This is a genomic window from Methylobacterium sp. J-067, from assembly GCF_022829465.1.
GTDB classification, from domain to species: domain Bacteria; phylum Pseudomonadota; class Alphaproteobacteria; order Rhizobiales; family Beijerinckiaceae; genus Methylobacterium; species Methylobacterium litchii.
The window spans coordinates 605,656-659,742 of record NZ_JAKSXZ010000146.1; the positions used below are offsets into that span (position 1 = coordinate 605,656).

Annotated in this window: 57 protein-coding genes and 2 tRNA genes (1 of these 59 only partly in view); 28 read left to right on the forward strand and 31 right to left on the reverse strand. The window is 70.2% G+C overall.

The genetic code is table 11. From position 1 onward, the window contains the following. Positions 1-60: 60 nt before the first annotated feature. From MKK52_RS26375 to MKK52_RS26385, 3 genes are all read left to right on the forward strand, one after another. Positions 61-903 (forward strand): SDR family NAD(P)-dependent oxidoreductase, encoded by an 843-nt coding sequence (locus tag MKK52_RS26375; RefSeq protein ID WP_243959576.1) that lies wholly within the window; start codon positions 61-63, stop codon positions 901-903. Positions 904-1,019: 116 nt separating this feature from the next. Then, a complete protein-coding gene (gene zwf / locus MKK52_RS26380; protein ID WP_243959578.1) occupies positions 1,020-2,498 on the forward strand; it encodes a glucose-6-phosphate dehydrogenase in 1,479 nt (492 codons plus the stop codon). 115 nt (positions 2,499-2,613) lie between these two features. After that, positions 2,614-2,811, forward strand: coding sequence for a hypothetical protein (locus MKK52_RS26385; RefSeq protein WP_243959580.1), 198 nt, complete (start codon positions 2,614-2,616; stop codon positions 2,809-2,811). Positions 2,812-2,824: 13 nt separating this feature from the next. On the opposite strand, the gene MKK52_RS26390 is transcribed toward MKK52_RS26385, so the two are convergent. Continuing rightward, positions 2,825-2,901: transfer RNA gene (locus MKK52_RS26390), tRNA-Arg, on the reverse strand. A gap of 133 nt (positions 2,902-3,034) precedes the next feature. Between MKK52_RS26390 and MKK52_RS26395 the strand changes: the two genes are divergently transcribed. After that, positions 3,035-5,152 carry an FUSC family protein gene (locus MKK52_RS26395; RefSeq protein ID WP_243959582.1) on the forward strand — a complete coding sequence of 706 codons (2,118 nt, stop codon included), beginning with the start codon at positions 3,035-3,037 and terminating at the stop codon, positions 5,150-5,152. Between the two features lie 47 nt (positions 5,153-5,199). Continuing rightward, positions 5,200-5,274, forward strand: a tRNA-Thr gene (locus MKK52_RS26400). Positions 5,275-5,313: 39 nt separating this feature from the next. Here MKK52_RS26400 and MKK52_RS26405 read toward each other — a convergent pair. Then, positions 5,314-6,756: a mannose-1-phosphate guanylyltransferase/mannose-6-phosphate isomerase gene (locus tag MKK52_RS26405; protein ID WP_243959585.1), complete on the reverse strand. Its 1,443-nt coding sequence runs from the start codon at positions 6,754-6,756 to the stop codon at positions 5,314-5,316. 308 nt (positions 6,757-7,064) lie between these two features. On the opposite strand from MKK52_RS26405, the gene MKK52_RS26410 reads away from it, so the two are divergent. Together MKK52_RS26410 and MKK52_RS26415 are read left to right on the forward strand one after the other, a co-directional pair. Next, positions 7,065-7,883, forward strand: coding sequence for a universal stress protein (locus tag MKK52_RS26410; RefSeq protein WP_243959587.1), 819 nt, complete (start codon positions 7,065-7,067; stop codon positions 7,881-7,883). Positions 7,884-8,078: 195 nt separating this feature from the next. Beyond that, entirely contained in the window at positions 8,079-8,801 is a 723-nt protein-coding gene (locus tag MKK52_RS26415) for a Crp/Fnr family transcriptional regulator (RefSeq protein WP_243959798.1), read from the forward strand. Positions 8,802-8,808: 7 nt separating this feature from the next. Here the strand turns inward: MKK52_RS26415 and MKK52_RS26420 are convergent, their stop codons facing one another. The 3 genes from MKK52_RS26420 to MKK52_RS26430 all read right to left on the reverse strand — a co-directional run bounded on the left by MKK52_RS26420 (position 8,809) and on the right by MKK52_RS26430 (position 10,176). Further along, positions 8,809-9,609, reverse strand: coding sequence for a universal stress protein (locus MKK52_RS26420; protein WP_243959588.1), 801 nt, complete (start codon positions 9,607-9,609; stop codon positions 8,809-8,811). Between the two features lie 49 nt (positions 9,610-9,658). Next, entirely contained in the window at positions 9,659-9,856 is a 198-nt protein-coding gene (locus MKK52_RS26425) for a hypothetical protein (protein ID WP_243959590.1), read from the reverse strand. Positions 9,857-9,942: 86 nt separating this feature from the next. Next, a complete protein-coding gene (locus MKK52_RS26430; protein WP_243959592.1) occupies positions 9,943-10,176 on the reverse strand; it encodes a hypothetical protein in 234 nt (77 codons plus the stop codon). 440 nt (positions 10,177-10,616) lie between these two features. On the opposite strand from MKK52_RS26430, the gene MKK52_RS26435 reads away from it, so the two are divergent. Further along, a complete protein-coding gene (locus MKK52_RS26435) occupies positions 10,617-10,832 on the forward strand; it encodes a hypothetical protein (protein ID WP_243959594.1) in 216 nt (71 codons plus the stop codon). Here MKK52_RS26435 and eutC read toward each other — a convergent pair. Together eutC and MKK52_RS26445 are read right to left on the reverse strand one after the other, a co-directional pair. Continuing rightward, positions 10,822-11,574 carry an ethanolamine ammonia-lyase subunit EutC gene (eutC, locus tag MKK52_RS26440; protein WP_243959595.1) on the reverse strand — a complete coding sequence of 251 codons (753 nt, stop codon included), beginning with the start codon at positions 11,572-11,574 and terminating at the stop codon, positions 10,822-10,824. The genes MKK52_RS26435 and eutC overlap by 11 nt on opposite strands. Further along, entirely contained in the window at positions 11,571-12,974 is a 1,404-nt protein-coding gene (locus tag MKK52_RS26445) for an ethanolamine ammonia-lyase subunit EutB (protein ID WP_243959597.1), read from the reverse strand. Before MKK52_RS26445 ends, eutC begins: the two co-directional genes overlap by 4 nt. Positions 12,975-13,316: 342 nt before the next feature. Between MKK52_RS26445 and MKK52_RS26450 the strand changes: the two genes are divergently transcribed. Both MKK52_RS26450 and MKK52_RS26455 read left to right on the forward strand, forming a co-directional pair. Further along, positions 13,317-13,556, forward strand: a complete 240-nt coding sequence (locus tag MKK52_RS26450) for a NepR family anti-sigma factor (protein WP_243959599.1) — start codon at positions 13,317-13,319, stop codon at positions 13,554-13,556. A gap of 59 nt (positions 13,557-13,615) precedes the next feature. Then, positions 13,616-14,140 carry a sigma-70 family RNA polymerase sigma factor gene (locus tag MKK52_RS26455; protein WP_243959601.1) on the forward strand — a complete coding sequence of 175 codons (525 nt, stop codon included), beginning with the start codon at positions 13,616-13,618 and terminating at the stop codon, positions 14,138-14,140. Between the two features lie 6 nt (positions 14,141-14,146). On the opposite strand, the gene MKK52_RS26460 is transcribed toward MKK52_RS26455, so the two are convergent. From MKK52_RS26460 to leuS, 4 genes are all read right to left on the reverse strand, one after another. Next, positions 14,147-14,680, reverse strand: a complete 534-nt coding sequence (locus tag MKK52_RS26460; RefSeq protein WP_313898781.1) for an isochorismatase family protein — start codon at positions 14,678-14,680, stop codon at positions 14,147-14,149. A 9-nt stretch (positions 14,681-14,689) separates the two neighbouring features. After that, positions 14,690-15,691 (reverse strand): asparaginase, encoded by a 1,002-nt coding sequence (locus tag MKK52_RS26465; RefSeq protein ID WP_243959802.1) that lies wholly within the window; start codon positions 15,689-15,691, stop codon positions 14,690-14,692. A gap of 74 nt (positions 15,692-15,765) precedes the next feature. Continuing rightward, positions 15,766-16,356, reverse strand: coding sequence for a hypothetical protein (locus MKK52_RS26470; RefSeq protein WP_243959603.1), 591 nt, complete (start codon positions 16,354-16,356; stop codon positions 15,766-15,768). A 101-nt stretch (positions 16,357-16,457) separates the two neighbouring features. Next, complete coding sequence (gene leuS / locus MKK52_RS26475) at positions 16,458-19,037, reverse strand: leucine--tRNA ligase (protein WP_243959605.1); 2,580 nt, start codon at positions 19,035-19,037, stop codon at positions 16,458-16,460. A 129-nt stretch (positions 19,038-19,166) separates the two neighbouring features. On the opposite strand from leuS, the gene MKK52_RS26480 reads away from it, so the two are divergent. Then, positions 19,167-19,901, forward strand: a complete 735-nt coding sequence (locus MKK52_RS26480; RefSeq protein WP_243959607.1) for a YggS family pyridoxal phosphate-dependent enzyme — start codon at positions 19,167-19,169, stop codon at positions 19,899-19,901. On the opposite strand, the gene MKK52_RS26485 is transcribed toward MKK52_RS26480, so the two are convergent. Together MKK52_RS26485 and MKK52_RS26490 are read right to left on the reverse strand one after the other, a co-directional pair. Next, positions 19,891-20,610, reverse strand: coding sequence for a response regulator (locus tag MKK52_RS26485; RefSeq protein ID WP_243959609.1), 720 nt, complete (start codon positions 20,608-20,610; stop codon positions 19,891-19,893). The two genes, MKK52_RS26480 and MKK52_RS26485, sit on opposite strands and share 11 nt — an antisense overlap. After that, positions 20,610-21,146 carry a MarR family winged helix-turn-helix transcriptional regulator gene (locus MKK52_RS26490; RefSeq protein ID WP_409564746.1) on the reverse strand — a complete coding sequence of 179 codons (537 nt, stop codon included), beginning with the start codon at positions 21,144-21,146 and terminating at the stop codon, positions 20,610-20,612. Before MKK52_RS26490 ends, MKK52_RS26485 begins: the two co-directional genes overlap by 1 nt. A 173-nt stretch (positions 21,147-21,319) precedes the next feature. Between MKK52_RS26490 and MKK52_RS26495 the strand changes: the two genes are divergently transcribed. Together MKK52_RS26495 and MKK52_RS26500 are read left to right on the forward strand one after the other, a co-directional pair. Beyond that, the gene (locus MKK52_RS26495) at positions 21,320-21,577 is read left to right on the forward strand and encodes a type II toxin-antitoxin system Phd/YefM family antitoxin (RefSeq protein WP_243959611.1); all 258 of its coding nucleotides are present in this window, start codon (positions 21,320-21,322) and stop codon (positions 21,575-21,577) included. Then, positions 21,577-21,996 (forward strand): type II toxin-antitoxin system VapC family toxin, encoded by a 420-nt coding sequence (locus tag MKK52_RS26500; RefSeq protein WP_409564747.1) that lies wholly within the window; start codon positions 21,577-21,579, stop codon positions 21,994-21,996. The genes MKK52_RS26495 and MKK52_RS26500 overlap by 1 nt, the downstream gene beginning before the upstream one ends. A 4-nt stretch (positions 21,997-22,000) precedes the next feature. Here the strand turns inward: MKK52_RS26500 and MKK52_RS26505 are convergent, their stop codons facing one another. Both MKK52_RS26505 and MKK52_RS26510 read right to left on the reverse strand, forming a co-directional pair. Further along, positions 22,001-23,674, reverse strand: coding sequence for a formate--tetrahydrofolate ligase (locus tag MKK52_RS26505; RefSeq protein ID WP_243959613.1), 1,674 nt, complete (start codon positions 23,672-23,674; stop codon positions 22,001-22,003). A gap of 211 nt (positions 23,675-23,885) precedes the next feature. Next, a complete protein-coding gene (locus MKK52_RS26510; RefSeq protein ID WP_243959615.1) occupies positions 23,886-25,760 on the reverse strand; it encodes a tetratricopeptide repeat protein in 1,875 nt (624 codons plus the stop codon). Between the two features lie 217 nt (positions 25,761-25,977). On the opposite strand from MKK52_RS26510, the gene MKK52_RS26515 reads away from it, so the two are divergent. Then, positions 25,978-26,763: a DUF3800 domain-containing protein gene (locus MKK52_RS26515; protein ID WP_243959617.1), complete on the forward strand. Its 786-nt coding sequence runs from the start codon at positions 25,978-25,980 to the stop codon at positions 26,761-26,763. 118 nt (positions 26,764-26,881) lie between these two features. Here MKK52_RS26515 and MKK52_RS26520 read toward each other — a convergent pair whose 3' ends face one another. Together MKK52_RS26520 and MKK52_RS26525 are read right to left on the reverse strand one after the other, a co-directional pair. Next, a complete protein-coding gene (locus MKK52_RS26520) occupies positions 26,882-27,142 on the reverse strand; it encodes a flagellar protein (protein WP_243959619.1) in 261 nt (86 codons plus the stop codon). Positions 27,143-27,220: 78 nt separating this feature from the next. After that, positions 27,221-28,894 (reverse strand): electron transfer flavoprotein-ubiquinone oxidoreductase, encoded by a 1,674-nt coding sequence (locus MKK52_RS26525; protein ID WP_243959621.1) that lies wholly within the window; start codon positions 28,892-28,894, stop codon positions 27,221-27,223. A 147-nt stretch (positions 28,895-29,041) separates the two neighbouring features. Between MKK52_RS26525 and MKK52_RS26530 the strand changes: the two genes are divergently transcribed. Together MKK52_RS26530 and MKK52_RS26535 are read left to right on the forward strand one after the other, a co-directional pair. Beyond that, the gene (locus MKK52_RS26530) at positions 29,042-29,899 is read left to right on the forward strand and encodes a uracil-DNA glycosylase family protein (RefSeq protein ID WP_243959624.1); all 858 of its coding nucleotides are present in this window, start codon (positions 29,042-29,044) and stop codon (positions 29,897-29,899) included. Positions 29,900-29,978: 79 nt separating this feature from the next. Beyond that, complete coding sequence (locus MKK52_RS26535; RefSeq protein WP_243959626.1) at positions 29,979-30,896, forward strand: neutral zinc metallopeptidase; 918 nt, start codon at positions 29,979-29,981, stop codon at positions 30,894-30,896. Between the two features lie 42 nt (positions 30,897-30,938). Here the strand turns inward: MKK52_RS26535 and MKK52_RS26540 are convergent, their stop codons facing one another. Then, positions 30,939-31,202: a hypothetical protein gene (locus tag MKK52_RS26540; protein WP_243959807.1), complete on the reverse strand. Its 264-nt coding sequence runs from the start codon at positions 31,200-31,202 to the stop codon at positions 30,939-30,941. Between the two features lie 139 nt (positions 31,203-31,341). Between MKK52_RS26540 and MKK52_RS26545 the strand changes: the two genes are divergently transcribed. Together MKK52_RS26545 and MKK52_RS26550 are read left to right on the forward strand one after the other, a co-directional pair. Further along, positions 31,342-32,964, forward strand: coding sequence for an ABC-F family ATP-binding cassette domain-containing protein (locus MKK52_RS26545; protein WP_243959629.1), 1,623 nt, complete (start codon positions 31,342-31,344; stop codon positions 32,962-32,964). Positions 32,965-32,974: 10 nt separating this feature from the next. Further along, complete coding sequence (locus MKK52_RS26550; RefSeq protein ID WP_243959631.1) at positions 32,975-33,967, forward strand: DUF2891 domain-containing protein; 993 nt, start codon at positions 32,975-32,977, stop codon at positions 33,965-33,967. A 6-nt stretch (positions 33,968-33,973) separates the two neighbouring features. Here MKK52_RS26550 and mnmE read toward each other — a convergent pair whose 3' ends face one another. Further along, a complete protein-coding gene (gene mnmE / locus MKK52_RS26555; protein WP_243959632.1) occupies positions 33,974-35,275 on the reverse strand; it encodes a tRNA uridine-5-carboxymethylaminomethyl(34) synthesis GTPase MnmE in 1,302 nt (433 codons plus the stop codon). A gap of 113 nt (positions 35,276-35,388) precedes the next feature. On the opposite strand from mnmE, the gene bla reads away from it, so the two are divergent. From bla to panC, 4 genes are all read left to right on the forward strand, one after another. Beyond that, positions 35,389-36,231, forward strand: coding sequence for a class A beta-lactamase (bla, locus tag MKK52_RS26560; protein WP_243959634.1), 843 nt, complete (start codon positions 35,389-35,391; stop codon positions 36,229-36,231). A gap of 6 nt (positions 36,232-36,237) precedes the next feature. Further along, entirely contained in the window at positions 36,238-36,726 is a 489-nt protein-coding gene (locus MKK52_RS26565; protein WP_243959637.1) for an aminoacyl-tRNA deacylase, read from the forward strand. Between the two features lie 78 nt (positions 36,727-36,804). Next, complete coding sequence (locus MKK52_RS26570; protein ID WP_243959809.1) at positions 36,805-37,131, forward strand: hypothetical protein; 327 nt, start codon at positions 36,805-36,807, stop codon at positions 37,129-37,131. Between the two features lie 48 nt (positions 37,132-37,179). Continuing rightward, on the forward strand, positions 37,180-38,028 hold the full coding sequence (gene panC, locus MKK52_RS26575; protein WP_243959639.1) for a pantoate--beta-alanine ligase: 849 nt from the start codon (positions 37,180-37,182) through the stop codon (positions 38,026-38,028). Between the two features lie 8 nt (positions 38,029-38,036). On the opposite strand, the gene MKK52_RS26580 is transcribed toward panC, so the two are convergent. Together MKK52_RS26580 and MKK52_RS26585 are read right to left on the reverse strand one after the other, a co-directional pair. Continuing rightward, entirely contained in the window at positions 38,037-39,446 is a 1,410-nt protein-coding gene (locus MKK52_RS26580) for an EAL domain-containing protein (RefSeq protein WP_243959642.1), read from the reverse strand. Between the two features lie 167 nt (positions 39,447-39,613). Then, positions 39,614-39,763, reverse strand: a complete 150-nt coding sequence (locus tag MKK52_RS26585) for a hypothetical protein (protein ID WP_243959644.1) — start codon at positions 39,761-39,763, stop codon at positions 39,614-39,616. A gap of 282 nt (positions 39,764-40,045) precedes the next feature. Between MKK52_RS26585 and mnmG the strand changes: the two genes are divergently transcribed. Genes mnmG through MKK52_RS26605 form a run of 4 tightly spaced genes read left to right on the forward strand, consistent with a single transcriptional unit; the run spans position 40,046 to position 44,338 of the window. Next, positions 40,046-41,932: a tRNA uridine-5-carboxymethylaminomethyl(34) synthesis enzyme MnmG gene (gene mnmG / locus MKK52_RS26590; RefSeq protein WP_243959646.1), complete on the forward strand. Its 1,887-nt coding sequence runs from the start codon at positions 40,046-40,048 to the stop codon at positions 41,930-41,932. Beyond that, the gene (gene rsmG / locus MKK52_RS26595) at positions 41,929-42,564 is read left to right on the forward strand and encodes a 16S rRNA (guanine(527)-N(7))-methyltransferase RsmG (RefSeq protein WP_243959648.1); all 636 of its coding nucleotides are present in this window, start codon (positions 41,929-41,931) and stop codon (positions 42,562-42,564) included. Before mnmG ends, rsmG begins: the two co-directional genes overlap by 4 nt. After that, on the forward strand, positions 42,561-43,418 hold the full coding sequence (locus MKK52_RS26600) for a ParA family protein (RefSeq protein ID WP_279598028.1): 858 nt from the start codon (positions 42,561-42,563) through the stop codon (positions 43,416-43,418). Before rsmG ends, MKK52_RS26600 begins: the two co-directional genes overlap by 4 nt. Before the next feature lie 23 nt (positions 43,419-43,441). Then, positions 43,442-44,338, forward strand: a complete 897-nt coding sequence (locus MKK52_RS26605; RefSeq protein ID WP_243959650.1) for a ParB/RepB/Spo0J family partition protein — start codon at positions 43,442-43,444, stop codon at positions 44,336-44,338. 6 nt (positions 44,339-44,344) lie between these two features. On the opposite strand, the gene holA is transcribed toward MKK52_RS26605, so the two are convergent. From holA to MKK52_RS26645, 9 genes are all read right to left on the reverse strand, one after another. After that, positions 44,345-45,370, reverse strand: a complete 1,026-nt coding sequence (gene holA, locus MKK52_RS26610; RefSeq protein ID WP_243959652.1) for a DNA polymerase III subunit delta — start codon at positions 45,368-45,370, stop codon at positions 44,345-44,347. 7 nt (positions 45,371-45,377) lie between these two features. After that, complete coding sequence (gene lptE / locus MKK52_RS26615) at positions 45,378-45,923, reverse strand: LPS assembly lipoprotein LptE (protein WP_243959654.1); 546 nt, start codon at positions 45,921-45,923, stop codon at positions 45,378-45,380. A gap of 124 nt (positions 45,924-46,047) precedes the next feature. Then, on the reverse strand, positions 46,048-46,287 hold the full coding sequence (locus tag MKK52_RS27280; protein WP_409564748.1) for a hypothetical protein: 240 nt from the start codon (positions 46,285-46,287) through the stop codon (positions 46,048-46,050). 60 nt (positions 46,288-46,347) lie between these two features. After that, positions 46,348-48,231: a TonB-dependent siderophore receptor gene (locus MKK52_RS26620; protein ID WP_409564749.1), complete on the reverse strand. Its 1,884-nt coding sequence runs from the start codon at positions 48,229-48,231 to the stop codon at positions 46,348-46,350. Between the two features lie 128 nt (positions 48,232-48,359). Next, positions 48,360-49,223, reverse strand: coding sequence for an acid phosphatase (locus MKK52_RS26625; RefSeq protein ID WP_243959656.1), 864 nt, complete (start codon positions 49,221-49,223; stop codon positions 48,360-48,362). Positions 49,224-49,336: 113 nt separating this feature from the next. Further along, a complete protein-coding gene (locus MKK52_RS26630) occupies positions 49,337-50,194 on the reverse strand; it encodes an alpha/beta fold hydrolase (protein ID WP_243959658.1) in 858 nt (285 codons plus the stop codon). Between the two features lie 13 nt (positions 50,195-50,207). Next, on the reverse strand, positions 50,208-51,050 hold the full coding sequence (gene dapD, locus MKK52_RS26635; RefSeq protein WP_243959660.1) for a 2,3,4,5-tetrahydropyridine-2,6-dicarboxylate N-succinyltransferase: 843 nt from the start codon (positions 51,048-51,050) through the stop codon (positions 50,208-50,210). Positions 51,051-51,144: 94 nt separating this feature from the next. Next, positions 51,145-51,591, reverse strand: a complete 447-nt coding sequence (locus tag MKK52_RS26640; protein WP_243959662.1) for a cyclic nucleotide-binding domain-containing protein — start codon at positions 51,589-51,591, stop codon at positions 51,145-51,147. 65 nt (positions 51,592-51,656) lie between these two features. After that, positions 51,657-52,343, reverse strand: coding sequence for a response regulator transcription factor (locus tag MKK52_RS26645; protein ID WP_243959664.1), 687 nt, complete (start codon positions 52,341-52,343; stop codon positions 51,657-51,659). Positions 52,344-52,559: 216 nt separating this feature from the next. Between MKK52_RS26645 and MKK52_RS26650 the strand changes: the two genes are divergently transcribed. After that, positions 52,560-53,096: a L,D-transpeptidase gene (locus tag MKK52_RS26650; protein ID WP_243959666.1), complete on the forward strand. Its 537-nt coding sequence runs from the start codon at positions 52,560-52,562 to the stop codon at positions 53,094-53,096. Positions 53,097-53,102: 6 nt separating this feature from the next. On the opposite strand, the gene MKK52_RS26655 is transcribed toward MKK52_RS26650, so the two are convergent. Beyond that, positions 53,103-53,330: a hypothetical protein gene (locus MKK52_RS26655; RefSeq protein ID WP_243959668.1), complete on the reverse strand. Its 228-nt coding sequence runs from the start codon at positions 53,328-53,330 to the stop codon at positions 53,103-53,105. A 249-nt stretch (positions 53,331-53,579) separates the two neighbouring features. On the opposite strand from MKK52_RS26655, the gene MKK52_RS26660 reads away from it, so the two are divergent. Further along, positions 53,580-54,087, forward strand: partial view of a zinc-dependent alcohol dehydrogenase gene (locus MKK52_RS26660; protein WP_243959670.1) — the start only. The gene runs 662 nt beyond the window's last position; the window shows 508 of its 1,170 coding nt (coding positions 1-508); it begins with the start codon at positions 53,580-53,582; the stop codon falls past the right edge of the window.

Below are 54,087 nucleotides of genomic sequence, written 5' to 3' on the forward strand. Positions count from 1 at the left end.
ATGGCCTTCCCGCCAGCCTGCCCCATCTCACGCCTTCGCATGAAGATGGAGCAGGAAGCGATGTCCCGACACCCCGCGATCAGCCCCGGCCACAGCGCGGTGGTGACGGGCGCCGCGAGCGGCATCGGCCTCGCCGCCGCGAAGGCCTTCGCAAGCGCCGGCATGAACGTGTGGCTCGCGGACCTGCCGGGGGAGGCCCTGGACGCCGCCCGCGCCGAGGTGGGCGCCCTGGCGGCGGTGGACGTGCGCGCCGTGCCGACCGACGTCTCCGACCGGGGCGCCATGGAGGCGCTGGCGGCGGCCGTGCTGCGCGGCGGTCCGCCTGCCCTCGTGATGCTGAATGCCGGGGTCGAGGCGGGGGGCAAGCTGTTCTCCGACGCCGCCACCTGGGAGCGGATCATCGGCACGAACCTCTGGGGCGTGGTCAACGGCATCCGCGCCTTCGCGCCGGCCATGGCGGACTCGGGGCGGCCCGGCGCGGTGATCGTCACGGGCTCGAAGCAGGGCATCACCACGCCGCCGGGCAACGCGCCCTACAACGTCTCGAAGGCGGGGGTGAAGGCCGTCACCGAGGCGCTGGCCCACGAGCTGCGCAGCCGCGAGGGCTGCCGGACCAGCGCGCATCTGCTGATCCCCGGCTTCGTCTACACCGGCCTCGCCAAGGCGCGGGGCGTCGCCGAGAAGCCGGCCGGCGCCTGGACGCCGGAGGAGACGATCACCTTCATGCTGGAGCGCATGGAGCAGGGCGACTTCTACATCCTCTGCCCCGACAACGAGACCACGCGCGAACAGGACGAGAAGCGCATGGCTTGGGCGATGGGCGACATCATCGAGAACCGCCCCGCCCTGTCCCGCTGGCACCCCGATCATGCCGAGGCGTTCAAGCGGCACATGGAAGGGTAGACTCTCGCCCCCGGGAGCCGCCCTTGGCGCGGCTCCTGCACCGGGGTAAGCCCAGCCTCTCCCAGGCTCGTTCGGGAGCCGCCACGCGGGGTATGCCGCCACAGAGGGAGCCGCCCTTGGCCACGACGATCATTCCCGTCGCCTCGTTCGATTGCGTCGTCCTCGGCGCGACCGGAGACCTGACCGCGCGCAAGCTCCTGCCGGCCCTGTATTATCGCTTCCGCGACGGCCAGATCCCCGGCACCAGCCGGATCATCGGCGCATCCCGCTCGGACCTCTCGGTCGATGCCTTCCGCGAGCATGCCCGCGACGCCCTCAAGCGATTCGTGCCCGGCCACGACCTGCCGGACGACGCGCTGACCGACTTCCTCGCCCATCTCGACTACGTCGCCGTGGATGGCACGGGCGACGACGGCTGGGAGGATCTGGCGAACAAGCTCGCCGAGCGGCCGGATCAGGTGCGGCCCTACTACCTCGCCACCTCCCCCGACCTCTACGGCGCGATCTGCCGCAACCTCGCCAAGCATGGGCTGATCGGCGAGAAATCCCGCGTCGTGCTGGAGAAGCCGATCGGCAAGGACCTGAAATCCGCCCAGGCGATCAACGACGCGGTGGGCGAGGTCTTCCCCGAATCGCAGATCTTCCGCATCGACCACTATCTCGGCAAGGAGACGGTGCAGAACCTGCTCTCGCTCCGCTTCGCCAACACCATCTTCGAGCGGCTGTGGACGGCGGACGTGATCGACCACGTCCAGATCACCGTCGCCGAGACGGTCGGCGTCGAGGGCCGCGCCGGCTATTACGACACGTCGGGCGCCCTGCGGGACATGCTGCAGAACCACATCCTGCAGCTCCTCTGCCTGACGGCGATGGAGAGCCCCCTCAACCTCGAAGCCAATTCCGTCCGCGACGAGAAGCTGAAGGTGCTGCGCGCCCTGAAGCCGATCACCGACCACGACATCCAGGCGGTGACGGTGCGAGGCCAGTACGTCGCCGGGGCGGTGGGCGGGCAGCCGGTCCCCGGCTATCTCGACGAGCTCGGCCACGACAGCCGCACCGAGACCTTCGTCGCCATGAAGGTCGAGGTGCAGTCCGGCCGCTGGGCGGGGGTGCCGTTCTACCTGCGCACCGGCAAGCGCCTGCCCCAGAAGCTGTCCGAGATCGTGGTGCAGTTCCGGGCCTCGCCGTTCTCGATCTTCCCGCTCGAAGCCTTCGGCCGGGAGCCGAACCGCCTCGTGATCCGCCTGCAACCGCAGGAGGGCATGAAGCTCGAGGTGATGACCAAGGATCCCGGCCCCGGCGGCCTGCGCCTGCGGCCGACCGACCTCGACATCTCCTTCGAGGAGACGTTCAAGCAGCGCTACCCCGACGCCTACGAGCGGCTGCTGATGGACGTGGTGCGCGGCAACGCCACCCTGTTCATGCGCCGGGACGAAGTGGAGGCGGCCTGGGCCTGGGCCGGCACCATCCTCAACGCCTGGGCCGAGCGGCCGGAGGCCCCGCGCCCCTACGCGGCGGGCTCCTGGGGGCCGACCGCCGCCATCGCCCTGATCGAGCGCGACGGGCGCACGTGGCACGAGGAGCTGCGGCTTTAAGGCCGGGGACGGGACGGGGCGGCGGGTTGCCTTACGGCCAAGCTGCCCTTTTCCGGCCAAGCCTCGTCCCGACACTGGGCCACCCGGGAAACCGGCACGGCACAGGGACGAGACCATGCAGGATCGCGACGGACACGACCATTTCGATGCCGAGCGGCGGCTGCAACGCTCGGTGGCCTCCGTCCTGCGGATCATCCACGCGGCGCAGGCCGAGCGGCAGGCGCCCCCGGTGCGCGCGGCGCGCCAGCATCTCGGGCAGATCTACCGGGCGACGCGCCTCGCACGGGCGAAGGAGCGGCTCTCCGCCTCCTGAGGCGGGTTGCGACTGGCGACCCCGGTAGGGCTCGAACCTACGACCTGCCGCTTAGAAGGCGGCTGCTCTATCCAGCTGAGCTACGGAGTCTGGTGCCGGCCGCCCCCGAAAAGCCACGGAGGAGCCCTTCGGTCAAGGCGTGGCGCCGGCCCTGCGGCGGAACGGCTTGCGCGCCGGGCCGGTTTTCGACACCTCACGGGCCACGCCCACCAGGAACGCCTCCTTGTCCGCCCCCTCCCCGCAGGCCCCCTCGCCCCACCGCGTCCGGCGCCGGAGGAACGACGGGCGCGGCAGCCTCGGACAGCCGGGGGCCGACCTCGCCCGCCTGCCGATCGCCCTCGACCTGCGCAGCATCCAGATCTCGGAGGGCGTGCGCGCGGGCTTCGCCTTCGGCGTCGTGTTCCTGCTCCACGCCCTCGTGGAGTGGCCGCCGCTGCTCTCCATGGCCTTCGCGGCCAACCTCGCCTGCTTCTGCGACACGGGCGGGCCGATGCGGGTACGCCTGCGGGCGCTGACCGCCTTCTCGCTGGTCGGCGGCCTCGTCTGGGGCGGGCTCGGCCTGCTGCGGCCGGTGGGCCTGCCCGTCGTGGTGCCCGTCGCCTGCGCCGTGATCTTCGCCTGCACCTATATTCGCGTCTGGAGCATCCAGGCTCAGGCGGCGGGCAACGTGCTCGTCGTGGTGGTGTGCATCGCCCTCGACCGCGCGCTGACGCCCGAACAGGCCGGGCTCACCGCCGTGATGTTCGCGGCCGGCGGCCTGTGGGCGACCTTCCTCGCCCTGGTGATCTGGCGCCTGCACCCCTACCGGCCCGCGCACCGGGCGGTGGCGGACGTCTGGCGCGGCCTCGCTCGGCTGGTCGGCGACCTCGAACGGCTGGCGGCCCTGCCGGAGCCGGAGACCGAGGCGTTCGACGGCCATTCCCGCGCCCACCGCCGAGGCGTGCGCACGGGGATCGAGACCGCGCGCACGATGATCCTCGACCTCGCCCGCAGCCGGGAGCGCATCTCCGAGCGCACCGCACAGGCGCTGCTGCGGCTGGAGAGCGCCGAGCAGATCTTCTCCAACCTCATCGCCGTCACCGAACTGCTCGACAGCCGGCCCTCGCCGGAGCAGCGCGCGGCGGCCCAGCGCTTCCTGCGGCGCCTGCGCCCGCTCCTCGTGGTGATCGCCCGCGCGATCCGCGACGACGCCAGCCTCGACCTCGCTCGCCTGGAACCGGCTCTGGTGCGGGCCACGGAAGGGCTCGCCGCCGAGCCGACCCTTGCGCGCCTCGCGGAGCGGATCGTCGGCCGGGTGCGGATCGGCGCCAAGCTCTCGACGCCGGAGGGCTACCGCCCCGGCGGCCTCGACGAGGGTGGGCGGCTCGGCTGGCGGGCGCGCACCCTCGATCCCCTGGTGCAGAACTTCACGACCTCCTCGCCGAACCTGCGCCACGCGGTGCGGGCCACCGCCGTGGCGGCGCCGGCGCTCGCGGGCACGCTCAGCTACGGCGGCACCTTCGCCCACTGGCTCGTCATCACCCTGGTGCTGACCATGCAGCCCTACTACGCCGCCACGTGGCAGCGGGCGCTGGAGCGGATCGGCGGGACGGTGCTCGGTGGGCTGGTGGGGGCCGTGCTCGCCTATTTCGCGGCCACGCCCCTGTGGCAGGCGGGGCTGATCCTGGCGCTCAGCATCGTCGGCTTCGCCGCGCGCCAGATCTCCTACGGCTTCTTCGTGACCTGCCTCACGCCCCTCGTGGTGCTGCTGGTGGAGGTGCTAGAGCCCGGCCATTCCTCCTGGGAGATCGTGGCCGAGCGGGCGGGCTTCACGGTGCTCGGCGGGCTGATCGCCGTGGCGAGCTGCCTCCTGCTCTGGCCGATCTGGGAGCCCGATCAGGTGCGACGAGAATTGCGGCGCGCCCTCACCACCCATGCCGCCTTCGCCCGGGCCGTGCTCGCGGCGGGCGACGACCGGGAGGCGGCGATCGAGGCGGCCGCCCGCGACGCGGGTCTCGCCCTCAACGATCTGGAAGCCGCCCTCTCCCGCGCCCTGCAGCAGCCCCGCGCGGGGCATCATCCAGAGGTCGAATCGGCGATGGTCGCCGACGCGACCCTGCGCCGAATCAGTGCCCGGCTCTCCGTCCTGCGCCACGCGCCGGATGCCGCGGGGCCGGTCGCCCCGGCCTGGAAGGACTGGATCGTGGAGACGCTGAAGGCGCTCGGCACCGACGCCCCGGCCCTGCCCGGGCGACCGGACGCCGCGCAGGGTCCTTCCCTGGCGCGACTCTCGGCCCAGGTCGATCTCCTGACCGGCACCCTGCGCCCCGGCAGCAACCGCGCCGCCCTTGCGCCGGGTTGAGCCGCCGCCCCGCGGCTGCTAGCAAGCGAAGGCTCACGAGCAGCCGGGCCGGCGTAGCACAGCGGTAGTGCAGCGGTTTTGTAAACCGAAGGTCGGGGGTTCGATCCCCTCCGCCGGCACCACCCTCGCCGCCGCGCGGCGAGGGGCCGGACGCGACGGCCTCAGCGGCCGTAGACGTCCTCGATGCGGATGATGTCGTCCTCGCCGGTATAGGAGCCGACCTGCACCTCGATCAGTTCGAGGGGGATCTTGCCCGGGTTGGACAGGCGGTGGACGCAGCCGATCGGCAGGTAGATCGCCTCGTTCTCGTGGACGAGGGTGACATGGTCGTCCACCGTCACCTCGGCGGTGCCGTGGACCACCACCCAATGCTCGGCCCGGTGGAAATGCTTCTGCAGCGAGAGCCGGGCGCCGGGCTTCACGGTGATCCGCTTCACCTGGAAGCGCGCGCCGATGTCGATGCGCTGGTAGCTGCCCCAGGGGCGGTACATCAGGCGGTGGGCGTCGGCCTCGGGCTCGCGCCGGGCGCGCAGCTGCTCCACGAGGCTCTTCACCTCGCCGCCCCGCTCGCGGCTCGTGACGAGCACCGCATCGGAGGTGGCGACCACCACCACGTCGTCGAGGCCGACGACCGTGGTCAGCAACTCGCCCTCGCTGTGCACGAGGCTGTTGCGGGTGCCGTGCAGCGCGACGCGGCCGCGCGTGGCGTTGCCGCTCGCATCCTGCGGGGAGACCTCCCACAGGGCGCCCCAGGTGCCGATGTCGGACCAGGGGAACGAGACCGGCAGCACGGCCGCGCGGGAGGTCCGCTCCATCACCGCGTAGTCGATCGAGATCTGCGGCGAGGTCAGGAACGCCGTCGTGTCGAGGCGCAGGAAGTCGAGGTCGCGGGTGGCCTTCGCGAGGGAGGCCTCCGCTGCCGCCAGCACCTCGGGGGCATGGGTGCGCAGTTCCTCCAGCATCACGTCGGCCCGGAACAGGAAGTAGCCGCTGTTCCACAGGGCGCCCTCCCCGATCAGGCGCTCGGCTCGGGCGGCGTTCGGCTTTTCGAGGAAGCGCTCCACCACCCGCGCGCCCGCCTCGCCGGCGGCGCCGTGCAGGGGCTCGCCGGGCTGGATGTAGCCATAGGCGGTCGAGGGCGAGGTCGGCACGATGCCCAGCGTCATGATGCGCCCGGCCTTCGCGCCGAGGCTCGCGGCGCGCACGGCGTCGAGGAAGGCGGCGTCGTCGCCCACGACGTGGTCCGCCGCCAGGATCAGCACCAGCGCGTCGGGCTGGCGGGCGGCGGCGTGGAGCGCGGCCACCGTCACCGCCGCCGCCGAGTCGCGCCGGGCGGGTTCGAGGAGGATGTCCGCCGACAGATTGGCCTGCGCCAGCTGCTCGGCCACGATGAACCGGGCGTCGTTGGCGGTGATGATCGCGGGCCGCGCGAACACGGTCGCGTCGGTCACGCGCGCGGCGGTCGCCTGGAAGGACGAGCGATGCGCCTCGGCCAGGGGGATGAACTGCTTCGGGAAGCTCTCGCGCGAGGCCGGCCACAGGCGCGTGCCGGAGCCACCGCACAGGATGACCGGATGGATGAAGTCTGCATTGTCACCCGACATCGGCTCGCTCCTGCCGTCACATTGGATCTGCACCGGACCGCATGAGGACTGTCATGGCGGCGCAACGAATTCTGGGCTCTGTATCAGAAAGCAGAATTGGCCCGGTAAAAAAGCCAACTTGGACTTAACGATGGCATCCCAGCCCCATGCGCGCCGGCAATAACCGGGCCAGGGGAACGGCCCGGCGGGATACCGCGCACCTCATGCCGCATCGCACGCGGCGGGTCGAGTCCTTCCGCAACTTGCGCTGGATCAAGGCCCCCCGCGCCGCAGGGTCCAGGATACGGCCTGCACTGCGGGAGGCGGTCATGGGCTATGCGAGCATCATGGTGGCGGTCGATGCGGAGGAGGGATCGCGCGACCGGGTGAGGATGGCGGGGCACCTCGCCGACCTGTTCGGCGCACCGCTGCTCATCGGCGTCGCGGCCGAGCGGCCCGATTACGGCCTCTTCAGCACGGATCCCGGCGCGGGCGGCCCCTACGTCCTCCCGGTGCTGCACGAGAACTGCCTGGAGCGGATGCGGCGGGCGGAGGCCCTGTTCGCCGAGGCCGCCGCCGGGCGCAGCCGGTTGGCCTGGCGCTCCGACATCGCCGACCCGCTGCTGTTCCTCCTGGCGCAGTCCATGGCCGCCGACCTCGTGGTGATCGGCCGGCAGGCGCGGGACAACCCGGCCGAACGCTTCGCCATCGCCCCCGCCGACGCGGTGATGCAGAGCGGGCGCCCGGTCCTCATCGCGCCGCCGGGTCTCGCCTTTTGCGACACGACCCGCATCGCCATCGGCTGGAAGAACACCCGCGAGGCGCGGCGCGCGGTGGCGGATGCGATGCCGCTCCTGCACCGGGCCTCACGGGTGGTGGTCTGCCACGTGGCGGACGGCAGCGGCCCTGACGAGGCGGACGACCTCGTCCGCGTGCTGGAGGCCAGGGGCATCGCGGCCGGCACCGCCCGGACCACGCGCGACGGCGCGGCCACCGCCGAAGCGCTGGTGAACCTCGCCTGCGAGCATGCCGCCGGCCTGCTCGTGACCGGCGCCTACGGCCATTCCCGCCTCAGCGAATGGGCCTTCGGCGGCGTCACCCGCGATCTGCTGCGGGCGTGCCCGCTCTGCTGCCTGATGAGCCACTAGCGAAAACTTATCCGAATACGAGCAAGCGCACGGAGTATGGAAGCTTTCCGGGCACGCCAGAAGACTTGACGGCATCTGGAATCGTAGACACGCCAGGCGTCGGCCGATTGGCCTGACCGATTATTTGCGGTAATCTCCCGTCGATGCGCAGTTTCACGGCGCGAGACGGGGTGCGGGCGCATGATCGCTACCGAAATGACGTCCGCGCCGTCACACACCTGCCACCATGGGCGGCGGGGTGAAGGGTGCCAGGAATGCAAGGCGCGGCTGTTCAGCGTCTGCGCGGCGCTCACCTCCGACGAGCTCGACGAGCTTGAAGCCCTGAGCCGGCCGATCGGCCTCGCCCCCCGGCAGACCTTGTTCGCGCAGGACGACGAGGCGACGGCCGTCTACAACGTGACGGACGGGGCGATCCGCCTGTCCCGCCTGCTGCCGGACGGGCGGCGGCACGTAATGGGCTTCGCCCTGACCGGCGATTTCCTCGGTCTCGCCCTGCCGGAGCGGTTCGGCGTGACCGCCGAGGCCCTCGGACAGACCACCCTGTGCCGGTTCGAGCGCGGCGCCTTCCGGGCGCTGGTGGCGGACAAGCCTCACCTGCTGCAGCGCCTGCACGAGCGCGCCGGCTACGAACTCACCCTGGCCCAGGACCAGATGATGCTGCTGGGCCGCCGCACCGCCGAGGAGAAGGTCGCCCTCTTCCTCGTGGGCCTGCGGCTGCGCTACCTGCGCATCGGCCACGATTCGATCACCCTCGAACTGCCGATGGGGCGGCAGGACATCGCCGACCATCTCGGCCTCACCATCGAGACGGTGAGCCGGATGCTCACCCGCTTCGACCGCGAGCGGATCGTCCTCATCGTCCCCGGCGGCGTGCGCCTGCTCGATCCGGCCCGCCTGGACCGTCTCGCCGCCGGCTGAACCGGCCTCAATGGCTCATCAGGCAGCAGACTGGGCTGCGCCGGATGAGGTCGCGGGTGACGCCGCCGAAGGCCCATTCGCGCAGGCGGGAATGGCCGTAGGCCCCCATCACCACGAGGTCGGCCTCCTGGCGACGGGCGAAATCGAGGATCTCCTCGCCCGCGCCCCGGCGGTCGTGCAGCCGATGGGTCGTCACCGCCGCCCCGTGCCGGGCGAGGTAGGCCGCCACCTCCTCCGCGTGCTCCGCCCCGTCGCCCGCCGTGGCGACGAAGACCTGATCGGCATGGCGGATGAAGCCGAGGGCGCCCGACACGGCCCGGCGCGCTTCCACCGTGTCCTTCCAGGCGACGACGATGCGCGAGGCCTTCAGGGTGTCGGTCTCCGGCGGCACCACGAGGACGGGGCGCCCGGCCTCCATCAGCACCGGCCCGGTCGGCACGCATAGCGGCGCCGGCCCGCCCTCCCCATCCTGCCCGACCACCACGAGGTCGGCCGCCCGGGCGAGGCCGACGAGATGGGTGATGGCCCCCTCGTAGGCCGGCCGCCATTCGGTGTCGTAGGCGCCCTCGGCGTTGCGCGCGAACACCTCGCGGGCGCGGCCGAGTTCGGCGAGCACCGCCTCGCGGTTGCGCTCCTCCTGCCGCTGCGCGTCGTAGATGTCGCTGACGAGCACCGGCGCCGGCACCGTCCGGGCGGCCGCGCCGCACAGGATCGCCTCGAACCGCTGCGTGAGGCCGGCGGCCAGCCTGATGCGGCCGGGCGCGCCCGCCGACAGGTCCACCGAAACCAGGATCTTCGCGTAGGACATGGTGACCTCCACGGATCGCGCCGCCGGCCCCTCGGGCGGGCGGCGCCGTTCAGAGGGCGATGCGCATCAGCGCGGTGACGAGGAGCGAGGCCAGCACCGCGAGGATGAGGGTGGTGGCGCTGCCGAGGCGACCGTTCAGGTGGCCGGTGCCGTTCCGCGCCGCCTCCGGCGGGGTCCGCCCCGAGGCGGCGGTGCCGCGCGGCATCCGCACGACCGGCGTGGACAGGGGAATGGGCTGCGTCGTCATGGGGAAACCTCCTGGGAGAGGCCCCCATCGTGGCGTGCCGGGCGCGGCACGCCTTGATCCAGCGCAAAGGCCGGATCGTCGCCGCGCTACTGCACGGGCGGGTTGGTGCTCGCCACGATGGGAAGCCCCGCCGGAGCCTCGCCGCACGCGATGCAGCGCAGGCGCTGGGCCACGGCGACGATGTCCTCGTCGTCCTTGGCGTCGAGCTGGCCCCAGCTCGCCCAGGTGGTGGCGCGGCAGGTCGGGCACCGGGGGATGCGCAGGCCGCGATGGCCGGTCTTCAGCCACTCGCCGACCGTCTGGGGACGGAACACGCTCATGCCGTCCGCGCGGCGGCCGAGGCGGGTACCGGATCGTGTGCCTGGCCCATCGCTGCTTCCCATCTTTCGTTCGCGCCGGTCTATGCCCCGCGAACCGGACGGCGTCGATCACAAAACAGTGTTCATAGATGACATATGGAGATTTTGTCTCACCCAAACGTCGCCGATATCGAACGGTTCCAAATACATACCTGTTTTAAAATTACTTAGAAACGAAACAGCGCGAGGCCGCTTGCATTATAAACTGCGCGGATCTGACGCGAATGCATGCTGGCGTAGCAGTATGACTGCAAAATCGACCAGTGATTGCAAGCATCGGCGCCTCCCCTCCGGGGCGTCCGCCGCGATGCCGGTTTGCGCTGGATCAAGGCCGGGGCCTCGGCGCGGGATCAGTCTCGGCGGCGTCGGGGAAGCCCCGACAGCCCGTGAGGAGGGCCGCCATGGACACCATCTCTCCGCCCCGGACCTGCACCTGTGGCCGCGAGGCGACCTGCCGGACGGCACGGGAGCGCGCGGCGGCCTATCCCGGCGCTCCGGAGCCGACGCCGCCGCAGCCGGATCGCGACGAAGACCGCACCGTCGACTTCGACTGGCTCGACCCGTTGGACGCGTCGGAGTTCGACGCCCTGCGCCTCGCCTGGGCCTTCATGCAGTAGCGGGGCCGGGCAACGCGGCTTCGTCCCGCCGGAGCCCGACGCCGCTGAGTCGCTGCGCGAACATGGCCCGCAGCAACGCCTCCATCTGCGCGGTCGCCGCCTCGATGGAGAGGCCGTCCTGGCGGATGTTTGAGATGCAGTTGCGCCGGGAATCGGGCAGACCGGGCTCCGGCGAGAAGGTGACGTAGCAGCCGAGGCTGTCCGAGGCCGAGAGGCCCGGCCGCTCGCCGATCAGCACCACCACCGCCCGCGCCTTCAGCCGCGCGCCCACGGGATCGCCGAGCGCCACCCGCGCCTGTGTCGCGACGACGAGGGGCGCGAGGCTCCAGCCGGCCCGCTTCGCCCGCGCCGCCAGCGCCGCCGCCGCCGGCACCGCGTTGAGGGCGACCGCCGTCGCGGAGAGCCCGTCCGCGATGACGATGGCGAGGTCGAAGCCCTGTCCCGCCTCGCTGAGGACGGCGTCGCCATCGGGATGGAGCGTGCGGCCCTTGTCCGGGCGGCGCAGGTATTCCGCCCTGTCGGCGACGTTGGAGCGGATTTCGACCGACGCGAGCCCCTGCGCCGTCAGGGCCTCGCGGATCGCGGCCGGATCGAGGGGCGTCCACACCGCCTCGCGGGCGCGGGCATGGTCGAGGCCGAAGGCCAGGGAGGCGGCGGTGGGCCAGCCGGCGCCGTGGGCGCCGAGCGCGATCCGCGCCTGGGTGAGGGAGCGCAGGTCCCGCAGGGAGGGCGGCCGGCTCATGCGGCCTTCCCCGGCAGCAGTCGGGAAGCTTCCGCGAAGGCGCCGGGCAGGTCCCCCGCGCCGCCGCGCAAAAGCCCCCGCGCATCGGTGACGCCGACCTCCCGGAGCCACGCCTCGAATTCCGGGGCCGGCGCCCGGCCGAGGGTCTGCCGCGCGAAGACGGCATCGTGGTGCGACAGGGACTGGTAGTTCAGCATCACGTCGTCCGCCCCCGGCACGGTGATGACGAAGTTCACTCCCGCCGCGCAGAGCAGGGTGAGGAGCGCGTCCATGTCCTCGCCGTCGGCGTCGGCATGGTTGGTGTAGCAGACGTCCACCCCCATCGGCAGGCCGAGGAGCTTGCCGCAGAAATGATCCTCCAGCCCGGCGCGGATGATCTGCTTGCCGTCGTAGAGGTATTCCGGCCCGATGAACCCGACCACGGTGTTGACGAGGAGCGGATCGAACTCCCGCGCCACGGCGTAGGCGCGGGCCTCCATCGTCTGCTGATCGACCCCCCAATGGGCCTCCGCCGAGAGGGCCGAGCCCTGGCCGGTCTCGAAATACATGAACTGCCCGTCCGCCGGGCAGCGGCCCAGCGCCCGTCCCGCCTGCGCGGCCTCGCGCAGGACGGTGAGATCGACCCCGAACCCGGCATTGGCCTTCTGCGAGCCGGCCACCGACTGGAACACCAGATCGACCGGCGCCCCCCGCCCCATCGCCTCGATCGCCACGGTGACGTGGCCGAGGCAGCAATGCTGCGTCGGCACGTTGAGGCGCAGGCGCAGGGTTTCCAGCAACTCCACGATGCGGATGTAATCGGGCAGCGAGTCGGTGGCGGGGTTCACGCCGATCACCGCATCGCCCGAGCCCATCAGTAGCCCGTCGAGGGCCGAGACGAGGATGCCTTCGGACGAATCGGTCGGATGGTTCGGCTGGTTGCGAGTCGAGAGGCGCCCTGGCAGCCCGATCGTCGAGCGGAAGCGCGTCACCACCGGCCGTTTGGCGGCGATGGCCACAAGGTCCTGAAGTCGGCAAATCTTCGAGACGGCCGCGACCAGTTCCGGGGTCAGGCCGGGCGAGAGGGCGGCGAGCACCGGCCCGTCCGCCTCGGTGCGGAGCAGCCATTCCCGGAACGCGCCGACGGTGAGCGAGGAGACCGGCGCGAACGCTTCGGCGTCATGACGCCGGGCGATGAGGTCCGAGACCTCGTCCTCCTCGGAGGGGATCAGCTCCTGTTCGAGGAAGGTCTTGAGGGGCAGGTCGGCCAGCGCGATCTGCGCGGCCAGACGCTCCACCGGCCCCTCCGCCGCGATGCCGGCGAGTTGGTCGCCCGAGCGCTCGGGCGTCGCCTTGGCCATCAGACTCTTCAGGTCGGGGAAGGTGAAGCACGTCCCCTCGATCGTCGTAGCATACGCCATGGCGGGATCTCCGCAGGAGCCTGCCCCGATCCTCGCCGCTCCGGCGCCGGAACGCCAGGGCCCGCCGCATTCCGGCCACGCTTGTCGCTCAGGTGATGTTCATCCTGAGCGGGCCATAGTCATTGCCAAGCTTTGGTATGTTTCGCGTTTGTTACTTGTTACACTGCTGAAACATTTGATAACACTAACTCGTACCGGCACTTAATATTTGCTGAATACAGAGTTCAGAGCCGATTAAATCCCCACCCCATATCAGCGCCGCCATCAGGGCGATGCGCCGAGACGCCGCCGTACCCGCGTGTATGGCAGCAAGCCGGATTCGCCCGTCCGCAGGACGAGACGATGGCTCACGACCACGATGAGGAGGCAGGACCGGCCGCGATCAGGGCCGGTCCGCGCACGGCCGAGCCCCGCCGGGGTTCGGTCGATGCCGGAGCCCGCGCCCGGATCGGGCGCGAGTTGCAGCGGCACTACGCGCAGGTCCTGGCCCTGCCGATCCCCGACCACTTGCGCGCCCTCGTGGACACCCTCGCCGAGCCCGGCGGGATGTCCGAGCGCGCCGAACGGGAGCCTTCGCGATGATGCAGTCCCTTGCTCCGTGCCCCCCGCCGGTGGGGACGCCTCCGGGTGCCGACGCGGAAATGCGCGAGCTCCTGCTCGGCGCGATCCCGGCGCTGCGCGCCTTCGCCTTCTCGCTGACCTACGACCTCGACCGGTCGGACGACCTCGTGCAGGACACGCTGGTGCGGGCCTGGACGCGGGCCGAGAGCTTTCGCCGGGGCACCAACCTCACGGCGTGGCTGTTCACCATCCTGCGCAACTTGTTCTACTCGGAGCAGCGCAAGCGCAAGCGAGAGGTGGAGGACGCCGACGGCGTCCACGCCGCGCGCCTCGCCGCCCTGCCGGAGCAGGAGGTGCGGATGGAGATGGCGCAGTTTCAGGATGCCCTGAACCTGCTGCCCCATGCCCAGCGCGAGGCGCTGATCCTCGTGGGCGCGCAGAGCTTCACCTACGAGGAAGCCGCCGAGATCTGCGGCGTGGCGGTGGGCACCATCAAGAGCCGGGTCAGCCGCGCCCGCGTGCGGCTGATCGAGAATCTCGGCATGCAGGGCACGGACGACATCGGCGCCGACAGTGCCACGCGGGCCGCGCTCGAAGACCGCTGACCGGCGCTACTTGATGAGCCGCACCACCTCGCGGAAGCGGGGATGGGCGGCCGTGCCGATCCACTCGAACACCACCATCTCGGTGGTGACGATGTCCGCGCCATGGGCCGCGAGGCGGGCCAAAGCCGCCTCGCGGTTCTCGGTGCGCCGGGAGCCCACCGCGTTGCGCACGATCCGCACCGGATGCCCCGCTGTCATCAGGCCGAGCGCCGTCTGCAGCACGCAGATATGCGCCTCGCAGCCCGCGAGGATCACCTCCGCCCCGTCCGGGACATGGGCAAGGAAGCCCTCCCGGCGGGTCACGTCGAACTCCATCTTGGCGATGGTCTCGCCGCCGGCCAGCTCCCGCACCGTGGCGCCCAGGGCGTCGGGGTTCTGCTCGGTGAGCAGCACCGGCACGCCGAGGAGCCCCGCCGCGTCCTTCAGGCGCCGCGCGTTGGCGATCATCGCCTCGGCGTCCGCGATGGCCGGCACGAGCCGGGCCTGGATGTCGACGAGGACGAGGAGCGAGCGTGCAGCATCGATGGGCGGCAGCGGCATGGAGGGCCTTCAGTAGGTGGCGAAGAGATCGGCGACGGTCGCGCGATCCTGCGTCACGGTGAGCGCCAGGGACAACAGGATGCGCGCCTTCTGCGGCGTCAGGTTGTCGGCGGTGAGGATGCCGCGCTCCCGCAGCCGCGTGCTCAGGGGGACGATGCCGCTGCCCGCCCGCGTCGACATCACCACGATCAGCCCCGCCCCTGCCGCCTCTTCGAGGGCGTCGGCCTCGGCGGGGGGCACCATGCCGGGGGCGAGGCCCGCCGCCACGAGACCCCACGCGCCCGCCGCGCGGAAGGCGCGCACCGCCGTCCCGTCCGCGTCGGCATAGGCGTAGGCGATGTCCACGCGCGGCAGGGCCGCCCGCGCACGGATGTCGAAGGGCGTGCCGGGGGCGTGCGCCCGCTCGGTGCGGCGGTAGTAGCGCACGCTGTCGCCATCGACATGGCCGAGCACCCCGAAATCCGGCGTGCGGAAGGTCTGCAGCCGGGTGACGGAGGTCTTGGTAACCTCCCGTGCCGCCTGGATCTCGTCGTTCAGGACGACCAGCACTCCGCGCCCGCGCGAGGCCGGCGCGGCGGCGGTGCGCACGGCCGCCACGAGGTTGAGCCCGGCATCGGTGGACAGGGCGCTCATGGGACGCTGCGAGCCGACGAGCACCACCGGCAGGTCGACCGTGAGCGTGAGGCTCAGGGCATAGGCCGTCTCTTCCAGCGTCGCCGTGCCGTGGCCGATGACGATGCCGGCGAGGTCGGGATGCTCACCCGCGACGCGCTCGCAGAGCAGGACGAGGTCACGCCATTCCGCGTAGCCGATGGCCGGGCTCGTCACCGCCCGGAACGGCACCGGCACGATCTCCGCGACCCGCGCCAGGTCCGGCACCGCCGCGACGATGCCCCCGGCATCGAGCCGCCGGTCGGTGGCCGTATAATCGAGGATATCGAGCGGGTCGCGCCCAAGCGACGAGATCGTCCCACCCGTGCCGATGAACGCGACTTTCGGCTGACCCTTCATCCTGATCCTCACTCCCTCTCCGACGGGCCTGCGATGCGCCCGCCGAAGGGGGAGTGCAAGAGAGGAGCCGCGCCTCAGCTCTGGAAGTCGAACAGCAGGGCCGAGGAGGATTGCGCGGTGCTGCTCTGTCCGCTCGCCGCGTAGCCCGTACCGCTCGATTGCGCGGCCTGGAGCTGCTGTATGAACGCGCTCAGGAGATCGCTCGTGCTCGACGTGCTGCTGGACGACGACGAAGACGACGTGCTGGCATCGGCCCCGGGGGGCGGGCCGGGCGGGGGCGGACCCTGCGGACCGTCGGTGTCGCTGTCCGAGTCGCTGCTGCTGCTGGTGACGCTCTTGCCGTGGCTGGCGAAGAGGTTCTTCAGCTCGCTCGCCTGATCGCTGGTCAGGGTGCCGCTGCTGACCTGATCGGAGATCAGGCTGTCGATCCGGTCCTTCATGGACGACGGGTCGAGGCGGGTGGTGGACGTGCTCGACGAGGACGAGCTCGACAGGCTCGAATCGATGGAGGACAGCGCGCTGGTCAGCGCGTCGGCGTCGGTGCTGCTGAGGGCACCGCTCGCCTCCTGCTGCTGGATGGCGCTGGCCATTCGGTTCTTGCCCGAATGCGCATGGCTCGTCGCCTGGGCCGTATAGGCTTGGCTGGTACTGGAGATGCTGGTCACGGGGTTCAAACTCGGCACGGAATCGCCGGCACGCCCGGCAGCGGGTCCGTGTGCAATTTACCCACGCTTCCCTTAAGAGGGCGTTGACGCCCCCCTGGATCTCACACCACCAAATTCACGATCCGCCCCGGCACCACGATCACCTTGCGCGGGGCCTTGCCCTCCAGGACCTTCTGGACGGCCTCGAGGGCGAGCGTCGCGGCTTCGACGGCCTTGGCGTCGGCATCGCGCGGGACGGTGACGTCCGCCCGCTTCTTGCCGTTGATCTGCACCGGCAGGGTGATCTCGTCCTCGACCAGCAGACCGGCCTCGGCCTCCGGCCAGGGCGCCGCCGCGACGAGGCCGTCCCGGCCCAGCGCCGTCCAGCACTCCTCGGCGAGGTGGGGCATCATCGGCGCGATGAGCTGCACGAGAATGCCCGCGGCCTCCTTGGCGGCGGCCCGAGTGGCGGCCCCGCGCAAGCCTTCATCCAGCGCGTTGGCCAAGGTGTAGATGTGCGCGACGCAGCGGTTGAAGCGCAGCCGCTCGACATCCTCGCCCACGGAGGCCAGCGCCCGGTGGGCCGCCTTGCGAAGCGCCAGATCGGACGCGCCGTCGCCCGTGGCCGCACAGGCAGCGTTCACGAGGCGCCACACGCGCTGCACGAAGCGGGCTGCCCCCTGCACCCCCTCCTCCGTCCAGATCACGTCGCGCTCCGGCGGCGAATCCGAGAGCATGAACCAGCGGGCCGTGTCGGCGCCGTAGCTCGCGATGATGTCGTCCGGGTCCACGACGTTCTTCTTGGACTTCGACATCTTCTCGATCGGCCCGATGGTTACCGGGCCGTTAGTTTTCACGTGAAACGCCTGCCGCTCCCCGCCCTCGCTGGTGAGGCGGATGTCGGCCGGAGGCACCCAGGCGCCGGCCGCGTCCTTGTAGGTCTCGTGGACCACCATGCCCTGCGTGAACAGGCCGGCGAACGGCTCGGACACGCCGGACCAGCCGGTCTCGCGCATCGCCCGCGTGAAGAAGCGGGCGTAGAGCAGGTGCAGGATCGCGTGCTCGATGCCGCCGATATACTGGTCCACCGGCAGCCAGCGGTTCACCGTCTCGGCATCCGTGGGCTCGTTCGTCAGCCACGGGGCGGTGAAGCGGGCGAAGTACCACGACGAATCCACGAAGGTGTCCATCGTGTCCGTCTCGCGCCGAGCGGCGGCCCCGCATTGCGGGCAGGGCACCTGCCGCCACGCCGCATCCCGCTCCAGCGGGTTGCCGGGCTGATCGAAGGACACCTCCTCCGGCAGCTTCACCGGCAGGTCCGCCACCGGCACCGGCACGGGGCCACACGAGTCGCAATGGATGATCGGGATCGGGCAGCCCCAGTAGCGCTGGCGCGAGACGCCCCAGTCGCGCAGGCGGAACTGCACCTTGCGGGTCGCGACTCCCTCCCCTTCCAGGCGACTCGCCACCGCGGCGAAGGCCTCGTCCGTGGTCATGCCGTCGAGGAAGCGCGAGTGGATCATCCGCCCATCGCCGTCATAGGCGGTGTCGGTGATGACGAAGCTCGCTGGATCCTGCCCCTCGGGGCAGACGACCGGTGTGTTGCCGAGCCCGTACTTGTTGGCGAAGTCGAGGTCGCGCTGGTCATGCGCCGGGCAGCCGAACACGGCGCCGGTGCCGTACTCCATCAGCACGAAGTTCGCGACGTAGACCGGCAATTCCCAGGACGGGGCGAGGGGGTGGCGCACCCGCAGGCCGGTGTCGAAGCCGAGCTTCTCCGCCGTGTCGATGGCCGCCTGGGCCGTGCCGATGCGTTGGCATTCGGCGATGAAGCCCTGCAGCGCCGCGTTGCCCTCGGCGAGGCTCGCGGCGATCGGATGGTCGGCGGCGATGGCGAGGAACTTCGCGCCGAACAGCGTGTCGGGCCGCGTCGTGTAGACGGTGATGCTATCTCCGTAGCCGGCAACGCTCTGCGTCAGGCCGAAGCGGACCTCCAGCCCCTCGGAGCGGCCGATCCAGTTCTTCTGCATCAGCCGGACCTTCTCCGGCCAGCGGTCGAGGCCGTCGAGGGCGGTGAGCAGGTCTTCCGCGAAATGGGTGATGCGGAAGAACCATTGGGTCAGCTCGCGCTGCTCCACCAGCGCGCCCGAGCGCCAGCCGCGCCCGTCGATCACCTGCTCGTTGGCGAGCACGGTGTGGTCCACGGGGTCCCAGTTCACCTTTGCCGTGCGCCGCGCGACGAGCCCCTTCTCCAGGAAGTCGAGGAACATGCGCTGCTGGTGCTTGTAATAATCGGGGTCGCAGGTGGCGATCTCCCGGCTCCAGTCGAGCGACAGCCCCATCGACTGCAACTGCCCGCGCATCGTGGCGATGTTCTCGTAGGTCCAGGTGCGCGGGTTGACCTTGCGCTCCATGGCGGCGTTCTCGGCCGGCAGGCCGAAGGCGTCCCAGCCCATCGGGTGCAGCACGTTGAAGCCCTTGGCGCGCTTGTAGCGGGCCACCACGTCGCCCATCGCGTAGTTGCGGACGTGGCCCATGTGGATGCGCCCCGACGGGTAGGGGAACATCTCCAGCACGTAGTATTTCTGGCGCTGGTCCGCGTTGTCCGTCTCGAAGATCTTGGCTTGCGACCACGCCGCCTGCCAGCGCGGCTCGGCATCCTTGGCGTTGTAGCGTTCGATCGGGGTGGGAGCGTCGGTCATCGGGCCGGGTCTGTCGCGGGAACGGGCGTCTTGCGGCGCAGTAGCATATCCGGGAGGCGACGGGTCAACGGCCCTTGCATGGCGGCTGCGTCCGTGCTTGCCCCCATCGGCGAGACCGAGGAGCCTTCCATGCCTGCCCCCCTGCCCGGACCGCCCGCCCGCGCCGAGACCGGCCACATGCCCCCGGTGGGCGAGGCCGACGTCGCCGCCGGGCTCGCGGAGGTGCGCGAGGGCGTCGCCCGCGCGGCCCGCGACAGCGACCGCGACCCGGCCGACGTCCATCTCATCGCCATCTCGAAGACGGTGCCGGCGGAGGGCATCCTGCCGGCGCTGGAGGCCGGGCAACGCCTGTTCGGCGAGAACTACGTGCAGGAATCGACCGCGAAATGGCCCGCGCTCAAGGAGCGGTATCCGGACGTGGAGTTGCACCTCGTCGGGCCGCTGCAATCGAACAAGGCGCGTGAGGCGGTGGCCCTGTTCGACGTGATCCATTCCCTCGACCGGCTGTCGCTCGCCGCCGCCCTCGCCAAGGAGATCACCCGCCAGGGACGGACGCCGAAGCTGCTCATTCAAGTGAACACGGGAGACGAGGAGCAGAAATCCGGCGTTCCCGTCGATGAGCTCGACACGCTGCTCGCCGCCTGCCGCGACACCCATGGGCTCGCGATCCAGGGCCTGATGTGCATCCCGCCCGTGGAGGATCCGCCCTCGGCGCATTTCGCCCTGCTGGCGAAGCTCGCCCATGAGCGCAACCTGCCGATCCTGTCCATGGGCATGAGCGCCGATTACCCGGCGGCGATCCAGGTGGGCGCGACCCATGTCCGGGTCGGCACCGCGATCTTCGGGCGGCGGCTCAATCGATGACGAGGCGGTAGCCCACGCCGCGCACCGTCTGCAGGAAGGAGGGGTTGGCCGGGTCCACCTCGATCTTCCGGCGCAGGCGGTTGATCTGCACGTCGATCGCCCGCTCGGCCGCCGCGCCACCGGCACCGGCCAGATGCTCGCGCTCGACGCCCGCCCCGGCGGCCTGGGCGAGGACCGCCAGGATCTCGCGTTCCCGCTCGGTGATGCGCAGGGTCTCGCCGTCGCGACGCAACTCGCCCTTGTCGGGGCGGAACACGAAGGGCCCGAAGGAGACCGGCGCCGCATCCGCGTCGCGCGGGCGGACGGGCCCCCGGTTGATGATGTTGTTGAGCCGTAGCGTCAGCTCGCGCGGGTCGAAGGGCTTGGGCAGGTAATCGTCGGCGCCGATCTCCAGCCCCATCACCCGGTCGTTCGGGTTCGAGCGGGCGGTGAGCATCAGGATCGGCACCTTCGAGGTCTCGCGGACGCTGCGGGCGTAATCGAACCCGTTCTCGCCGGGCATCATCACGTCGAGCACCATGGCGTCGAAGACCAGGGCCTGGGCGCGCGCCCGCGCCTCCTCGGCGCTCGCCGCCGCCGTCACCCGGAAGCCCTGGTCTGCGAGGTAGCGGGCGAGCAATTCGCGCAGGCGGCGGTCGTCGTCCACCACGAGGATGTGGGGGGCCTCGTCGGGCAGGTCGGCCGGGTCGAGACGGGCGGGGGACGACATCAGGCCCCCCCTCCGCCGCGCACGGTCCTGCGGGCCATCAGGCGGCGCACCGCCGGCCTGTCCTCCGGCTCGATCATCGCCATCAGGAAATCCTCCGGTGAGGCGGTCGCGTCCGGCGAAGCGAGGGCCCGCGCCAGCCGCCGAGCCTGCACGCGGGTGAGGTCGGCGGCGAGCGCCGCCCCCGATTCGGTGCAGGTGAGGAGCCGCTGGCGCCGGTCGGTCTCGCCGGGGCGCTGGACGACGTAGCCCTGCCCGATCAGGTCCTTCAGCACCCGGTTGAGGCTCTGCTTGGTGATGCGCAGGATGTCGAGGAGTTCGGCGATGGTCAGGCCGGGATAGCGGTCCACGAAGTGGAGCACCCGGTGGTGCGCGCGCCCGAAGCCATAGGCCGTGAGGATCCGGTCGGGATCGCCGACGAAGTCGCGATAGGCGAAGAACAGGAGCTCGATCAGGTCGTCGCCGGCAGGCTGGTGCCGCACGGTGCCGACGACGGATTTCGAGACGGAGTGCGCCTCGCGCGGGGCTATCGGTGTCACGGCGCGGCCGCTCCCCGAACGGGCGATAGGTCAGTGCCTATGACGTTTCACAGCGCACGCGCGGCCCGTCAACCCTGGCCGGGGGGCGGGGTCAGGTCACGATGCGACGCTTGTCTCGGCCTCAGCAGGGGTAGTAACGTTCCTACACCTGCTCATCCGTGGGGAGCACGGCCATGCCGAGCACCATCCTGTCCAGCCGCGAATTCAATCAGGATACCGGGCGCGCGAAGAAGGCCGCCGCCGAGGGCCCAGTCTTCATCACCGATCGCGGGCGGCCCGCGCACGTCCTGCTGAGCATCGAGGAGTACCGGCGTCTGACGGGACAAGGCCAGGACATCGCGGACGCCCTCGGTTGGCCCGCCGGGGTCGAGGATGTCGAGATCGACTTTCCCCGCTCGCGGGATCTGGCCGGCGGGGCCGACTTCTCCTGATGGTCCTCCTCGACACCAACGTCGTCTCGGAACTGCGGAAGGTTCGGACGGGCAAGGCGCATCCGAACGTCGCCGCATGGTCGCGCACGGTCTCCCCGGCGAGCCTGTTCCTCTCCGTGATCACCGTTCACGAGCTGGAGGTCGGTGTCGGCCTGCTGGAGCGGCGGGATCCGGTGCAGGGTGCGCTCCTGCGGACGTGGCTCGACGGCCATGCGCTGCCGACCTTCGCGGGGCGATGTCTCCCGGTCGATGCGCCAGTCGCCCGCGCCAGCGCGCGCCTGCACATCCCCGACCCGATCCCCTTTCGGGACGGGCTGATCGCCGCCACCGCCCTCGTCCACGGACTGACGGTGGTCACCCGGAACGTCGCCGACTTTGCGGCGACGGGGGTGCCCCTCGTCAATCCGTGGGAGCCTTGAGACCCTAGAACAGCCCGTCGATCTGGCCGTTCGCGTCCAGCCGGATCGTGTCGGCCGCCGGGACCTTGGGCAGGCCGGGCATGGTCATGATCTCACCGCAGATCGCCACGATGAAGCCCGCGCCGGCCGACAGGCGGACGTCGCGCACCGCCACCACGTGGCCCTCGGGGGCGCCCATCAGCGTCGGGTCGGTCGAGAACGAGTACTGCGTCTTGGCCATGCAGATCGGCAGGTGGCCGTAGCCCACCTTCTCAAAGCCGGCGAGCTTCTGCGCGGCCTTCGATTCGATCTGCACGTCCCCCGCGCCGTAGAGCTTCGTCGCGATGGCGCGGATCTTGTCGGTGAGCTTCGTCTCGGTCTCGTAGGTGTAGCGGATGGCTTGCGCGCCGCCCTCCGAGAGCTTCACCACCGCGCGGGCCAGTTCCTCGGCGCCCGCGCCGCCATCCGCCCAGTGCTTGCAGGTGATGGCCTCGACGCCGAGCTTCTCGCTGCACAGCGCCTTCAGCTTGGCGTGCTCGGCATCGGTGTCGGCGTAGAAGTGGTTCACCGCCACCACCACCGGCAGGCCGAAATTGCGCACGTTGGTGACGTGGCGGGCGAGGTTGGCGAAGCCCTTCTCCAGGGCGTCCACGTTCTCGGAGCCGAGGTCCTTCTTGTTCACGCCGCCATGCATCTTGAGGGCGCGGACGGTCGCCACGATCACCACCGCCGAGGGGCTGATGCCCGCCTGCCGGCACTTGATGTCGAGGAACTTCTCCGCCCCGAGATCGGCGCCGAAGCCGGCCTCCGTCACCGTGTAGTCGGCGAGCCGCAGGCCGGCGCGGGTGGCGATCACCGAATTGCAGCCGTGAGCGATGTTGGCGAAGGGCCCGCCGTGGATCAGCGCCGGGTTACCCTCCAGCGTCTGCACGAGGTTCGGCTGCAGCGCGTCCTTCAGGAGCACCGTCATGGCGCCCGTGGCCTTCACGTCCTTGAGGGTCACGAGCTTGCGGTCGCGGGTCTCGGCGATCACGATCCGGCCGAGGCGCTCTTCCAGGTCCTCGAGGTTCTTGGCGAGGCAGAACACCGCCATCACCTCGGAGGCGACGGTGATGTCGAACCCGTCCTCGCGGGGGAAGCCGTTGGCGACGCCGCCCAGCGACTGGGTGATGGCCCGCAGCGCCCGGTCGTTCATGTCCACCACGCGGCGCCAGAAGATGCGGCGCACGTCGATGTTGAGCTCGTTCGCCCAGTAGACGTGGTTGTCGATCAGCGCCGCCGCGAGGCTGTGCGCCGAGGTGATGGCGTGGAAGTCGCCGGTGAAGTGCAGGTTGATCTGCTCCATCGGCACGACCTGCGCCTTGCCGCCACCGGCCGCGCCGCCCTTCATGCCGAAGCACGGCCCCAGCGAGGGCTCGCGCAGGCAGATCATCGTCTTCTCGCCGATGCGGTTCAGGGCGTCGCCGAGGCCGACCGTCGTGGTGGTCTTGCCCTCGCCGGCCGGCGTCGGGGAGATGGCGGTGACGAGGACCAGCTTGCCCTCCGGCCGCCCTTCGAGGGACTGGATGAAGCCGTGGTCGAGCTTGGCGATGTGCTTGCCGTAATTGTGCAGGGCCTCGTCCGGGATGCCGAGCTTCTCGGCGACCTGGGCGATGGGCCTCAGGGTCGCCGCGCGGGCGATCTCGATATCGGACGGCATGGCGTTCCCTCCCTGTCAGCCGCACGGTGGCCCCCGGCGGACAGGCCCGCGCGGGGTTTGCCGCGCATGGGGCGGCAGGGTGCGATCGTGGCCGGTAATGTGGACCGAAGCGCCGGGAAATGCGCGCCGATTTTTCTCAAGCGGTGGACAAAAAGGACTTGTCCCCGAGCGTCCCGCCGCCTCCCCGCGCGGAGAGGCGGCGGCGTGGGGATCAGCCGCCCGTCTTCTTCGGCTTGTCGGCCGAGCCCGGCGCCTCGTGGGGCTGGGGGGCGCCCTTCGGCAATTCCGGGTTGTCGGGCGAGTGCGGCGCCGCCACGGGGGCCGGCGGGTTCTCGGCGGTGGCGGTGGGCTTGCTCGTCTCCGGCAGGCCGTCCTTCAGCTTGTCGTTGATCTTGGCGAGATCGTCCGGCTCGGGGTTCAGGTCCTTGGCGTGCTGCCACTGGAACTTGCCCTCGAGGCGGCGGCCGGCGCGCCAATAGGCGTCGCCGAGGTGGTCGTTGATGGTCGGGTCGCCGGGCTTCAGCTCGACGGCCTTCTCCAGCTCGCGCACCGCGTCGTCCCAGCGGCCAAGGCGGAAATAGGCCCAGCCCAGGCTGTCGACGATCATGCCGTCGCGGGGAGCGGAATCGGCGGCCTGCTGCAGCAGCTTGAACGCCTCGTCGATGTTCATATTCTGGTCGACCCAGGAATAGCCCAGGTAGTTCATTACCTGCGCCTTGGCGGCGGGCTGGCTGTCCGGCACCAGGGAGAGCGCCTTCTTCAGGTCCGCTTCGGCCTTGGGCCATTGCTTGGCGCGCTCGTAGGCGACGCCGCGGAAGTAGAAGGTCGTCCAGTAGTTCGAGAGCGGCCGGTCGCCGATCAGGTCGATGGCGCGGGTGTAGCTGGCGGCGGCCTCGTCGTATTGCTTGCGCGCCCGCTGCACGTTGCCGAGCGCGGTAATGACGTCGATGTCGTCGGGATGGGCCTTCATCGCGGCGGCGAGCTGCGCCACCGCCTCGTCGCTCTTGCCCATCTGCTCTAGGTTGAGGCCGATCTGGATGTCGGAATTGAGCTTCAGTGGCGAGGCCGCCGGAATCTGCGCGTAGGCCTCGTTGGCCCGCTCGGGCTGCTTCATCCGGTCGAGGGTGTCGGCGAGCGTCAGGCGGGCCAGCGCGTGGTCGGGCGACAGGTAGAGGGCGAGCCGCAGGTAGATCACGGCGGGCAGTTCGTCGCCCTGGGTCGAGCCGGCCGAGCCGAGGCCGTAGAGCACCTCGGCGGCGCCGTCCTGGGCGGTGGTGACGAGCTTGCCCAGCGGCTTGCCGGCCTTCAGCTTGTCGAGGGCGTCGCGCACCAGCGGGTGGCGGGGCGAGAGCCGGTCGAAGTCGGTATAGGCCTGGATCGCCACGTCGGTGTGGCCCATGCTGGCCTCCTGCCGGGCATAGGCGTCCACGATGCGCAGGGTGTTGCGGTCGCCGTCATAGGCGGCCTTGAGGCGCGCCTCGGCCTCCTTGTCGTCGCCGGTCACGGCGGCGATCAGGCCAGCGTGATAGTCGCGGAACGTGTTGTAGTAGCGCTCACCCCGGAGCTTGGCGACGGTGTCGAGGGCCCGCTTGCTGTCGCCCGCGCCGGCATAGGACCACGCGGTCAGCAGGGTGGCGGTGAGGTCGGTGGCCGCGCCCCGGCCGCTGCGCGAGAAGTTCTGGCGGGCGGCGGCCCATTGGCTCGCCTTGATCTGGCGGACGCCAAGGGAGAGGTTCGCGAGCCCGTTGGTCGGGTCGCGGGCGACGAGCTTCTCCGCCGTGCGGAAGGCATCCGGCAGGGCGCCGTCGGCGAGCAGGGAGATGAAGGCCCGCTCCACGAGTTCGGCGTTGCGCGGGTCGGCGCGGACGGCCTCGCGGTAGAAGGTGGCCGCCGCCGTCGTGTCGCGGGCCGCGCCCGCGATGTAGGCCGAGAGGAAGTTGCCCTCGAGGGAGTCGGCCGGCTCGTAATCGCCCGACGGGACCGAGGCGGTCTCCTTCGGCTGGGCGGCGTTCGCGCCGTGCGGCAAGCCGGTGGCCAGCAGGAGGGCGAGCGCCGAGACGGTGCGGCGGGCGCGAAGATGGGTCATGAACCGTTCCGGCTCCTGAGACGCCGGGCCTGGAAAGGGCCGGCGCCTGAAAACATGCGGGGCGCGTCGCCCGGGCGAAAAGCGCCCGGAGACTGGACTCATCCCGCCACCGCCGCAAGGCGAAAGGATGGCGCGGGGCTCACGGGTCCGTCAGGCAGGCGTCAGCAGCCTGTGATCCTTCTTGAAGCATCCGGTGTCCGGTTATAGGACTTCGGTCATGTATCTGATCTATCTCGATGAGTCGGGCAATACCGGGACTCACAAGGATCCGAACCAACCGATTCATCTGATCGCGGCGCTCTGTGTCCACGAATCGAAGATCCGCGCAGTGGAGTCCGCAGTTCGCAGTATCACATGGCAGCATTTTGGGATCGTCACGCTCAGCAACGGTTTCGAGCTCCACGCAGCGGATCTTTACGGCGGCAATGGTTTTTTCAAGGGAATCAAACCCAAGGATCGGATCACCTGCATCCATGACATTTTGGATGCGATTGCAGCCCATGACGCCGTCGTCATCTGGGCTGCTGTCGACAAGATGAAACTCTATTCAAGCCATCATCCCCATCGCATGGCGTTTCTATTCCTAGTTGAGCGTATCGAGGATTGGCTGGGCCAGGGCAAGGCAGAGCTTGGCCTCCTTGTCGCCGACGAAAACAAAGAAGTCGAACAAAAGTTGATTGACGACCTTGAGGTATTTAAGCTCAGCGGCACAGGAATGGGCTGGCGCCCCACACAAATCAGTTCAATCGTCGATTCGATTCACTTCGTACAATCGACGAATAACCGCCTCATCCAGTGCGTCGATATCGTCGCTTATTTCGCCCTCAAGCATCATCGACAGGAGCAAACGCTCTTGCGCAGCTACCTCGATCTGAAGCCGACGGGCATTCCGTGGCCGATCTGGCGCGAGGCTCAACTCGATGCGGCTCCATCGAAGAAGGCGATCTGGGATATTGGCCGCAAACTCGAAACGCTGACGGTCGGCTCGAAGATCTTTCCATAAGGAGCCAACCGGCGCGCCACTCGGGCGAGGGCGCCGGGGCTCGGTGACCCAAACCCACTGCCGGCTGACAGCAGCAATATGAGAAGGCTCCACTTCCGAGTCAAACCCGAACGATCCGTCAGGCCAGGATGTCGAGGGTCCGTTTGGTCATCGTGTCGGCGGTGCGCGCCACGGCGGCGTTCAGGGCGAAGCTCGTTCTGGCCTCGATCAGGTCGAGGGCCGTCGCCGAGAGGTCGATTGTCGCGGCCGGCGGCAGCGCGCCGCCGCCCTGGTCCGGCACCGTTTCGGTTCCCAGCGCGGCGACGCGACCGGCCACGGCGTCCAGCCGCTGGCTCGCCGTATTCATCCCGCCGGTCGCGATCGTCAGGGCATCGGACATCGTCACCTCGTGCCCGCGAGGATCGGTGCGAGACGTGAAGATCGCGCGCACCGAATCCGTCGCATTCGAGGGATCGCCTCACATGTTCGGGTAGTTCGGCCCGCCCGGTCCTTCCGGCGTCACCCAGTCGATGTTCTGGTTCGGGTCCTTGATATCGCAGGTCTTGCAGTGGACGCAGTTCTGCGCGTTGATCTGGTAGCGCACCCCATCCGAGGCGGAGGCGTCCTCGACCCACTCGTAGACGCCGGCCGGGCAGTAGCGGTTGGACGGGCCGCCGAACACGTCGTGCTCGGAGCGCTTCTGCAACTCCATGTCCCGGACCTTGAGGTGGGGCGGCTGGTCCTCCTCGTGGTTGGTGTTCGACAGGTAGACCGAGGAGAGCCGGTCGAAGGTCAGCTTGCCGTCCGGCTTCGGGTAGGTGATCGGTGTCACCTCCGAGAGCGGCTTGAGGCAGGCATGGTCGGGCTTGCCGTGGGAGAGCGTCCCGAACGGCGAGGTACCGAGGACGCTCGTCGCCCACATGTCGATGCCGCCCAGCCCGATGCCGACCAGCGTGCCGTACTTGGACCAGAGCGGCTTCACGTTGCGCACCGGCTTCAGGTCCTGCCCGATGGGGCTGTTGCGCCAGCCCCGGTCGTAGGCGGTCAGCTCGTCGCCCTGGCGCCCGGCCTTGAGGGCGTCGGCGATGGCGTCGGCCGCCTGCATCCCCGACAGCACCGCGTTGTGCGAGCCCTTGATGCGCGGCACGTTCACGAAGCCCGCCGAGCAGCCCACCAGACAGCCGCCGGGGAAGACGAGCTTCGGCACCGATTGCCAGCCGCCCTCCATGATCGCCCGCGCGCCGTAGCCGATGCGCTTGGCGCCCTCGAAGGTCTCCGCGATCATCGGGTGGGTCTTGAAGCGCTGGAACTCCTCGAACGGCGACAGGGTCGGGTTCTCGTAGTTCAGGTGCGTGACGAACCCCACCGAGAGCAGGTGGTCGTCGAAATGGTAGAGCCAGCTTCCGCCGCCGGCCTTGTTCGGCAGGGGCCAGCCCATCGTGTGCTGGACGAGGCCGGGCTCGAACTTGCCGGGCGCGAGCTGCCACAGCTCCTTCACCCCGAGCCCGTACTTGAAGTGGTCGCTGTGGGCGTTCAGCCCGTAGCGGGCGATGAGCCCCTTGGTGAGGTTGCCCCGCGCGCCCTCGCCGAACACCGTGTACTTGCCGCGCAGCTCCATTCCGCGGGTGTAATCGTCGCGCGGCTCGCCCGCTTTGCCGATGCCCAGGTCGCCCGTGGCGATGCCGACCACCGCGCCGGCCTCATCGAACAGCACCTCCGAGGCCGGGAAGCCGGGGTAGATCTCGACGCCGAGCGCCTCGGCCTGGGCCCCGAGGTACTTGCAGACGTTCGACAGCGAGCCGACGAAATTGCCGTGGTTCGACATCAGCTTGGGGAAGAACAGGTTCGGCAGGGTGATGCCGCTGTTCTTGGTGAGCATCATGAACTCGTCCCGCTCGACGGCGGTCTTGAGCGGGCGCTCGGGATCGGTGCGCCATTCGGGGAGCAGGGCATCGAGGCCGATCGGGTCCACCACCGCGCCGGACAGGATGTGGGCGCCGACCTCGGAGCCCTTCTCCACCACGACGACGCTGATCTCCTCACCGATCTCGGCGGCGCGCTGCTTCAGGCGGATGGCGGCCGAGAGACCCGCAGGCCCGGCACCGACCACCACCACATCGAAATCCATGCTCTCCCGTTCGGGCAGCGCCATCCTCACCACTCCTGATCTTCTTGTGTCAGCTTTGTCTGCCGTCTGAACCGATTCCAAGCTAGAAACGCAAGCGCACTTAAGGCAGCACCGCGCCGAGGCCATGGCCGGAACGTTGTCCACAGGCCGGGCCGCCCCCACTTAGAGACGATGCCGAACCCCGCCGACGCGCAGGCCGACCTCATCGCCATCCTCGACTTCCAGACGGAGGCCGGGGTCGATGTCGCGCTCGACGAAACGCCGCACGACCGCTTCACCGAAGCCGACGCGCCGGAGCCCGTCCGTGCCCGGCCCGCGCCCCGCCGGGCGGCGGCGCCCGCTCAGGCCCCCTCCCCTCCCCCGCAGGAGGCGCCGCGCCCCGCGCCCCGCGCCACCTTCGGCCGCGCCGCCTCCGCCGAGCCCGAGGCGGCGGCGGGCGATGCCCGCGCCCGGGCCCGCAACGCCGCGAGCCTGGAGGAACTGGAGGCGATCCTCGCCGCGTTCGACGCCTGCCCCCTGCGCTTCACCGCCAAGAACCTCGTGTTCGGGGACGGCAATCCGCAGGCGCGGGTGATGTTTCTGGGCGAGGCCCCGGGCGCCGACGAGGACCGGATCGGCAAGCCGTTCATGGGCCGCTCCGGCCAGCTCCTCGACAAGATGATGGCGGCCATCGGCCTCGACCGCAGTTCGGCCTACATCGCCAACGTCGTGCCGTGGCGCCCGCCGGGCAACCGCAACCCGACCCCGCAGGAGGTCGCGACCTGCAAGCCCTTCGTGGAGCGGCAGATCGAACTGGTCGACCCTGAGCTGATCGTCTGCCTCGGCGCCCCGGCGACGCAGACGCTCACCGGTACCAAGGACGGCATCCTGAAGACCCGCGGGCGCGTCTTCCCCTACGCCCTGCCCTCCCGCGAGGCGAAGCTCCTCGCGACGCTGCACCCGGCCTTCCTCCTGCGCCAGCCCCTGCAGAAGCGGCTCGCGTGGCGGGACTTCCGCGCCGTGCGGGCGGCGCTCGACGGGAAAGCTTGACGGTGGGGGCGGAACCGGGTCTCCCCTCCCGCCATTAGACCAGGCCGGATGCGGCCGGTGCGGCACGGATGGCGGGATCATGCGCTGGGAAGATCTACGGAGCTCCGACAACGTCGAGGACCGGCGTGGTGAAGGTGGTGGCGGCGGTGGCGGCATGGGCTTCCCCGGCGGCGGCGCCGGCGGGCTCGGCATCGGCGCCATCGTGGTGGTGCTCATCATCAGCTACTTCACGGGCATCAACCCGGCGATCCTGATGGGCGGCGCCGAGTCGATCACCCGGGGCGGCGGCGGTCAGCGCCAGGAGCAGGCGGACCCGCAGACCCAGGCCAAGCGGCGCCAGGCGCCGACCGACGAGAGCGGGCGCTTCGCCTCCAAGATCCTCGGCAACACCGAGGACGTGTGGAGCACGATCCTGCCGCAGCAGACCGGCAAGCAATACACCCCGACGACGCTGGTGCTCTACACGGGCGGCACGCGCTCGGGCTGCGGCTCGGCGCAGGCGGCGATGGGGCCGTTCTACTGCCCCCTCGACAAGAAGGTTTACCTCGACACCGGCTTCTTCAAGGAGATGGCGACGAAGTTCGGCGTGAAGGGCGATTTCGCCTACGCCTACGTCATCGCGCACGAGGTCGGCCACCACGTGCAGGACGTGCTCGGCATCCTCGGCAAGGTGCAGGCCCGCCAGCAGCAGGCGTCGAGCAAGAGCGAGTCGAACGCCCTCTCGGTCCGCATCGAACTGATGGCCGATTGCCTCGCGGGCGTCTGGGCCAAGAACTCGAACGACAAATACGCCGAACTGGACCAGGGCGACATCGACGAGGCCTTGAACGCCGCCGCGCAGATCGGCGACGACGCCCTGCAGCAGCGCTCGCGCGGCTACGTGGTGCCGGATTCCTTCACCCACGGTTCCTCGGCCCAGCGCCAGCGCTGGTTCACGGCCGGCTACAAGAGCGGCCAGACCAAGGCCTGCGACACGTTCCGCACCGCCAACAACTAATCGTCTGCGCTCCCTCCCCTCCACGGGGAGGGGGCGTCAACCCTACGGGCGCCGGCTGAGCCGCTTGGCGTTCGCCTGCACCTTCCGGCGGTAGCTGTGAATCACCTTCTGGTTCGACGCGCCGGAGGCCATCATCATCATCGCCTCGCCGGCGGCGTAGACCTTCTCCGTCACCATGCGCTGCGCCTCGACCTGCGCGGCGGGGCCGCCCATCGACAGCATCGTCATCCGCTGCAGGATCACCCCCTGCGCTTCCATCGCGAGCATGGACATGTCCATGCCCATCTTCCACCAGCCGAACAGCATCGTCGTCCTCTCGTTGCGCTTGGCAACTCGCGACACCGTCACCGTTTCCCGGGTGCGACGCTGCGCTGCCATGCTTTGCGTGGGCGCGGCCCATGCCGTAATCGCCTCGGGCCCCTCTTCCGAGACTCGACCCCGACCCATGATACGCCTTGACCGCATCACAAAGCAGAACGGCAAACAACTGGTCTTCATCGAGGCCAGCGCCGCCTTGCAGCGGGGCGAGAAGGTCGGGCTCGTCGGCCCGAACGGCGCCGGCAAGACCACCCTGTTCCGCATGATCACCGGCGAGGAGCAGCCCGACGAGGGGCAGGTCCAATCCGAGCGCGGGGTGACGATCGGCTATTTCAGCCAGGATGTCGGCGAGATGGCGGGCCGCAGCGTCGTCGCGGAGGTGATGGACGGGGCCGGGCCGGTGAGCGCCATCGCCACCGAACTCGCCGAACTCGGCGCGGCCTTGGCCGATCCCGACCGGGCCGACGAGATGGACGCGCTGATCGAGCGCTACGGCGAGGTGCAGGCCCGGTTCGAGGAACTCGACGGCTATGCCCTCGATGGCCGGGCGCGGGAAACCCTCGACGGCCTCGGCTTCAGCCAGGAGATGATGGAGGGGGATGTCGGCGCCCTCTCCGGCGGCTGGAAGATGCGCGTGGCGCTCGCCCGCATCCTGCTGATGCGCCCCGATGCGATGCTCCTCGACGAGCCCTCGAACCACCTCGACATCGAGAGCCTGATCTGGCTCGAGAACTTCCTGCGCGGCTACGACGGCGCCCTGCTGATGACCTCCCATGACCGGGAGTTCATGAACCGTATCGTCAACAAGATCATCGAGATCGACGGCGGCACCCTCACCACCTACTCGGGCGATTACGCCTTCTACGCGCAGCAGCGCTTGCAGAACGAGGCGCAGCGGCAGGCGCAGTACGAGCGCCAGCAGGCGATGCTCGCCAAGGAGATCCAGTTCATCGAGCGCTTCAAGGCCCGCGCCTCGCACGCGGCGCAGGTGCAGAGCCGGGTGAAGAAGCTCGACAAGATCGAGCGCGTCGAGCCGCCCCGCCGCCGCCAATCGGTGGCCTTCGAGTTCCAGGCGCCGCCCCGCTCCGGCGACGACGTGGTGATGCTGAAGAACGTGGGGAAGCGCTACGGCAGCCGCGCCATCTATGACGGGCTCGACTTCTCCATCCGCCGCAAGGAGCGCTGGTGCGTGATGGGCGTGAACGGCGCCGGCAAGTCGACGCTGCTCAAGCTCGTCACCGGCACCACGACGCCGGATGCCGGCACGGTGACGGTCGGCGGCAGCGTGAAGCTCGGCTACTTCGCCCAGCACGCCATGGACGTGCTCGACGGCGAGCGCACCGTGTTCGAGACCCTGGAGGAGGCCTTCCCGCAGGCGGGCCAGGGGTCGCTGCGCACGCTCGCCGGCTGCTTCGGCTTCTCCGGCGACGACATCGAGAAGCGCTGCCGCGTGCTCTCCGGCGGCGAGAAGGCGCGGCTGGTGCTCGCGCTGATGCTCTACGACCCGCCGAACTTCCTCGTGCTCGATGAGCCGACGAACCATCTCGATATCGGGACGAAGGAGATGCTGGTGGAGGCGCTGGCCGCCTTCGAGGGGACGATGCTGTTCGTCTCCCACGACCGGCACTTCCTCGCCGCCCTGTCGAACCGGGTGCTGGAAATCACCCCCGACGGCGCTCACCAATATGGCGGCGGCTACACCGAGTACGTCGCCAGTACGGGCCGGGAGGCGCCGGGCCTGCGCAGCTGAGAGAGCGGGGATGGGCCATCGCCTGACGCGGGAGATCGCGGAGCGCTTCGCCGGCATCGCCCTGGGGCACGTGACCCGCGAGTACCCGCACAAGACCGGCCTCGTCTTCGCGGGGCTGGAGGACGTGCGCCCGCCCGCCGCGATGCACCCGGTCTTCCACGGCAGCTTCGACTGGCATTCCTGCGTCCACGGCTACTGGCTGCTTGCCCGCCTGCTGCGGGCGTTTCCCGATCTCGACAGGGCGGGTGACATCCGAACCCTGTTCGACCGGCAACTCGTGCCGGACAAGATAGCCGGCGAATGTTCGACCTTCGACGCCCCCGCCGCGCGGGGTTTCGAACGTCCCTACGGCTGGGCATGGCTCCTGAAACTGGCCGCCGAGTTGCGCGACGCCGAAGCGCCCCGGTGGGGTAAGGCCTTGAGCCCCCTCGCGGAGCGGATCGCCGCGCGCTTTGCCGCCTTCCTGCCCATCGCCCCCTACCCGGTGCGGGTGGGCACGCATTTCAACACCGCCTTCGCCCTGCGCCTCGCCGCCGACTATACCGACGCCGACCTCTTCGCGCTGCTGCGGACGTCGGCGGCGGCATGGTACGGCGACGACATCGATTGCCCCGCTTGGGGCGAACCGGGTGGCGACGACTTCCTGTCCTCCGCCCTGATCGAAGCGGAGGCGATGCGCCGGCTGCTCCCGGCGGACGCCTTCGCGGCGTGGTTCGGCCGGTTCCTGCCGCGCCTGTCTGAGGGCCACCCCGCGACCCTGTTCATGCCGGCCCTCGCCACCGATCGCAGCGACGGCAAGATCGCCCATCTCGACGGTCTGAATCTCAGCCGGGCGTGGTGCCTGCGCGCCCTCGCCAAGGCTCTGCCGTCGGGCGATCCCCGCCTGCCCCCCATGCTTGAGGCTGCCGACCGGCATTATGAGGCCGCGATGCCCCATCTTGCGGGCGAGTACATGGGTGAGCATTGGCTGGCGAGCTTCGCGCTCCTCGCCCTCGACGGCTGATCTGCGTCACTTCCCGATACAGAAGCCGGCAAACAATCTGTCCAGCACGTCCTCGACGCCGACATGGCCGCCGACTTCGCCGAGGGCCCGCACGGCGAGGCGCAGATCCTCCGCCGCCAGTTCCGGCAGACCGCCCCCCATATCCGCGCAGAGCCGGTCGAGATGGCCGAGGCAGCGTTCCAGGGCCTCCCGGTGGCGGGCGCGGGTGATGAGGGCATCACCCTCTCCTATTCCCGCTTCGGCGCGCTCCCGCAGGGCGCCGAGGAGCGCCGGCATTCCCTCCCCCGTGCGGGCCGAGACCGTGAGGCCAGCGGGCGCAGCGCCCGGCAGGTCGGCCTTGGTGTGCACCACGAGGGCAGACGCCCCGCCGAGATGGGGCACGACGCCCCTCGGCGGCACCAAGGCGAGGACGAGATCGGCCTGCGCGATCCGCGCGCGGCTGCGGCGGATGCCTTCCGCCTCCACCGCCTCGTCCGTCTCGCGCAGGCCCGCCGTATCGACCAGCACCACCGGCAACCCGTCGAGATCGAGGCGCACCTCGATGGCGTCCCGCGTCGTGCCGGGAACCTCGGACACGATCGCCGCGTCTCGCCGCGCGAGGGCGTTGAGCAGGGTCGACTTGCCGGCATTGGGCTCGCCCGCCAGCACCACCCAGAACCCGTCCCGCAACCGCTCCCCGCGCCGCCCATCCGCCAGGGCCGCCGCGATGACCTCGCGCAGAGCCGTCGCGCGGCCGATCAGGCCCGCATCCAGCCCCGCCTCGTCCACGTCGCCCTCGTCCGAAAAATCCAGAGCGGCTTCGGCCCCCGCCAAAAGGTCGATGGCCTCGTCCCGCCACTCCGCCACCTGCCGACTGAGCGCTCCTTCGAGCTGCCGCAGGGCCTGCCGCCGTTGCCCCTCGGTCTCGGCATCGATCAGGTCCGCGACGCCCTCGGCCTCGGCGAGATCCATGCGCCCGTTGAGCACCGCCCGCCGTGTGAACTCCCCCGGTCCCGCCGCCCGGCAGCCGGGCGCGCGCGACAGGGCCGCCAACACCCGCGCCCGCACGGCGAGCCCGCCATGCAGGTGAAGCTCGGCCATGTCCTCGCCGCTATAGGTCTCGGGGCCGGGAAAGAAGGCGACGAGGGCGCGATCCAGCACCGTGCCATCCGCAGGATCACGCAGGGTGCGCAGGGACAGCCGTCGCGGCGCGGGACGCGGCCCGCAGAGGGCGTCGAGCGTCGAGCCTGCCTCCGGCCCGCTGATGCGCAGCACCGCCACCGCCGCGCGGCCGAACCCGCTCGCCGGGGCGAAAAGCGTCTCTGCCATCCGGGTCGATTCTCCGCCGCGTCCTCGCCGGCTCCCTATCACGAACGGTGCCACGGAACAGCCGCAAACCGGGACCACCGCTGCGCCGGATCCTCCCCGGAGAGATGATTCCCATGGGCCTCATCACCCGCCGCGCCGCCTGCACCGGCCTCCTGGCCGCTGTCTTGCCCGCCTTTGCGGAGGATCGCCTGCGCGCCCTCGAAGCGGGCACCGGAGGCCGCCTCGGCGTCAGCGTCGCGGGGGAGGGCATCGCGCCCCTGGCGTGGCGCGCCGACGAGCGCTTTCCCCTGTGCAGCACCTTCAAGGTCCTGGCGACGGCGGCAGTATTGGCCGGCGGCGAACCGCTCGACCGGGAACTGACCGTCCGCGAATCCGACCTGCTCAGCTACGCCCCCGTCTCCCGCAAGGCCTTCACCGAGCGGGGCGGGCGGATGACCCTCGGGGAGGCTTGCGCGGCCTCCATCGTGTGGAGCGACAACACCGCCGCGAACCTGCAACTCGCCCGGCTCGGTGGGCCGGCCGCGCTCACCCGCTGGGTGCGGAGCACGGGCGATCCGATCACCCGACTCGACCGGGACGAACCCGTCCTCAACACCGCGCTGCCCGGCGACCCACGCGACACCACCGCCCCTGCCGCGATGCGCGAAACCCTCGCGAAGATCCTCCTCGGCGGGGTTCTCCCTCCGGAAGCGCGGACACAGCTGGAAGGCTGGATGGTGGGCGCGCAGACCGGCTTCAAGCGCCTGCGGGCGGGCCTTCCGGCGAACTGGATCGTGGGCGACAAGACCGGCAGCGGCGACAACGGCACGTACAATGTGGTGGCGATCCTCCGCCCGCCGGGCCATCCGCCGCTGATCGCCACGAGCTACCTGACCGGAGCGACCGCGCCGGCCGCCACCTGCGACGCCGCCCATGCCGAACTCGGCCGGCTGATCGCCCGGCATGTGGGAGCCTGAGCCCGTATGGCCCCGAAGACGACCCGCGCGACGCAGGCCCTCGACAGGGCCGGTATCCGCTTCACCCTCCACGCCTACGATTACGATCCGGACGCCCCGCGCATCGGCCGGCAGGCGGCGGAAGCCCTCGGCATGCCGCCCTCCCGCGTGCTGAAGACGCTGATGGCCAGCGTCGATGGGCGCACCGTGTGCCTGCTCGTCGCCTCCGACCGGGAGGCCGCGATGAAGCGCGTCGCCGCCGCCTTCGGAGGCAAGTCTGCCGCGATGATGAAGCCCGCCGATGCCGAGCGACTGACGGGCTATCATGTCGGCGGCATCAGCCCGCTGGGGCAGAAGCGCCCCGTCCCCACCGCCATCGACGCCCACGCCCTGACCGACCCCGATGCGGAGATCCATATCAACGGCGGCGGCCGGGGCCTGCAGATCCGCCTGCGGGAGGGCGACCTCGTAGCGGCCTTGAAGCCGACGGTCGTGCCCCTGACCGAGCCGCGCTAACGGATCGTTTACCTCACGCCCACCAGTGTCGAAGGCTCTGCGGATGGGTGGGAGGACGGCGTGCGGCTCGGCGGATCGATGGCGCTGGCGCTGATTCTGTTCGCCGGCCCGGCTTTCGCCGCCGACCTCGGAGAGCCCTACGTCGGCGATCCCGGCGCGCCGCCGCTGCCGCGTTACTTCCCCCGTGGCGATGGGCTCGATGTGCAGGGCCCCCTCCCCTTGCCCCGCCGCCGGACGAAGATCGTCTGCACGCCGCGCCGCGTGCCGACGCCGACCAACGCCCCCGACGATCCGAGCTATGTCGGCTCGCCCTACGGCCTCGGCAAGCCGAGCTATTACGGCTTCACGCCGCCGCTCGGCATCGACGATCCCTACGGCCGGTCCGTGCTGCCCTACTGCCCATAGCCCCGGAGAATCGGCTAAACCCGGCCCGACAGAAACCAGGGTCCGGCCGTGACTGCCTCTTCACCGCTCCATCTCTCCGACCTCCCCGCCCTGCGCGCCGCCGTCTCCGCTTGGCGGACCGCCGGCGAGACCGTGGCCCTGGTGCCGACCATGGGCGCCCTGCATGAGGGCCACCTGACCCTCATCGCGGAAGCCAAGCGCTTGGCCTCACGGGCGGTGGTCAGCCTCTTCGTGAACCCGACCCAGTTCGGCCCTACGGAGGATTTCGCCCGCTACCCGCGCGACGTCGCCGCCGACCTTGCGGCGATGGCGCGCGCGGGCGCCGACGCCGCCTGGACGCCCGATGTGGCGACCATGTACCCGCTGGGCTTCGCCACCCGGATCGAGGTGGCGGGGCTAACGGATGGCCTCTGCGGCCCCCTGCGGCCGGGCCATTTTTCCGGCGTCGCCACCGTCGTCACCAAGCTCCTGAACCAGGTGCGGCCGGACATCGCCCTGTTCGGCGAGAAGGACTTCCAGCAGTTGCAGGTGATCAAGCGAGTCGTGGCCGACCTCGACATGGCGCCCGAGATCCGGGGCGTGCCCACCATCCGCGAGGCGGACGGCCTCGCCCTCTCCTCCCGCAACCGCTACCTCTCGGCCGAGGAGCGGAGCCGCGCGCCGACGCTGCACGCCGTGCTCGCGGACATCGCCTCCAAGGCCCGCGACGGCGGATCGGTCGCGGAACCGGTCAGCGAGGGCATAGCCACTCTCACGGCGGCGGGCTTCGCCGTGCAGTACATGTCCGTCTGCGATGCCGCGAGCCTCGCACCGGTCGAGTGCGTCACCGGCCCCGCCCGCGTGCTCGCGGCGGCCTATCTCGGGCGGACGCGGCTCATCGACAACGTGCCGGTCTGAGACCGCCCTCACCCGGCCCGGCGCAGGAGCGACCGGAACGAGCGGCGCTCGGAACCGGGATCGTCCTGTGGCGGGGGCGGCGGCTCCGGGGGAAGCGCGGCGAGGATGTCGCCGCGCACCGGCCGGGCCGGCGCGAAAGCTGCGCCCTGCGCATAGGGCACGTTGAGGTCGATGAGGTCCGGCACGTCCGCCTCGGTGCCGACCTCGTTGACCACGAGGCGGATGCGGGCGCGGGCCAGGGCCGGGGCGAGATCCTCCACCGCGATGTCGCTCAGCGCGCCCCGTGACACGCTTGGCCGCAGCAGCAAGTCCGCCGGCACCTTCACCTGCCCGATGCCGTATTCCAAGAACTCGCGGGCATCGAAGCGCAGATCCGTCGGCCGGTCGAGGCAGAAGCCGACCCGCCCACGCAGGGCCGACAGGGCGCCGAGTTGCCCGGTGTCGAGGCCACGCCAACTGGCCTGGGGCAGGGCGATGTCGAGCCCGGCCAAGGCCTGCTCGTCGCTGGCCATGCGCCCGATCTCCTTCAGGAAACTCAGTTCGAACAGCGACAGGGGCGACAGCCCATAGGTCACCCGTGCATCGCTGCCGCGCTTGGCGAGGTGGCGCACGATGGTGCCGGTGCGGGCGAGCATCCGCCGGTCGAGTTCCGTGGTGCGCCCGTTCCGTTCGAGGGCCGGCAGGTACTGCGTGGTGTCGAGCGGCTGATCCTCGACCCGCAGCCGCGCCAGGGCCTCGTAGGCCACGACCTTGCGCTGGGGCAGGGTGACGATGGGCTGGAGATACACCTCCAACAGGTCGCGATCGAAGGCGGCGAGGATCGCGGACTCGTCCGGACCGCGCGGAGGTTCAGGCGGACGCGGCGGGATTGGCCTCGGGACCGGCGGTACGATGACGGCCGGTATTTCCGGCAGGCGGGCGATGACGGGGGGCGTCCAGGATGTCTCGACCGGCGGCGGGGGAGGTGGGGCGGGCTCCGGCTTCGGCTCCGGCGGAGGCGGCGGTTCTTTCGCGACCGGCACCTCGCGGGTCTTGAGGGCGGCGATTTCGTCGTCCTGGCTGCGGATCACCGCGCTGAGGTCGCGGACGATCCCGCTCAGCAGGCCGATCTCCACGGTGAGTTCATGCACCTCGGAGCGCAAAGTATCGGGCGGCGTCGCGTCGGCGGCGGGACGCGGCGGCACGGCCTCCGCCTTCAGGAGCCGCTGCGAGAGTACGTCCACTTCCTGGGACAGCTTCTCGCATCGGGCGTTCAGTTTCGAAATTCGCGCCCATGCGGTGCCGGCACCGAGGCTTCCGGCGGCGGCCAGACACAGCGCGGCAGCGCTCGGCGAGAAGACGGCCAACGGCCCAATCGTGACGAGGCCGAGCGATCCGGCGGTCCACAGCCCAACGTTCCGGCCGAAGACCCGGGCCATGCTCACCATCATCCGTCACGAGACAAGGCATCCGGTGAGCCATAGGGTTACCGGAAACCGACGCTCCGAAAGTGTTGCCGAGCGTTCGAACGGGGGCAAGCCCGACAAGCCGGCGCACGACCGATTTTTGCCCTCTGTGTCCCGGCGCGGTGTTTCACGTGAAACACTCAGGCGCGGGTGAGGTACATCCCCACAAGCAGGAAACCGAAGCCGGCCAATCCGAAGACGCCCTCCTTCCGGTGGGTCTCATCGAGGAAATGGGCAGCCGCCCCGGCCGCACAACACGCCGCACCCAAACCGATCGACAAAAATGACATCGGAGCCTCCCGCTAGCGACGTAGGACCACTCACCTCACCAATACCGTCTAACCAAGATTACAGAGCATTGAGCCGACTTCAAGTTCTCGCCACAATCTGATGTCGCGCCTTACGATCACGGCCAGATACGCTCGATTCTTCATCAATTCGGCGGTGCAATGATGTTTCTCTGAACAGGTCCCGCGCGGACGATGCCGCGTTAGGAGGCACCGCCGACACGAGGTGACGCGAATCACTCCTGTCGCGTTGACCCGCCCCCGCCCCCGCGCGTAAGCACGGGCATGCCCATTTCCCGCCCCACCCGCTTCGACGTGATCGTCGTCGGCGGTGGCCATGCCGGCGTCGAAGCCGCCGCGGCCGCCGCCCGCTGTGGCGCTCTGACGGCCCTCGTCACGCACGATCCGGCGACGATCGGGGCGATGTCCTGCAACCCGGCCATTGGCGGCCTTGGCAAGGGGCACCTCGTCCGCGAGGTCGATGCCCTCGACGGGCTGATGGGCCGGGTGGCCGATGCGGCAGGCATCCAGTTCCGCCTGCTCAACCGGCGCAAGGGCCCGGCCGTGCGCGGACCCCGCACCCAAGCCGACCGCAAGCTCTACGCGGCGGCGATGCAGCAGGCAGTGGCCGAGACGGCGAACCTGCATGTCGTGCCGGGTGCTTGCGAAGACCTTCTCCGCGATGCCGCCGGGCACGTCGCCGGGATCGCGCTGGCGGACGGCACGACGCTCGGGGCAGGGGCGGTTGTGCTCACCACGGGCACCTTCCTGCGCGGCCTGATCCATATCGGCGAGGTGCAGATCCCCGCCGGGCGGGTGGGGGAGGCGCCTTCGGTGGGTCTCGCCCGGAGCCTCGACGGGCTCGGCCTGCGCCTCGGCCGTCTGAAGACCGGCACGCCGCCTCGCCTCGCCCGCGACAGCATCGCCTGGGACCAGCTCGAACGGCAGGAGGCGGATGAGGACCCTGTCCCGTTCTCGACCCTCACCGAGCGGATCACCACGCCGCAGATCGCCTGCGGGATCACGCGGACGACGCAGGCCGTCCACGACATCATCCGCGCCAACCTGCACCGCTCGCCGATGTATTCCGGCGGCATCGCCAGCCGGGGGCCGCGCTACTGCCCGTCCATCGAGGACAAGGTCGTCCGCTTCGGCGACCGCGAGGGGCACCAGATCTTCCTCGAACCGGAGGGGCTGGACGATCCGGTCGTGTACCCGAACGGCATCTCCACCGCCCTGCCGGAGGAGGTGCAGCGCGCGATCGTCCAGGCGATCCCCGGCCTGGAACGCGCCGAGATCCTGCGGCCGGGCTACGCTATCGAATACGATTATGTCGATCCGCGCGAACTCGATGCCGGGCTTCAGGTGAAGCGCCAGCCTGGCCTGTTCCTGGCCGGGCAGATCAACGGCACCACCGGCTACGAGGAGGCGGCGGGGCAGGGGCTCGTCGCGGGTCTCAACGCCGCGCGGCTGGCCGGGAATCTCCCCCTTGCCGCCTTCGACCGGGCCGAATCCTATCTCGGCGTGATGATCGACGACCTCATCACCCATGGGGTGAGCGAGCCCTACCGCATGTTCACCTCACGCTCGGAGTATCGCCTGAGCCTGCGCGTGGACAATGCCGACGAGCGGCTGACCCCGCGTGGCCTCGCCCTCGGTCTCGTCGGCCCGCAGCGCGCGGCGCATTTCGAGCAGTCGCGCGCCGCCCTCGCTGCCGCCCGCGCCCGGCTCGATGCCCTGAGCCTCACGCCGAGCCAAGCCGCCGCGCAGGGCATCGCCCTGAATCAGGACGGCATCCGCCGCAGCGCCTTCCAGCTTCTCTCCTACCCGGAGATCGACTGGGCCCGCCTCGCTGCCGTCTGGCCGGACCTCGCCGAAGTGCCGCCGCGCATCGCCGACCGCCTGCGGACGGACGCGACCTATGCCGTTTATCTCGACCGCCAGAGCGCCGACATCGCCGCCTTCAGGCGGGATGAGGCCGTGCGCCTGCCGGACGGACTCGACTATGCCGGCATCAGCGGCCTGTCGAATGAGATGCGCCTGAAGCTGGAGAGCGTGCGACCCGGCACTCTCGGGCAGGCGGCGCGGATCGAGGGCGTCACCCCGGCAGCCCTGACCCTGCTCGCCGCCCATGCCAAGCGGGGCCAGCGCGCGGCGCGGCAGCCGGCATGAGCGATCGGGCCCGCGAACAGGTCCTGAAGGCCTACGATGTTTCACGTGAAACAACGCAAGCGCTCGATGCCTACGTCGCCCTGCTCCATCGCTGGCAGACGGTGAAGAACCTCGTCGGCCCCTCGACCCTCTCCGAGGTCTGGAGTCGTCACGTTGCCGATGCGCTGCAACTCCTCACCCTCGCGCCAGAGGCCAGCACCTGGATCGACCTCGGCTCCGGCGCCGGCATCCCCGGTTTGATCCTGGCGATTGCCGGGAAGGAGAGGGGCATCCGAGTGACGCTGGTGGAGAGCAACGCGCGCAAATGCGCCTTCCTCACCGAGGCCGCCCGCCTGACCGGCGCCCCGGCCACGATCCGCAACGGACGGATCGAAGCGGTGATCGGCGATGCGGTGGGAACGGAGATCGTCTGCGCGCGGGCGCTCGCCGCCCTCGATCAGTTGCTCGCTTGGTCGGCGCCACTGTTGAATTCGGGCACCATCGGCCTGTTTCCGAAGGGGCGGGATGTGCAGGCGGAATTGACCCAGGCCTCCGCGCGGTGGACATTCACCTACGATCTCGTGCCGAGTCGGACCGATGCCGACGCCCGGATCGTGCGGGTCACCGCCCTCACCGAAACGAGCCCCCGATGAGCGACGCGACGATGGTCGACGCCTCCGAGCGCCCCGACATGAGCCATCCGGCCAAGCCCCTGCGGGTCCTGGCCCTGGCGAACCAGAAGGGCGGCGTCGGCAAGACGACGACCGCCATCAACCTGGGTACGGCGCTCGCGGCCATCGGCGAGGAGGTTCTGGTGATCGACCTCGATCCCCAGGGCAACGCCTCGACCGGGCTCGGCATCGAGAAGGCCCGCCGCCGGATCTCGACCTACGATCTCATGGCCGGCGAGGCGAGCCTCGCGCAGACCATCATCCCGACCGCCGTGCCGCGCCTGTCCATCGCCCCCTCCACCATGGACCTGCTCGGGCTCGAAATGGAGATGGCGACCGCGCAGGATCGGGCGCACCGCCTGCGCAATGCGCTAAAGAGCATGGCGCAGTCGGAGAGCCTGAAGCGGATCAGCTACGTGCTGATCGATTGCCCGCCCTCCCTGAACCTGTTGACGATCAATGCCCTGGCGGCGGCGGATGCCGTGCTGGTGCCGCTGCAATGCGAGTTCTTCGCCCTGGAGGGGTTGAGCCAGTTGCTGCGCACCGTGGAGCAGGTGCGCGGCGCGCTGAACCCGCGCCTGACGATACAGGGCGTCGTGCTGACGATGTTCGATCCGCGCAACAACCTCTCGGCGCAGGTCGTGGCGGATGTGCGCAGCTTCATGGGCGACAAGGTCTACGAGACCATGATCCCACGCAACGTGCGTGTGTCCGAAGCGCCCTCGCACGGCAAGCCGGCTTTGCTGTACGATCTGAAATGCGCCGGCAGCCAGGCCTATCTGCGCCTCGCCTCTGAGGTGATCCAGCGCGAAGGCCGCGTGCCGGCGGCGGCGTGAGTTTCGAGGACAGGTGAGAGACGATGGCTGAAGAGGTCGCAAGGCCCCGGCTGGGGCGCGGGCTCGCGGCCCTGATCGGCGATTTCGGGGATCCGGCGCAGCCGCCGCCCAAGCACGAGGGCCAGCGCAAGGTCGCCGTGGAGTTCCTGCGCCCGAACCCGCGCAACCCCCGCCGCCATTTCGGCGAGGAGGAATTGTCCGAACTCGCGGGCTCCATCAAGGCGCGGGGCCTGATCCAGCCCATCGTCGCGCGGCCCCTGGCCGACGTGCCCGGCGCCTTCGAGATCGTGGCCGGCGAGCGGCGCTGGCGCGCGGCGCAGCGGGCCGGGCTCGATGAGGTGCCGGTGGTCGTCGTCGAGATCGACGACCGCGCCTCGCTGGAATTCGCGATCCTGGAGAACGTCCAGCGGGCGGACCTCAACCCGATCGAGGAAGCCTCGGGCTACGAGCGCCTGATGCGCGACTTCTCCTACACACAGCGCGAGCTGGCCGAGATCCTCGGCAAGAGCCGCAGCCATCTCGCCAACACGCTGCGCCTCCTCAACCTGCCGCAGCCGGTGCAGGACCGGTTGAGCGCGGGCGAGATCACCGCCGGCCATGCCCGCGCGCTCCTCGCGCTGCGCGATCCCGAAGGCGTCGCCCGGCGGATCGTGGCCGAGGGCCTGTCCGTGCGCGAGGTCGAGGCCCTGGCCGCCGCCGAGGCCGAGCCGTCCGAGACCCCGCGTCCCGGCCGCCCGCGCCTCGCCGCCGAGCGCCCAGCACCGGTGCGTTCGCTGGAACTGCGCCTGCACAAGGCGCTCGGCGTCGCCGTCACCTACAAGCCGAAGGACGAGGAGACGGGCGAGATCCGCCTGCGCTACGCCAGCCGTGACGAGCTGCAGAGCCTGCTCGACCGGCTGAAGGTGCCGGCGGAGGACTGACGCGCCTCAGCGGCGGCGGCCGGCTTCCGCGATGCGGAGCAGGGCCGCCGACGCGATGGCCTCGGCCAAAGCCGGCTCGGCACGGCGGCTGGCGAGCACCGCTTGCGAGAGGATGTCGATGGCCTGCCGCAGGCGGGCAGGGCCCCATAGGCCGAGCTGCCGCTCGATGCTCGCCTTGCGCTTGAAGTGCAGGCCGCGCCACGCGGCGACCATCGCACTCGATGACTTCTCGGGATTATCGAGGCGCAGGGCGAGCATTGCCGTGGCGTGGCGCAGGGCCGAGCCGAGCACCTGCGCCGGGTCCAACCCCTCCAGCCGGAACCGGCGGGAATCGCGCTCCACCACCTCGATCCGCCCGTCGAAGGCCGCATCCACCAGGGTGTTGAGGACGCTGGCGGCGACATCGCTCACCACCGCCTCCACATCCTCCAGGGTCACGCTGCCCTGGCCCGCAGCGTAGAGGGCGAGCTTCTCGATCTCCATCAGGCTCGCTCGGCGGTCGCCGCCGAGGCTGCGCACCAGCACCTCCCGCGCCTCGCGGTCGATGCGCAGGTCGCGCGCCCGCAGGGTCCGGTCGATGAGGTCGCCGAGGGCCCGCTCGTCGTCCGGGTAGCAGGGGATGGCCAACGCCCGCTGCGACTTCTCACAGAGGGCGCGGACGGGGTTGCCCTTGGCGAAATCGCCTCCCTCCAGCACGATCCGCGTGTCGGTGACAGGAATGGAGAGCACGGCCTCAATGGCGGGCGCGAAATTGCGGCTGCTGGACCGCACCCAGATCGACCGCTTGCCGCCGAACAGGCCCACCGTCCCCGCTTCGTCGCAGAGCCGGCCGGGATCGGATGCGAGGAGGTCGCCGTCGATCCGCACCAGGGCGAAGGGATCGGTGGCGTCGGGCAGGAAGGATTCGGCGAGCGCCTTGGCTCGCTCGGTGACGAGGCCGGTATCGGGTCCGTAGACGAGGATCACGGGGGTGCGGGGGTCGGGCCCCCGCCGGATCAGGTCCTCGATATCCCCCGGCCGGACAGCCGTCACCGGTCGCTCATGGCTTGGCCGCCAGCACCGAGGCGATCCGGGTCTTGATCTGGTCAGCGAGGGTGTCCGCGAGGCGGATCTCCGCGTCCCGGGCGGCGCGCTGGCTGGCGAAGCGCTGGATCGAGCGGTCGTAGGTCGCGGTGGAGGTCGCGACGCCCTCCGCAATCACCTTGGTGCCGCTGAGGTCTTCCAGGCTGTAGCGAATGGTGCCGATCACCGTGCCGGCCTCGGCGCGGCCGGTGGTGGAGGAAACGATGGGCGTCTGCACCGTCTCGGAGCCCGCGAGCTTCAGGCGGTATTGCTTCTTGGCCGGCTGGCCCGACCCGTCGAGGTCGAACACCAGTTCGCTGCGCAGGTAATGGCCGAGCCGTTCCTGGCCCTGGGCCATCACGATCTCATCGACCTGCACGGAGGCCAGCAGCGCCTGGATCGATTCGCCCGAGGCCGTCGGCCCGTAGAGTGGGCGGAAACAGGCCGAGAGGCTGAGGCTCATGGCCGCCACCAGGCCGAGCCGTCCGGCCCGCACCGCCACCGATCCCACGTCAAGCCGCATCACGCTGTCCGCCCCGTTCCGCTCCGGTTCTAGCGCGGACCGGGGGGTCCGCGCCACGACTCTCGGGGCAGGGCCTTACGATTCCTCTACGGCGAGAGGATGGTCGGCGTGTTTCGGGGATAACTCACCACCGGTAGATCAGGCTGCCGATCACCGTGGCGGGGGTGCCGCGGTAGCAATAGCCGCTCTGGCAGGTGGTGTAGCTCCGGTCGAAGACGTTGGTGGCGTTGACCTGCGCCCGCAGACCCTGGAACTTTGGGTCGATCGCCGCGAAATCGTAGGCGATCAGAGCGTCGTAGAGAGTCTTGGCCGTGTTGCGGACCGTGTTCTCGTCGTCGGCGTAGCTCGGGCCGATGAAGCGCACGCCGCCGCCGAGGGTCAGCCCGCGCAGGGGCGAACTCGGCGGGAAGGCGTAGGTCAGGAACTACGTGTAGGTGTGGCCGGGAATGCCGGAAACCTGGTTCCCGTCGAGGACTTGGCCGCTGTACGACGTCTGCCGCACATAGCGGAAATCGAAGTAGCTGTAGGCAATGGTCAGGTTGGTGCCGGGGGCGAGGTTCGCCGTCGCCTCGGCCTCGAACCCCTTCGAGCGGACGGCGCCCGTGGCGGCCTGGAAGGCGATGTTGGTGGGGTCCGGCCGCAGGATGCTCGATTGCACGATGTCGAAGCCGGCGAAGGCCGTCTGGATGTTGGTGCCGGGGATCAGATATTTGACGCCGGCCTCGATCTGGTCGCCCGTCGAGGGGCGGAACGGGGTTCCGGTGGCGCTCACACCGACCTGGGGCACGAAGGTGGTGGCGTAGCTCGCATAGGGCACGAGGCCCGGCGCCAGCAGATAGTTCAGCCCGACGCGGCCGGTGAAGGCGCTGTCGTTCTGCCGGGTGAGGGTGCTGTCCGGGCTGGCCCGGTCGTCCTGGAACACCCAATCGTGCCGGCCGGTGAGGGTGAGCACGAAGTCGCCGAACTTCGCCTGATCCTGCAGATAGACGCCGACCTGATCCTGGTTCTGCCGGGTCGCCGAACCCAGCGCCGGCGTCGGGACGAACTGCGTGCCGTAATTGCGGGTCACGAGGTTGATCGGCGGCGCCTCGCCGAAGCCCATGCGGTAGCTGAAGCCGTAATGGGCATAATCCAAACCGGCGAGCAGGGTGTGGGCGACGGGTCCGGTGCGGAACCGGGTCTCGATCTGGTTGTCGAGGGTCTGCTGCACGAGCCCTTCCCGCAGATAGCCCGTGGAGCGGTTGCCGAAGGTGCGGGTGTCGTCGAGGGAGTCGATCTGTGTGTATTTCGCGCTCAGGAAGATGCCGTAGTGGCGGAAGTTCTGGCGGAAGATGAGATCGTCCGAGAACCGGTGCTCGAAGGCGTAGCCGATCCGGTACTGGGTCTGGTCCAGGCCCTGGAAGGCCGGATCGCCCCCGAAGAAGCGCGTCACCACGAAGCCGGGATCGTTGTAGAAATAGACCGAGGCCGGCGTCTTGCGCTCCTGATACTCGCCGAGGAAGGTCAGGGTGGTGTCCGCCGAGGGTTTCCAAGTGAAGGCCGGCGCGATGTAGAGCTGGTCGTCCATCGTGCCGCGGCCGATGAAGGTTCCGGCCTCCCGGCGGACGCCGGTCAGGCGCCACGCCATCGTGCCGTCCGAGCCCTGGACGGGTCCGCCCAGATCGAAATTGCCCTGTGCCCGGTCGTAGCTGCCGCCCTGGAGCCAGACCTCGCCGAACGGCGCGAAGACGGGCCGCTTCGTGGTCGCGTCGATGATCCCGGCCGGCGAGCCCTGCCCGTAGAGGCCGGAGGCGGGGCCGCGCAGGACGGTGATGGCCTCTAGCCCGTAGGGCTCGATGCGGGGGAAGATGAAGCCGCTGCCGATCTGGCGAAGGCCGTCCCGGTACGTGCTGTTGGCGAGCGCCGGAAAGCCGCGGATGTAGATCTCATCGAAGCGGGGATCGAAGCCGGAGGCGTTGATCGTCGCCCCCGGCACGTAGGCCAGGGCCTGATCGAAGGTCTGGACGTTGCGGTCGTTCAATTGCTCCCGCGTGATCACCGAGACCGATTGCGGCGTCTCGATCAGCGGCGTGTTGGTCTTCGTCACGGTCGGGCTCACCCGGGCGACGTAGCCGGTGACGCCCGACGGGCCGCCGCCACCGCCGCTCGTGGCGGCACTGTCCTGCGGGGTCGCGATGTTGCCGAGGGCCGCGCGCACCGCTTCGACCGAGATCTCGTCCAGATGGACTTGCGGTTCCTGGGCCAGGGCCGGCGCGGACAGGGCGGTCGCGGCGAGGAGCAGGGCGGGGAGACGCGTGCGTACGAACATGGGAACTTCCGGCTGGACGCGAAGAGCCGCGTCCGAACCGGGCTTTCCCGATCACGCTCCCGCGATCAAGACGAAAACGTGTTGTAAATCACACAGTTAAAACGCTTCAAATCTGAAGTCATTCCAGTTCAAAACTCGAAGGGCGGCTCGCGCAGCGCCTCCGCCTCGCGGGTGCACAAGCCAGCGTCCGGCGCGGTGCCACCTTGCGTGAGTGCCGCGCGCATCTCGGCCCGCGCCTTGTCGAGGTCGGCGCGGAAGCCGGCATCGCCCATCAGCGCAGCGAAGGTCGAGGAGCCGTTGGTGCGCCCGGCGGCGACGTCGCTCAGCCAGTGCACGCCGCACACGACGCGGCTCTCGCCGTAAGCCCGGCCCCGGGCGAGAATGGCTGTGGATTTCTCCGGCACCAGGGCGGCCATGATGAGGGCATAGGCCCAGCCCTGGGTCGCGTGGCCGGAGGGATAGCTGAAGCTATCGGCCAAGGCCTGGGTCCGCTGCACGCAGATCGGCGATTCGTTGCCGACGAAGGGTCGGAGCCGGCGGTAATGCACCTTCGGGATGCGCGTCATGTGGGCGAGGTCGAGTCGGGCCCGTTCCAGCAGGTTGAGGGTGACGGGCACCTTCCCCTGGTCGATGCGCACGCCGAGCACGCAGGCGAAGTTCTCCAGCACCGCCGCCGCGCCCTCGGCCACGTCGTTGGCGGCGAGGTTCCAGCGGGCGGAGCCCTTCAGGGCGCGGGTGTTGGTGAAGGCCGCATGGTCGGCATTGTCGAGGGGGGAGAGGTGGGCCGGCGGCGGCGGCAGGATCTTCAGCGGGTCCGGCAGGGCGCCCTCGGCGAGATACGGCTTCACGGCCGGCTTGCCGGGCTTCAGCGGGTCCGCCTGCAGGGAGGGGGCGGCGGCGGGTGGCGCCCCCTGATCGGGGGCGGCGAACGAGGGGGAGGCGGTGAAGAACGCGGCGAGCGACAGGGCCGTCGTGAGCGAAAGGCGGCGCATCTCGTATCCTCGCTTGGCGACCGGCATCGGGTGGACGTCACACGAGGCAGACGGATCGCGGCGGCGTGACCATCCCTGCCTTCGGTGCGGCCCCGAGTCCAGGCCGCCTGGTGTCAGGCGGCGCGAATCGCGGCGGCGATCTCGGCGGGATGTTCCTCGTGCGCGCTGAGCGCCCCCGGGACACGCCGGGCGGTGACGAGGCCGCTCTCCGCCAGGGCGTCCATTTCCCCGCCGGAGCGGCGGGGGGCGCCGTCCGGGCGCAGCAGCAGCACGGGCGGCAGATCCGGCCCGAACAGGGCGAGGAACGCCTCCCGGCTCGCCACGGGATCGAGCCCGCCGGTCACGAAGGCCGCCGTGCCGAAGCGGCCGTTGCGCTGACGGGTGATGGCGTGCTTCGCCCGCACGAGCTCCGGCGTCACCGCCTCGCGGTCGCCATAGACATGGGCGCGCATCATCCGGCCGATGATCGGCGGGCTGATGTTGATGCGGTAGAGCGCCTCGCCGATCAGCGGCGCCTCGACGGCGGCGCGGATGCGGGGGAACCACGCGGCCTTGTCGGGCATCGCGGTCGGCAGCGGGCCGCGCCAGGTCGGCGCCACGAGGACGAGCCGGGCGAACGCATTCGGGTGCCGCCGCGCCGCGGCCACGAGGTAGCCCGCCGCATGGCCGGCGGCGATGCCGACCGCGTAGGGGCCGGGCGCCGCCGCCAGCAGGGCGTCGAGGAAGGCGTGGAAGGTGGCGGGCTCCAGGGGCACGCGCGGGCGCGGCTGGGCGCCGAAGCCCGGCCAATCCGGCACGAGGCAGTGATGGTCCCAGGCCAGTTCGCGCGCCAGCCCGGTCGCCTCGCGACGGGACGAAATGGTCGAGAGAGCCGGCAAAATAAGCGCGCCGGGCCCATGCCCGTAGCGGTCGTAGGGCACGGAGACGCGCTGGCCGCCGAGCTTCAGGTCGAAGGTGCCGCCCGTCTCCATGCCCGCCGGCCCCTCAGGTGCGGAGCAGGTCGTTGATCGCGGTCTTGGCGCGGGTGCCCGCATCGACGCGCTTGACGATGACGGCGCAGTAGAGGCTCGGGCCGGGGGAGCCGTCCGGCAGGGCCTTGCCGGGCAGGGAGCCCGAGACCACCACCGAGTAGGGGGGCACGGTGCCGTAGGTCACTTCGCCGGTGGCGCGGTCCACGATCTTGGTCGAGGCGCCGAGATAGACGCCCATCGACAGCACCGAGCCCTGGCCGACGATCACGCCTTCCACCACCTCGGAGCGGGCGCCGATGAAGCAATCGTCCTCGATGATCACCGGGTTCGCCTGCAGCGGCTCCAGCACGCCGCCGATGCCGACGCCGCCCGAGAGGTGGACGTTCTTGCCGATCTGGGCGCAGGAGCCGACTGTCACCCAGGTGTCGACCATGGTGCCTTCGCCGACGTGGGCGCCGAGGTTCACGAAGCTCGGCATCAGGATGGCGTTCGGCGCCACGTAGGAGCCCCGGCGCACGAAGCAGCCCGGCACCGCGCGGAAGCCGGCCTCTTGGAAGCGGGCGGCGTCCCAGCCCTCGAACTTGGAGGGGACCTTGTCCCACCACGGGGCGCCGCCGGGGCCGCCGGGAATCGCCGTCATGTCGTTGAGGCGGAAGGAGAGCAGCACCGCCTTCTTCAGCCACTGGTTGACCGTCCAGTCGTTGCCCGACTTCTCGGCGACGCGGGCCTGGCCCGAATCGAGGAGGTTCAGGGCCTCGTCCACGGCCTCCCGCACGGCGCCCGTCGTGGCGGACGAGATGCCGGCGCGCTCCTCCCAGGCGGTCTCGATGGTCCGGGCAAGGTCGGCGTGGGACATGGGTGCAGCGGTCTTTTTGAGAATGGGAGACCGTGCTTACAGGCGCCCGCCAGGGCTGTCGACGGGGAGGGGGGTACCGTCCGCGCCCCGCCGCTCAGGCGTCCCCGAACTTGGCGCGGACGCGGTCGAGGTCGTCCGTGAAGGTCACAAGGTCCAGGGCCATGGCGTCGTGGATCGCCTGGGCGGCGGAGGGGAACTCCTCCAGCACGCGGCGCATCAGGGTAGGGGTGATGCGGACGAGCTCGCAGGGGCCTTCCGCGACGGCGTCGCAGGGGCGCTCGCCGCGCACGAACAGGGCGAGATGGCCGATCAGCGCCGAGCGCGACGCCCTGACGGGCTCGGACCCCTTGGGCTCCAGGCGGATGGTGCCGGACATCACTACGAAGCCGCCATCGGCGGGCTCGCCCCGGCCGAACAGGCGGTCGCCCGCGCGCAATTCCCGGCGCTCGGCGGCGAAGCTGAGCAGGCGCAGGGCGTCCCGGTCCAGAAAACCGAAGACGGGCGCCGCCGCGAGGATCGCGATGTCGTCGTCGAGCCCCACGCTGCCCCTGCCGCTCCGCTCCCGGCGTCCCCGGCAGAATGGCCTATACGAAAAAGCCTAATAAATCAGGGAAGGAGCTTGTAACCACCGCCCTCGGTCACGAGGATCGCCGCCACCGCCGGGTTCGGCTCGATCTTCTGCCGCAGGCGGTAGATGTGCGTCTCGAGGGTGTGGGTGGTGACGTGGGCGTTGTAGCCCCACACCTCGGCGAGCAGCGTGTCGCGGTTCACCACGGCGCGCCCGGCCCGGTAGAGGAAGCGCAGGATCGCGGTCTCCTTCTCGGTGAGCTTGAGCTTGGAGCCCCGCTCGCCGATCAGCAGCTTGGCGCTCGGCCGGAACGTGTACGGGCCGATCTGGAACACGGCGTCCTCGGACGCCTCGTGACTGCGCAGGTGGGCACGGATCCGCGCCAGGAGGATGCCGAACTTGAACGGCTTGGTGACGTAGTCGTTCGCCCCCGCCTCCAGCCCCTCGACGTGGTCGGCCTCGGAATCCTGCGCGGTCAGCATGATGACCGGGCTGCGGAAGCCCGCCTGCCGCATCCGGCGCACGGCCTCTCGCCCGTCCATGTCGGGCAGGCCAACATCCATCACGGCGAGGTCGATGCGCTCGTCCGCGACCCGGCGCATGGCGTCGGCGCCGCAGGCTTCGCCCACGACGTGAAATTCCTCGGACAGGGCGAGCTGCTCGATCAAGGTATCGCGCAGGATCTCGTCGTCGTCACAGATCAGCAGACGGTAGGCATTCGACATCGTCACGAAGCCCTAGCGTAAAAGCACTAGCCCGCGAAATCCCCCCGATGAAGGATGGTGCGCCGGCCGACTGTCGAGGCCATCCTTGTACACCGAGATCTCGCCGATCCGGGTGGAGCGGACTTGCAAAGGACGAGCTTTGTGACCGGAAAGAGGCTTGCGCGCAATTCGCCTTCGGATTTCTTCGCGAAGTTGCATAACCGGAGGCAAGATTTCGTGGTGAGAACCACCCTCGCGGAGATCCGCGTGCGCCCCACCGTGGGGGACCGGCGCAAGGGCCACCTCCTCGTGGGCTCCTCGGTGATTCCCTGCGCGCTGGGCGCCTGCGGCATCGTCGGGCGCAAGCGGGAGGGCGACGGCGGCTCGCCGCGGGGCCGGTTCCGCCTGCGCGGCGGCGCCTACCGGCCCGACCACCTCGCGACGCGCCCGCGCACGGCGCTGCCCCTGCGCCGGATCAAGCGGGACGACGGCTGGTGCGACGACCGCCGGGACCGCCGCTACAACCGGCCGATCCGCCTGCCGGCGCCGGGCGTCAGCGCCGAGGCGATGTGGCGGGAGGACGGGCTCTACGACGTGGTGCTCGACATCGACTACAACCGCGGCCCGATCCGCCGGGGGAAGGGCTCGGCGATCTTCATGCACGTCGCCCGCGAGGGCTACCGGCCGACCGAGGGCTGCGTCGCCCTCGCCAAGCCCGATCTGATCCGCCTGCTGCGGCGGCTCGGGCCGCGCACGCGGCTGCGCATCGGCTGAGGGCGGTCAGACGCGCCGGGTCTCGCCGGGCTTGAGGGCGATGGCCTTGGCGGTGCGGGTCGAAAGGCTACCGACGATCACCGGACCCTGGCCGTTCGTTGCCTTGTCCGCCACAGCGGCCAACGCCTCGGCGGCGCTGCACATCCGCACCGCGTAGACGGGCGCGCCGGAGCCACGCGCCGGGCTGAGGGCGACGAGGAAGGTCGTGTAGCGTTCGCGCGGGCGAGAGGCCATCCGCGATCCTTGGCATGTCGGCTAAATAACGCCAGGGCTTTTCGCGCTGGGCGCCGAACAGAAGACGATGCCTTGTGCGCCGAGACAACCGGTATTTGCGCGGTTCGGCGAAGCCCCGCCATGCTTAGCCAACGCAACACCGCCGCGCGGAGCCTTGCCTGCCGCCCCCAGGAACTTGGCCGTGGCCGCCCTTGCTTGTTCGGGAGAGGGCCTGTGTCAGGCCGGCCCCGGCGCGAGGACACCACGACCATGAAGGCACTCTGCTGGCACGGTAAGGGCGATATCCGCTGCGACACCGTTCCCGACCCGAGGATCGAGGATCCGCGCGACGTCATCATCAAGGTCTCGTCCTGCGCCATCTGCGGCTCGGACCTCCACCTGATGGACGGGCTGATGCCCACGATGGAATCGGGCGACATCCTCGGCCACGAGTTCATGGGCGAGGTGGTCGAGACCGGCAGCGGCCATTCCAAGTTCCGCAAGGGCGACCGCATCGTCGTGCCCTTCAACATCAATTGCGGCGAGTGCCGCCAATGCAAGCTCGGCAACTGGTCGGTCTGCGAGCGGTCGAACCGCAACGCGCAGATGGCCGCCGCGCAGTTCGGCTACACCACCGCCGGCCTGTTCGGGTACTCGCACCTCACCGGCGGCTATGCCGGCGGCCAGGCTGAGTACGTCCGCGTGCCGATGGCCGACGTGGGGCCGATGAAGGTGCCGGACGGCATGGACGACGAGGCGGCCCTGTTCCTCACGGACA

Bases quoted from the DNA above. Each gene is read 5' to 3' on its own strand.
- MKK52_RS26500 (WP_409564747.1), top strand. From the start codon at position 21,577: ATGGTCCTCCTCGACACCAACGTCGTCTCGGAACTGCGGAAGGTTCGG.
- MKK52_RS26455 (WP_243959601.1), top strand. From the start codon at position 13,616: ATGCGCGAGCTCCTGCTCGGCGCGATCCCGGCGCTGCGCGCCTTCGCC.
- MKK52_RS26625 (WP_243959656.1), bottom strand. From the start codon at position 49,223: ATGCGCCGCCTTTCGCTCACGACGGCCCTGTCGCTCGCCGCGTTCTTC.
- MKK52_RS26465 (WP_243959802.1), bottom strand. From the start codon at position 15,691: ATGAAGGGTCAGCCGAAAGTCGCGTTCATCGGCACGGGTGGGACGATC.
- MKK52_RS26430 (WP_243959592.1), bottom strand. From the start codon at position 10,176: ATGAGCGTGTTCCGTCCCCAGACGGTCGGCGAGTGGCTGAAGACCGGC.
- MKK52_RS26520 (WP_243959619.1), bottom strand. From the start codon at position 27,142: ATGTCCGATGCCCTGACGATCGCGACCGGCGGGATGAATACGGCGAGC.
- MKK52_RS26620 (WP_409564749.1), bottom strand. From the start codon at position 48,231: ATGTTCGTACGCACGCGTCTCCCCGCCCTGCTCCTCGCCGCGACCGCC.
- MKK52_RS26535 (WP_243959626.1), top strand. From the start codon at position 29,979: ATGCGCTGGGAAGATCTACGGAGCTCCGACAACGTCGAGGACCGGCGT.
- MKK52_RS26565 (WP_243959637.1), top strand. From the start codon at position 36,238: ATGGCCCCGAAGACGACCCGCGCGACGCAGGCCCTCGACAGGGCCGGT.
- MKK52_RS26630 (WP_243959658.1), bottom strand. From the start codon at position 50,194: ATGGAGACGGGCGGCACCTTCGACCTGAAGCTCGGCGGCCAGCGCGTC.
- MKK52_RS26485 (WP_243959609.1), bottom strand. From the start codon at position 20,610: ATGTCGTCCCCCGCCCGTCTCGACCCGGCCGACCTGCCCGACGAGGCC.
- mnmG (WP_243959646.1), top strand. From the start codon at position 40,046: ATGCCCATTTCCCGCCCCACCCGCTTCGACGTGATCGTCGTCGGCGGT.
- MKK52_RS26550 (WP_243959631.1), top strand. From the start codon at position 32,975: ATGGGCCATCGCCTGACGCGGGAGATCGCGGAGCGCTTCGCCGGCATC.
- MKK52_RS26655 (WP_243959668.1), bottom strand. From the start codon at position 53,330: ATGGCCTCTCGCCCGCGCGAACGCTACACGACCTTCCTCGTCGCCCTC.
- MKK52_RS26460 (WP_313898781.1), bottom strand. From the start codon at position 14,680: ATGCCGCTGCCGCCCATCGATGCTGCACGCTCGCTCCTCGTCCTCGTC.
- MKK52_RS26580 (WP_243959642.1), bottom strand. From the start codon at position 39,446: ATGGCCCGGGTCTTCGGCCGGAACGTTGGGCTGTGGACCGCCGGATCG.
- MKK52_RS26480 (WP_243959607.1), top strand. From the start codon at position 19,167: ATGCCTGCCCCCCTGCCCGGACCGCCCGCCCGCGCCGAGACCGGCCAC.
- MKK52_RS26605 (WP_243959650.1), top strand. From the start codon at position 43,442: ATGGCTGAAGAGGTCGCAAGGCCCCGGCTGGGGCGCGGGCTCGCGGCC.
- MKK52_RS26445 (WP_243959597.1), bottom strand. From the start codon at position 12,974: ATGGCGTATGCTACGACGATCGAGGGGACGTGCTTCACCTTCCCCGAC.
- bla (WP_243959634.1), top strand. From the start codon at position 35,389: ATGGGCCTCATCACCCGCCGCGCCGCCTGCACCGGCCTCCTGGCCGCT.
- MKK52_RS26375 (WP_243959576.1), top strand. From the start codon at position 61: ATGTCCCGACACCCCGCGATCAGCCCCGGCCACAGCGCGGTGGTGACG.
- MKK52_RS26545 (WP_243959629.1), top strand. From the start codon at position 31,342: ATGATACGCCTTGACCGCATCACAAAGCAGAACGGCAAACAACTGGTC.
- MKK52_RS26435 (WP_243959594.1), top strand. From the start codon at position 10,617: ATGGACACCATCTCTCCGCCCCGGACCTGCACCTGTGGCCGCGAGGCG.
- MKK52_RS26385 (WP_243959580.1), top strand. From the start codon at position 2,614: ATGCAGGATCGCGACGGACACGACCATTTCGATGCCGAGCGGCGGCTG.
- MKK52_RS26645 (WP_243959664.1), bottom strand. From the start codon at position 52,343: ATGTCGAATGCCTACCGTCTGCTGATCTGTGACGACGACGAGATCCTG.
- MKK52_RS26540 (WP_243959807.1), bottom strand. From the start codon at position 31,202: ATGCTGTTCGGCTGGTGGAAGATGGGCATGGACATGTCCATGCTCGCG.
- dapD (WP_243959660.1), bottom strand. From the start codon at position 51,050: ATGTCCCACGCCGACCTTGCCCGGACCATCGAGACCGCCTGGGAGGAG.
- MKK52_RS26510 (WP_243959615.1), bottom strand. From the start codon at position 25,760: ATGACCCATCTTCGCGCCCGCCGCACCGTCTCGGCGCTCGCCCTCCTG.
- MKK52_RS26450 (WP_243959599.1), top strand. From the start codon at position 13,317: ATGGCTCACGACCACGATGAGGAGGCAGGACCGGCCGCGATCAGGGCC.
- MKK52_RS26515 (WP_243959617.1), top strand. From the start codon at position 25,978: ATGTATCTGATCTATCTCGATGAGTCGGGCAATACCGGGACTCACAAG.
- lptE (WP_243959654.1), bottom strand. From the start codon at position 45,923: ATGCGGCTTGACGTGGGATCGGTGGCGGTGCGGGCCGGACGGCTCGGC.
- MKK52_RS26570 (WP_243959809.1), top strand. From the start codon at position 36,805: ATGGCGCTGGCGCTGATTCTGTTCGCCGGCCCGGCTTTCGCCGCCGAC.
- MKK52_RS26600 (WP_279598028.1), top strand. From the start codon at position 42,561: ATGAGCGACGCGACGATGGTCGACGCCTCCGAGCGCCCCGACATGAGC.
- MKK52_RS26425 (WP_243959590.1), bottom strand. From the start codon at position 9,856: ATGACGACGCAGCCCATTCCCCTGTCCACGCCGGTCGTGCGGATGCCG.
- MKK52_RS26420 (WP_243959588.1), bottom strand. From the start codon at position 9,609: ATGTCCTACGCGAAGATCCTGGTTTCGGTGGACCTGTCGGCGGGCGCG.
- mnmE (WP_243959632.1), bottom strand. From the start codon at position 35,275: ATGGCAGAGACGCTTTTCGCCCCGGCGAGCGGGTTCGGCCGCGCGGCG.
- eutC (WP_243959595.1), bottom strand. From the start codon at position 11,574: ATGAGCCGGCCGCCCTCCCTGCGGGACCTGCGCTCCCTCACCCAGGCG.
- MKK52_RS26525 (WP_243959621.1), bottom strand. From the start codon at position 28,894: ATGGCGCTGCCCGAACGGGAGAGCATGGATTTCGATGTGGTGGTGGTC.
- MKK52_RS26495 (WP_243959611.1), top strand. From the start codon at position 21,320: ATGCCGAGCACCATCCTGTCCAGCCGCGAATTCAATCAGGATACCGGG.
- MKK52_RS26405 (WP_243959585.1), bottom strand. From the start codon at position 6,756: ATGTCGGGTGACAATGCAGACTTCATCCATCCGGTCATCCTGTGCGGT.
- rsmG (WP_243959648.1), top strand. From the start codon at position 41,929: ATGAGCGATCGGGCCCGCGAACAGGTCCTGAAGGCCTACGATGTTTCA.
- MKK52_RS26410 (WP_243959587.1), top strand. From the start codon at position 7,065: ATGGGCTATGCGAGCATCATGGTGGCGGTCGATGCGGAGGAGGGATCG.
- MKK52_RS26585 (WP_243959644.1), bottom strand. From the start codon at position 39,763: ATGTCATTTTTGTCGATCGGTTTGGGTGCGGCGTGTTGTGCGGCCGGG.
- MKK52_RS26415 (WP_243959798.1), top strand. From the start codon at position 8,079: ATGACGTCCGCGCCGTCACACACCTGCCACCATGGGCGGCGGGGTGAA.
- MKK52_RS26505 (WP_243959613.1), bottom strand. From the start codon at position 23,674: ATGCCGTCCGATATCGAGATCGCCCGCGCGGCGACCCTGAGGCCCATC.
- leuS (WP_243959605.1), bottom strand. From the start codon at position 19,037: ATGACCGACGCTCCCACCCCGATCGAACGCTACAACGCCAAGGATGCC.
- MKK52_RS26530 (WP_243959624.1), top strand. From the start codon at position 29,042: ATGCCGAACCCCGCCGACGCGCAGGCCGACCTCATCGCCATCCTCGAC.